Annotated in this window: 26 protein-coding genes, 2 tRNA genes and 4 rRNA genes (2 of these 32 only partly in view); 20 read left to right on the top strand and 12 right to left on the bottom strand. The window is 60.2% G+C overall.

Going from position 1 to position 57671, the window contains the following annotated elements:
• From C2E19_RS01680 to rrf (C2E19_RS01705), 6 genes are all read left to right on the top strand, one after another.
• A 16S ribosomal RNA gene (locus C2E19_RS01680) occupies window positions 1-108 on the top strand (it extends 1429 nt beyond the left edge of the window).
• Window positions 109-189: 81 nt separating this feature from the next.
• A tRNA-Ile gene (locus C2E19_RS01685) sits at window positions 190-266 on the top strand.
• 30 nt (window positions 267-296) lie between these two features.
• Window positions 297-372 (top strand) — tRNA-Ala (locus C2E19_RS01690).
• A 247-nt stretch (window positions 373-619) separates the two neighbouring features.
• Window positions 620-3513: ribosomal RNA gene (locus C2E19_RS01695) — 23S ribosomal RNA — on the top strand.
• Between the two features lie 168 nt (window positions 3514-3681).
• Window positions 3682-3797, top strand: a 5S ribosomal RNA gene (gene rrf / locus C2E19_RS01700).
• A 105-nt stretch (window positions 3798-3902) separates the two neighbouring features.
• Window positions 3903-4018, top strand: a 5S ribosomal RNA gene (gene rrf / locus C2E19_RS01705).
• Together the 16S, 23S and 5S rRNA genes with 2 tRNA genes alongside form the textbook arrangement of a ribosomal RNA operon.
• A 72-nt stretch (window positions 4019-4090) precedes the next feature.
• Here rrf (C2E19_RS01705) and C2E19_RS01710 read toward each other — a convergent pair.
• The 4 genes from C2E19_RS01710 to C2E19_RS01725 all read right to left on the bottom strand — a co-directional run bounded on the left by C2E19_RS01710 (window position 4091) and on the right by C2E19_RS01725 (window position 9441).
• Complete coding sequence (locus tag C2E19_RS01710; protein ID WP_129387241.1) at window positions 4091-5269, bottom strand: PepSY domain-containing protein; 1179 nt, start codon at window positions 5267-5269, stop codon at window positions 4091-4093.
• A gap of 77 nt (window positions 5270-5346) precedes the next feature.
• The gene (locus tag C2E19_RS01715) at window positions 5347-7851 is read right to left on the bottom strand and encodes a TonB-dependent siderophore receptor (RefSeq protein WP_129387244.1); all 2505 of its coding nucleotides are present in this window, start codon (window positions 7849-7851) and stop codon (window positions 5347-5349) included.
• A gap of 88 nt (window positions 7852-7939) precedes the next feature.
• Window positions 7940-8941 (bottom strand): FecR domain-containing protein, encoded by a 1002-nt coding sequence (locus C2E19_RS01720; protein ID WP_129387248.1) that lies wholly within the window; start codon window positions 8939-8941, stop codon window positions 7940-7942.
• Window positions 8941-9441, bottom strand: coding sequence for a sigma-70 family RNA polymerase sigma factor (locus C2E19_RS01725; RefSeq protein WP_129396075.1), 501 nt, complete (start codon window positions 9439-9441; stop codon window positions 8941-8943). Before C2E19_RS01725 ends, C2E19_RS01720 begins: the two co-directional genes overlap by 1 nt.
• Before the next feature lie 312 nt (window positions 9442-9753).
• Here C2E19_RS01725 and C2E19_RS01730 point away from each other — a divergent pair, with 312 nt between their 5' ends.
• Window positions 9754-11634, top strand: coding sequence for a methyl-accepting chemotaxis protein (locus C2E19_RS01730; protein WP_129387251.1), 1881 nt, complete (start codon window positions 9754-9756; stop codon window positions 11632-11634).
• Between the two features lie 111 nt (window positions 11635-11745).
• On the opposite strand, the gene C2E19_RS01735 is transcribed toward C2E19_RS01730, so the two are convergent.
• The 5 genes from C2E19_RS01735 to C2E19_RS01755 form a co-directional block, all read right to left on the bottom strand.
• Window positions 11746-12213 carry an SRPBCC family protein gene (locus C2E19_RS01735; protein WP_129387254.1) on the bottom strand — a complete coding sequence of 156 codons (468 nt, stop codon included), beginning with the start codon at window positions 12211-12213 and terminating at the stop codon, window positions 11746-11748.
• Window positions 12214-12235: 22 nt separating this feature from the next.
• Entirely contained in the window at window positions 12236-15628 is a 3393-nt protein-coding gene (locus C2E19_RS01740) for a non-ribosomal peptide synthetase (RefSeq protein WP_129387257.1), read from the bottom strand.
• Between the two features lie 13 nt (window positions 15629-15641).
• On the bottom strand, window positions 15642-16571 hold the full coding sequence (locus tag C2E19_RS01745; RefSeq protein ID WP_129387260.1) for a diiron oxygenase: 930 nt from the start codon (window positions 16569-16571) through the stop codon (window positions 15642-15644).
• Window positions 16568-17341 carry a DUF3050 domain-containing protein gene (locus C2E19_RS01750; protein WP_372238454.1) on the bottom strand — a complete coding sequence of 258 codons (774 nt, stop codon included), beginning with the start codon at window positions 17339-17341 and terminating at the stop codon, window positions 16568-16570. Before C2E19_RS01750 ends, C2E19_RS01745 begins: the two co-directional genes overlap by 4 nt.
• A gap of 749 nt (window positions 17342-18090) precedes the next feature.
• Window positions 18091-18801: a GntR family transcriptional regulator gene (locus C2E19_RS01755; protein ID WP_129387266.1), complete on the bottom strand. Its 711-nt coding sequence runs from the start codon at window positions 18799-18801 to the stop codon at window positions 18091-18093.
• Between the two features lie 197 nt (window positions 18802-18998).
• Here C2E19_RS01755 and lapG point away from each other — a divergent pair, with 197 nt between their 5' ends.
• Complete coding sequence (gene lapG / locus C2E19_RS01760; RefSeq protein ID WP_129387269.1) at window positions 18999-19691, top strand: cysteine protease LapG; 693 nt, start codon at window positions 18999-19001, stop codon at window positions 19689-19691.
• 14 nt (window positions 19692-19705) lie between these two features.
• The gene (gene lapD, locus C2E19_RS01765) at window positions 19706-21652 is read left to right on the top strand and encodes a cyclic di-GMP receptor LapD (RefSeq protein ID WP_129387272.1); all 1947 of its coding nucleotides are present in this window, start codon (window positions 19706-19708) and stop codon (window positions 21650-21652) included.
• Between the two features lie 211 nt (window positions 21653-21863).
• Here lapD and C2E19_RS01770 read toward each other — a convergent pair whose 3' ends face one another.
• Together C2E19_RS01770 and C2E19_RS01775 are read right to left on the bottom strand one after the other, a co-directional pair.
• Entirely contained in the window at window positions 21864-22202 is a 339-nt protein-coding gene (locus tag C2E19_RS01770) for a tryptophan synthase subunit beta (RefSeq protein WP_129387275.1), read from the bottom strand.
• A gap of 148 nt (window positions 22203-22350) precedes the next feature.
• Window positions 22351-42786: an immunoglobulin-like domain-containing protein gene (locus tag C2E19_RS01775; RefSeq protein ID WP_129387278.1), complete on the bottom strand. Its 20436-nt coding sequence runs from the start codon at window positions 42784-42786 to the stop codon at window positions 22351-22353.
• A 358-nt stretch (window positions 42787-43144) separates the two neighbouring features.
• Between C2E19_RS01775 and C2E19_RS01780 the strand changes: the two genes are divergently transcribed.
• From C2E19_RS01780 to C2E19_RS01830, 11 genes are all read left to right on the top strand, one after another.
• Window positions 43145-44497, top strand: a complete 1353-nt coding sequence (locus tag C2E19_RS01780) for a TolC family outer membrane protein (RefSeq protein WP_129387281.1) — start codon at window positions 43145-43147, stop codon at window positions 44495-44497.
• Between the two features lie 33 nt (window positions 44498-44530).
• Window positions 44531-46687, top strand: a complete 2157-nt coding sequence (locus C2E19_RS01785) for a type I secretion system permease/ATPase (protein WP_129387283.1) — start codon at window positions 44531-44533, stop codon at window positions 46685-46687.
• On the top strand, window positions 46677-48044 hold the full coding sequence (locus tag C2E19_RS01790; protein ID WP_129387286.1) for an HlyD family type I secretion periplasmic adaptor subunit: 1368 nt from the start codon (window positions 46677-46679) through the stop codon (window positions 48042-48044). The genes C2E19_RS01785 and C2E19_RS01790 overlap by 11 nt, the downstream gene beginning before the upstream one ends.
• A 353-nt stretch (window positions 48045-48397) precedes the next feature.
• Window positions 48398-49294 (top strand): TauD/TfdA family dioxygenase, encoded by an 897-nt coding sequence (locus C2E19_RS01795; protein ID WP_129387289.1) that lies wholly within the window; start codon window positions 48398-48400, stop codon window positions 49292-49294.
• An 18-nt stretch (window positions 49295-49312) separates the two neighbouring features.
• On the top strand, window positions 49313-50338 hold the full coding sequence (locus C2E19_RS01800) for an ABC transporter substrate-binding protein (protein WP_129387292.1): 1026 nt from the start codon (window positions 49313-49315) through the stop codon (window positions 50336-50338).
• A gap of 5 nt (window positions 50339-50343) precedes the next feature.
• Window positions 50344-51204: an ABC transporter ATP-binding protein gene (locus tag C2E19_RS01805; RefSeq protein ID WP_129387295.1), complete on the top strand. Its 861-nt coding sequence runs from the start codon at window positions 50344-50346 to the stop codon at window positions 51202-51204.
• Between the two features lie 21 nt (window positions 51205-51225).
• Entirely contained in the window at window positions 51226-52092 is an 867-nt protein-coding gene (locus tag C2E19_RS01810; RefSeq protein ID WP_129387298.1) for an ABC transporter permease, read from the top strand.
• Window positions 52093-52225: 133 nt separating this feature from the next.
• Window positions 52226-53143: a LysR family transcriptional regulator gene (locus C2E19_RS01815; protein ID WP_129387301.1), complete on the top strand. Its 918-nt coding sequence runs from the start codon at window positions 52226-52228 to the stop codon at window positions 53141-53143.
• A 195-nt stretch (window positions 53144-53338) separates the two neighbouring features.
• A complete protein-coding gene (locus C2E19_RS01820; RefSeq protein WP_129387304.1) occupies window positions 53339-54877 on the top strand; it encodes an MFS transporter in 1539 nt (512 codons plus the stop codon).
• 25 nt (window positions 54878-54902) lie between these two features.
• Window positions 54903-55973 (top strand): HlyD family secretion protein, encoded by a 1071-nt coding sequence (locus C2E19_RS01825; RefSeq protein ID WP_129387307.1) that lies wholly within the window; start codon window positions 54903-54905, stop codon window positions 55971-55973.
• 65 nt (window positions 55974-56038) lie between these two features.
• Window positions 56039-57517 carry an efflux transporter outer membrane subunit gene (locus tag C2E19_RS01830; RefSeq protein ID WP_129387310.1) on the top strand — a complete coding sequence of 493 codons (1479 nt, stop codon included), beginning with the start codon at window positions 56039-56041 and terminating at the stop codon, window positions 57515-57517.
• Window positions 57518-57583: 66 nt separating this feature from the next.
• Here C2E19_RS01830 and C2E19_RS01835 read toward each other — a convergent pair whose 3' ends face one another.
• Window positions 57584-57671, bottom strand: the end of a protein-coding gene (locus C2E19_RS01835; protein ID WP_008080340.1) for an XRE family transcriptional regulator. It continues 218 nt past the right edge of the window; the window shows 88 of its 306 coding nt (coding positions 219-306); its start codon lies off the right edge, out of view — the gene reads right to left on this strand; its stop codon occupies window positions 57584-57586.

A 57671-nucleotide genomic window follows, 5' to 3' on the forward strand; every position in this document is an offset into this window, starting at 1 on the left:
GTAGCTAGTCTAACCTTCGGGAGGACGGTTACCACGGTGTGATTCATGACTGGGGTGAAGTCGTAACAAGGTAGCCGTAGGGGAACCTGCGGCTGGATCACCTCCTTAATCGACGACATCAGCTGCTCCATAAGTTCCCACACGAATTGCTTGATTCATTGAAGAAGACGAAAGAAGCAGCCCGAAATTGGGTCTGTAGCTCAGTTGGTTAGAGCGCACCCCTGATAAGGGTGAGGTCGGCAGTTCGAATCTGCCCAGACCCACCAATTTTGTGTGGGAAACGCCTGTAGAAATACGGGGCCATAGCTCAGCTGGGAGAGCGCCTGCCTTGCACGCAGGAGGTCAACGGTTCGATCCCGTTTGGCTCCACCACTACTGCTTCTGAAGTTTGAAAGCTTAGAAATGAGCATTCCATCGTTGTGATGATGAATGTTGATTTCTAGTCTTTGACTAGTTCGTTCTTTAAAAATTTGGGTATGTGATAGAAAGATAGACTGAACGTTACTTTCACTGGTAACGGATCAGGCTAAGGTAAAATTTGTGAGTTCTCTTAGTTGAGAAATTCGAATTTTCGGCGAATGTCGTCTTCACAGTATAACCAGATTGCTTGGGGTTATATGGTCAAGTGAAGAAGCGCATACGGTGGATGCCTTGGCAGTCAGAGGCGATGAAAGACGTGGTAGCCTGCGAAAAGCTTCGGGGAGTCGGCAAACAGACTTTGATCCGGAGATGTCTGAATGGGGGAACCCAGCCATCATAAGATGGTTATCTTGTACTGAATACATAGGTGCAAGAGGCGAACCAGGGGAACTGAAACATCTAAGTACCCTGAGGAAAAGAAATCAACCGAGATTCCCTTAGTAGTGGCGAGCGAACGGGGACTAGCCCTTAAGTGGCTTTGAGATTAGCGGAACGCTCTGGAAAGTGCGGCCATAGTGGGTGATAGCCCTGTACGCGAAAATCTCTTAGTCATGAAATCGAGTAGGACGGAGCACGAGAAACTTTGTCTGAATATGGGGGGACCATCCTCCAAGGCTAAATACTACTGACTGACCGATAGTGAACTAGTACCGTGAGGGAAAGGCGAAAAGAACCCCGGAGAGGGGAGTGAAATAGATCCTGAAACCGTATGCGTACAAGCAGTGGGAGCCCACTTTGTTGGGTGACTGCGTACCTTTTGTATAATGGGTCAGCGACTTATTTTCAGTGGCGAGCTTAACCGAATAGGGGAGGCGTAGCGAAAGCGAGTCTTAATAGGGCGTCTAGTCGCTGGGAATAGACCCGAAACCGGGCGATCTATCCATGGGCAGGTTGAAGGTTGGGTAACACTAACTGGAGGACCGAACCGACTACCGTTGAAAAGTTAGCGGATGACCTGTGGATCGGAGTGAAAGGCTAATCAAGCTCGGAGATAGCTGGTTCTCCTCGAAAGCTATTTAGGTAGCGCCTCATGTATCACTGTAGGGGGTAGAGCACTGTTTCGGCTAGGGGGTCATCCCGACTTACCAAACCGATGCAAACTCCGAATACCTACAAGTGCCGAGCATGGGAGACACACGGCGGGTGCTAACGTCCGTCGTGAAAAGGGAAACAACCCAGACCGTCAGCTAAGGTCCCAAAGTTATGGTTAAGTGGGAAACGATGTGGGAAGGCTTAGACAGCTAGGAGGTTGGCTTAGAAGCAGCCACCCTTTAAAGAAAGCGTAATAGCTCACTAGTCGAGTCGGCCTGCGCGGAAGATGTAACGGGGCTCAAACCATACACCGAAGCTACGGGTATCATCTTCGGATGATGCGGTAGAGGAGCGTTCTGTAAGCCTGTGAAGGTGAGTTGAGAAGCTTGCTGGAGGTATCAGAAGTGCGAATGCTGACATGAGTAACGACAATGGGTGTGAAAAACACCCACGCCGAAAGACCAAGGTTTCCTGCGCAACGTTAATCGACGCAGGGTTAGTCGGTCCCTAAGGCGAGGCTGAAAAGCGTAGTCGATGGAAAACAGGTTAATATTCCTGTACTTCTGGTTATTGCGATGGAGGGACGGAGAAGGCTAGGCCAGCTTGGCGTTGGTTGTCCAAGTTTAAGGTGGTAGGCTGGAATCTTAGGTAAATCCGGGATTCTAAGGCCGAGAGCTGATGACGAGTGTTCTTTTAGAACACGAAGTGGTTGATGCCATGCTTCCAAGAAAAGCTTCTAAGCTTCAGGTAACCAGGAACCGTACCCCAAACCGACACAGGTGGTTGGGTAGAGAATACCAAGGCGCTTGAGAGAACTCGGGTGAAGGAACTAGGCAAAATGGCACCGTAACTTCGGGAGAAGGTGCGCCGGTGAGGGTGAAGGACTTGCTCCGTAAGCTCATGCCGGTCGAAGATACCAGGCCGCTGCGACTGTTTATTAAAAACACAGCACTCTGCAAACACGAAAGTGGACGTATAGGGTGTGACGCCTGCCCGGTGCCGGAAGGTTAATTGATGGGGTTAGCTAACGCGAAGCTCTTGATCGAAGCCCCGGTAAACGGCGGCCGTAACTATAACGGTCCTAAGGTAGCGAAATTCCTTGTCGGGTAAGTTCCGACCTGCACGAATGGCGTAACGATGGCGGCGCTGTCTCCACCCGAGACTCAGTGAAATTGAAATCGCTGTGAAGATGCAGTGTATCCGCGGCTAGACGGAAAGACCCCGTGAACCTTTACTATAGCTTTGCACTGGACTTTGAATTTGCTTGTGTAGGATAGGTGGGAGGCTTTGAAGCGTGGACGCCAGTTCGCGTGGAGCCAACCTTGAAATACCACCCTGGCAACTTTGAGGTTCTAACTCAGGTCCGTTATCCGGATCGAGGACAGTGTATGGTGGGTAGTTTGACTGGGGCGGTCTCCTCCTAAAGAGTAACGGAGGAGTACGAAGGTGCGCTCAGACCGGTCGGAAATCGGTCGTAGAGTATAAAGGCAAAAGCGCGCTTGACTGCGAGACAGACACGTCGAGCAGGTACGAAAGTAGGTCTTAGTGATCCGGTGGTTCTGTATGGAAGGGCCATCGCTCAACGGATAAAAGGTACTCCGGGGATAACAGGCTGATACCGCCCAAGAGTTCATATCGACGGCGGTGTTTGGCACCTCGATGTCGGCTCATCACATCCTGGGGCTGAAGCCGGTCCCAAGGGTATGGCTGTTCGCCATTTAAAGTGGTACGCGAGCTGGGTTTAGAACGTCGTGAGACAGTTCGGTCCCTATCTGCCGTGGACGTTTGAGATTTGAGAGGGGCTGCTCCTAGTACGAGAGGACCGGAGTGGACGAACCTCTGGTGTTCCGGTTGTCACGCCAGTGGCATTGCCGGGTAGCTATGTTCGGGAAAGATAACCGCTGAAAGCATCTAAGCGGGAAACTTGCCTCAAGATGAGATCTCACTGGAACCTTGAGTTCCCTGAAGGGCCGTCGAAGACTACGACGTTGATAGGTTGGGTGTGTAAGCGCTGTGAGGCGTTGAGCTAACCAATACTAATTGCCCGTGAGGCTTGACCATATAACACCCAAGCAATTTGCATGCTCCAAGCTGAAAAGCGAGAGAGACCAGATTGCGGTGTGTGAAGACGAAACGAACCGAAAGTTCGATGTTCACAAACACCGAAAGCTATCACATACCCAATTTGCTGAAGCGAGGCCGTCCGGCCACGACTCAGTACCCGAATTTCTTGACGACCATAGAGCGTTGGAACCACCTGATCCCATCCCGAACTCAGCAGTGAAACGATGCATCGCCGATGGTAGTGTGGGGTTTCCCCATGTGAGAGTAGGTCATCGTCAAGATTAAATTCCGAAACCCCAATTGCGAAAGCAGTTGGGGTTTTGTTTTAGTAGAAGTAACCGTTTTTGCTGGCTTGTTACCGTGTTGACGAGTCAGATACAGAATTTCTTGACGACCATAGAGCGTTGGAACCACCTGATCCCATCCCGAACTCAGTAGTGAAACGATGCATCGCCGATGGTAGTGTGGGGTTTCCCCATGTGAGAGTAGGTCATCGTCAAGATTAAATTCCGAGACCCCTGTCTGCTAACGCAGACAGGGGTTTTGTCATTTCAGCGCCTGCAAAAACCAATAATCAGATTGCTTTGCGTGCCTTGCTGATACGTCGAGCCTGCCATTTGCGCCACCAGATGTAGACGCCAGTCCCCGACAGCCCCGCAATCAAAATACCTAATACCGCGATCATCACTTGTCCGGTAACGCCAATGATTCGTCCACCGTGTATCGGCAACTGCAACCGATAGAACTGCTCCCCCAACGTGCCTTGCCCTGCGATCTCCTGTCCCAACAATCGTCCGTCCGTGCCATGAAAGAACAACCAGGATTTGCCATGCGCTTCTGTGTCGTGTTGCCCAAACCCTGCGCCGTAGAAGTTGTACTCAAAGCTGTAATACAACTCCCCGATTGCCGCCGTCAGTCCTAATCGGTTCCCCTCCTGCAACGCCCTCTCATATGCCTGTTGATAACTCAATTGCGTCACGCCCAACTCCGCAGGAGGCATTCGTCCCCGCGCTTCATAGACGCTCGGCTCAATCGGTGAAAACAACGACACTACAGGCTTGAATACCTGACTCGGCAAATTCATGGCCACACTGCTGATTGCGATCGGCAGCAACAACAGCCACAACCACAATCCCCCCGCACGATGCAGGTCGAAGTTAAGTCGATAGGCATGCCCGCTTTTGACCTTCCACGCCGTCGACCACTTCTTCCAGAATGGCTTTCCACGCGGCAGCGTCAGCCATAACGCGACAAAACAATCGATCACCCAAGCGATGGCAACCAGGCCCATCAGCCACAATCCCCAATTCCCCGGCAATGTCAGGTTGTAGTGGAACTCGAGAATGAACGGGACAAAATTCTCCCGTTGAAAACAACACTCGCCCCAGTACCGTCGACCTTTCTCTTCGGCACTCACCGGATCCAGATAGAACACCTGATTACGCTCATCGAACGGCTTGCCGGTCGCCGGATCATTGCGCGCGACAGCCGCCAGCAATGCGGTATGCCCCGCCTCATGCGGATACTCCATGTACCAGACCTGCAGCTTCGGATGCGCAGCTTGCAACGTATCAACCAGATCGCCCGGTGGCAGTTGCGTCCCCTGTGCAGAGGCCGAATAAAACTGCGGATTCAACCATTCATCAAGCTCATGGTTGAACGCCAGAATGCTCCCGGTGACTCCGGCCAGGAGTAAAAATACCGCCGTGGCCAAACCTATATAGCGATGCAGCAAAACCAGAAATGCGCGCATGAAAAATTTCCCTTCAGATACGACAAAGCCAGCCCCTGAGATTCAGGGGCTGGCTTTTTTATGCACAGGACAAAAACTTAGAACTGGTAACTGACCGTCGCCGCGACGTTGCGCTCTTCGCCCATGTAGCAGAAATTCAGGCTGGCGCAGGAGGCGACGTAGGACTCGTTGGTCAGGTTGTTCGCATTCAAGCGTACGTCGACACCCTTCAAGCCCACCTTGCCCAGGTCATAGCCAATCGAAGCGTCGAACAATGTGTAGGACGGCACCTTCAAAGTATTTTCCGCATCCGCCCAGCTGTAGCCGACATAGCGCACACCGCCGCCCAGGCGCAGACCATCGAGTGCTGCGCTGTCGAATTTGTAGTCAGCCCACAGCGATGCCATATGGCGCGGAGCCTGGGTCGGAGAGTTGCCCTTGTTTTCGATGACGTCGGTTGGCGTGCTCAGCGTACTGACCATCGACTTCGAGTACTCGATATCGGTGAAGGTGTAGCTGCCGAGCACTTTCAGGTTGTCGGTCAGCTGCATATGCGCTTCAAGTTCCAGGCCTTGAGAGCGGACTGCACCAACCGCGCGATAGAAGTTTTCCTGCGGCAGTTTGGTTGCCAGGTTCTCCTGATCGATACGGAACAGCGACGCGGTGAACAGGTTGTCAGTACCCGGCGGTTGATACTTCAGGCCGACTTCCCACTGCGTGCCATCGGTAGGTGCCAGTGGATTACCGGCACTGTCGGCATAGGAGTTCGGGTTAAACGACTCGGAGTAGCTGATGTACGGCGCCAGGCCGTTATCGAACAAATACAGAGCACCGGCGCGGCCAGTGAGTTTGGTGCGGCGGTCATTGATCTCGGTGCCTTCCGGGCGCCCCGCTTCGGCGATGCGGTTTTCGTCGGAGGTCTCGACCCAGTCCTGGCGCAGGCCCAGCGAGAAGCGCCATTTATCCATTTCGATCAGGTCTTGCAGATACACACCGGTCTGCTCCAGACGACGCAGATAGCTGGTATCGCCGTACATATCGATCGCCGAGTTGCCATACACCGGATTGAACGCGTTGATCGGCGCGAGGCCGCCGCTGGTCCAGTCGACCACGGTCTTGCGGCGCTGATAGTCCGCGCCCATGAGTACCGTGTGCTTGGTGGCGCCGGTGAAAAATTCAGCCTGAAGCATATTGTCGACGATGAACGCATGCAGTCGCTCGTCACCACCGGTGTAATAGCGGTTCAGCTCGTTGCTGGTCGGTGTGGTCCAGCCATAGGCATAGACCTGATCCATGTTCACTTTGGAGTCGAGGTAACGGAAGTTCTGCCGCGCGGTGAAGACATCGTTGAAGCGATGTTCGAACTGATAACCGAAGGATTGCTGATCACGCGAATAACCATCGATGCCCGGCTCGCCCTCGAAGAAATGCGGCGAGATGCGATTGCCATTACGCTGATGAATCGTGCCATCCGCCGGCACGCCACCGTGGTAGCCGCCATCCGGATCATGTTGCAGATAAGCCTGCAGGGTCAGCGAAGTATCTTCATTGAAATCGATGCTGACGGTCGGCGCCAGGGCGAAGCGCTTTTCTTTATTGTGGTCGAATTGGGTGTCGGACTGATCCGTTAAACCGATCAGACGATAGGCGATGCGCTTGTCGTCATCGATCGGGCCGCTGAAGTCGAAACCGACCCCGCGCTGCCCCTGCGTGCCAACCGTGGCCTGGACCTGATGGTAAGCCTCGTACAACGGCTTTTTGCTGGTCAGTGCCACCAACCCGCCCGGCGAACTGCGGCCGTACAGCACCGAAGATGGCCCCTTGAGAATATCCACGCGCTCAAGGAAATACGGATCGACCTGCATGGTGCTGTAAGTGCCGCTGTCGCCCATCGACTTGAGGCCATCGAGGTAGATGTTATCCACCGAGCCGTCGTTGAAACCGCGCATCGCCACGTAGTCGTAACGGTGCGTTGCGCCATAGGGGTTGGTCAGCACGCCGGGGGTGTAGCGCATCGCCTGTGAGACGGTTTGCGAGCCCTGGTCGTCCATTTGCTCGCGAGTGACCACGGACACGCTTTGCGACGTTTCCAGCAATGCGGTACTGGTTTTCGTGGCGATCTGGCTGTGTGTCGCGTTGTAGCCGTCCATGCTGCCCAGCGCGTTGCCGAGGGCGAAGCCTTTGATATCGGTGGTCGGTAAAGCCAGCGCTTCGGTCTCCGCGATCGGGCGCAGAATGTAGCTGCTGCCATCCTGGCTGAGAGCTTCCAGACCCGAACCGCCGAGCAAATGGCTCAGCGCCTGATCGGTTGAATACTCGCCCTGCACACCCGGCGATTGGCGTCCTTGAGTCTGCTGTGGCGTCATCGACAGGGTGATGTCGGCCTGACGCGCGAACTGATTCAGCGCTTCGCCCAACGGCCCGGCAGCAATGCTAAAGCGCTGGCCGACTTCACTGTTGGCAGTGCCGGCCGCCAGACTCACGCTAGGCAACACCGCCACACCCAGGGCGGTAGAAAACAGCGCCGCCCGAACGGCATGGCGCAACAGGCCCGATTCGGCCGTGAAATTCAGAGGGTTTTTACTGGTGGCGCGGACAGTCATTGTAGGTTTCCGTAGGAAGTCGCAAACGCTTGAGTTGAAGTGCTTACTGACTAAGCCGGACTTGCTGCAAAAACCCGCCAGAATAATTTCAGGCCACTCGCTCCAGCGTCACCCACCAGCGCGTGCGATAGCGCAATTGCACTGGCAAGGTCTGCGGCAGCACCGCCAGCAGCTTGTCGGTGTTCTCCAGGCGGAACACGCCGGACAGGCGCAAGTCCGCGACTTCCGCTGCGCAGGTGAGAAAGCCCTGGCGATAACGCCTGACTTCAGCGAGGAAATCGCCCAGGCGCATATTGCGCGTGACGATCAAGCCGTCGACCCAGGCACCGACATCCATATTCAGCAGCGGCGCTGGCCGCACCTGACGCCGGTCGATCAGATAACTTTGCCCGGCGCGCGCTTCAATCGAAGTGCCACCGGCGTGAATGGCGACACGCCCGCTGGTCACGCTGAGCCGCGTGCAATCGTGCTCCTGACGCAGGATGAAGCGCGCATCGAGCGGCTCATAAGTGCCGTGACGGTTCTCTACACGCAGCGGTCGATGAACCGGTGCGCCTTCATCCGCGCCGCCACAACTGACGATGATTTCGCCACGGCTCAGTTTGATCAGTCGTTGTTGCGCCGTGTAATCGAGATCCACGGCACTGGCGGTATTGAGTTCGAGCCGCGTGCCATCGGGTAACTGAAAGCCGCGCCGCTCACCGGTCGCCGTGGCGTAATCGGCGCTCCATTGCTGCCACGCCGGGGTGTCTTTGGCCAGCCACGCGGCAGAGCCCATCAACAACGCGCCCGACAGCAGCTTCAGCGCCTGTCGCCGTCCCAGGCCTTGCGCGCTGTTTTCCAGGGTGTTCAACGCCACGTGCGCACCGGGTACGGCGCGCAGGTTATTGCTCAACTCGGCTTGCAACGATTGCACCCGTTGCCACGCGAGTTCGTGCTCATGGTGCTCGGCGCGCCACTGCTCGCACTGGCGGTTGAGGCGCGAATTGCCGTGGTTGTTGCGCAGGCGCAGCAACCAGTGAATGGCCTGCTTGACCACTTTTTGCTGGGGCTCGGCGCGTCGGCCAAGTGACAGGTTATCCACCGGCATCAGCTTGCGTACCGCAATACATAGCAATGAAACAGCGCATCGGCGACGTAGCGTTCCACTGAGCGAAGCGACAGGCCCATTTCTTCGGCAATCTGCTTGTGAGTCAAACCTTCGCACTGCGCCAGGAGAAATGCCTGACGCACTTTCGGCTTCAATCCTTCCAGCATGCGCGCGATGCTTTCCAGCAGTTCGATCACCAGCGCTCGGGCTTCGGCACTCGGGGTTTGGGCTTCAGGCAAGTGGGCGATGGCTTCGAGGTAGGCGCGTTCGATCTCCTCACGACGCCAGTGGTCGATCACCAGCCCGCGAGCAATGGTGCGCAGAAAGGCGCGTGGTGCTTTGAGTTCGAGGCGTTCGGTACGTTGCAGCAGGCGGACAAAAGTGTCCTGCGCCAGATCCGCCGCATCTGCGGCATTGCCCAGCCGTGCGCGCAGCCAAGCGTTGAGCCAGCCATGGTGACTACTGTAAAGCGCCTGTACGGCAAACTCAGGTGAGGACATGAACGCGACAGCCCGGACGTCACAAATGATAATTAGTCGCATTGTCAGCAAGGGTTGGATAATTTGCAACTGCCGCTCGAACATCAACCCTGAAAATTTCTGTCGCAGCCGCTCTGGCACGCCGTTCGGCGGGAATCCGGCACTAATTCCATCCATTTCCCATTCGACCCTAAGATTTCTCCGACACGTGCCGACAGACTGGTGAGACATGCGTGCACCAAAGTAGAGCGGCCAGAAGAACGCTGCCTGCGCTGTACATGGAATGTTGCAACCGGAACGCATCCCCACTTTTGGCATAAGAAGTCCCATGAAATGAATCTCAAGTTCAGCCATAAAATTCTGTTGGCCGCCTCGGGCGTCGTGGTCCTGGCGTTCGCGCTGTTCACCCTCTACAACGACTATCTGCAGCGAAACACCATTCGCCAGAACCTTCAGTCCTCCGTACAGCAGGCCGGCGATCTGACCGCCAGCAGCGTGCAGAACTGGATGAGCGGGCGGATTCTGGTGTTGGAAAACCTCGCGCAGAACGTCGCTCACCAGGGCAAGGACGCGGACTTCCCGGGTCTGGTCGACCAGCCGGCGTTCACCTCGAACTTCCAGTTCACCTACGTCGGCCAGGCCAACGGGGTATTCACCCAGCGTCCTGACGCGAAGATGCCGGACGGTTACGACCCACGTCAGCGCCCTTGGTACAAGCAAGCGGTGGCCGCCGACAAAACCATGCTGACGCCGCCATACATGGCAGCTGTCGGCGGTTTGGTGGTGACCATCGCCATGCCGGTGAAAAAGAACGGCGAACTGCTCGGCGTCGTCGGTGGTGACCTGAGCCTGGAAACCCTGGTGAAGATCATCAACTCGGTGGACTTCGGTGGCCTCGGCCACGCGTTCCTGGTCAGCGGCGACGGTCAAGTGATCGTCAGCCCGGACAAGGATCAGGTGATGAAGAACCTGAAAGACATCTACCCGAACTCCAGCGTGCGCATCGAGAAGGGCAACCAGAACGTGGTGCTCAACGGCCAGGAACGAATCCTCTCGTTTACTCCGGTCAGCGATCTGCCGAATGCGCAGTGGTACATCGGTCTGTCGATCGACAGAGACAAAGCCTACGCTGCACTTAGCCAATTCCGTACGTCGGCGTTGATCGCGATGTTTGTCGCCGTGGCGGCCATCGCGCTGCTGCTGAGCCTGTTGATCAACGTCTTGATGCGTCCGCTGACCACCATGGGCCGCGCAATGCAGGACATCGCACAGGGCGAAGGCGATCTGACTCGTCGCCTGGTGGTCGAAAGCAAAGACGAATTCGGCGAACTGGGCAGCGCATTCAACCAATTCGTAGAGCGGATTCACGCCTCGATTTCCGAAGTGTCCTCGGCGACCCGTCATGTGCATGACTTGTCGCAGCGGGTGATGGCTTCGTCCAACGCCTCGATCGTCGGCTCTGACGAGCAAAGCGCACGCACCAACAGCGTCGCGGCCGCGATCAACGAACTGGGCGCTGCCACGCAGGAAATTGCGCGCAATGCTGCCGATGCTTCGCAGCATGCCAGCGGCGCGAGCGAGCAGGCCGATGACGGTCGTCAGGTGGTCGAACAAACCATTCAGGCAATGACCGAGCTGTCGCAAAAGATCAGCCTGTCGTGCACCCAGATCGAAACCCTGAACGCGAGCACCGACAACATCGGCCACATCCTCGATGTGATCAAAGGCATCTCGCAACAGACCAACCTGCTGGCGCTCAACGCCGCGATCGAAGCGGCGCGTGCTGGTGAGGCCGGGCGTGGGTTTGCGGTGGTGGCGGACGAGGTGCGTAACCTTGCCCATCGCACTCAGGAGTCGGCGGAAGAAATCCACAAGATGATCACCTCGCTGCAGATCGGTTCGCGCGAAGCGGTGACCACCATGAACGCCAGCCAGGCCTCCAGCGAGCAGAGCGTGGAAGTAGCCAATCAGGCCGGTTTGCGTCTGGTCAGCGTGACTCAGCGCATCGGCGAAATCGACGGCATGAACCAGTCGGTGGCAGCGGCCACTGAAGAGCAGACCGCCGTGGTGGAAACCCTCAACGTCGACGTTAACCAGATCAACCTGCTGAACCAGCAGAGCGTGGCCAACCTCAATGAAACGTTGAAGGATTGTGATGCGTTGTCGCAGCAGGCCAACCGCCTGAAGCAACTGGTCGACAGCTTCAAGATCTGACCGCGTTATCGTTCTTCGCGAGCAGGCTCGCTCCCACATTTGAAATGTATTTCCCTGTGGGAGCGAGCCTGCTCGCGAAAGCGGTCTGACAATCACCGCAAAGCCGAAGCCTTAAACAAACAGCTTCAATACATTCCCCATCGCATCATCGGCAAATCCCTGCACAAACTCCTTGAACCCCGGCAGCGCTTCTTCGCCGCCCGAGGCCGGCTCGGCAATGATCGTCCACGTCGCCCGGGATCTACCTTCGCTCAGCGATTCGACATTCATCGCCGCCCACAGATTCGCCACCCCCAACGTGTTGTAAATCGTCGTCCAGGTCATGCTCCGTGCATGCTCATCGCGGGAGTTCAGTTGCTCGACTACGACGTTGCCGTCCTTGAAGCATTTCTTGCGCAGCGAAGACACGCCTTCGCCAATCAATTCGATGTGCGACAGCGCTGGAATGAAGCGATCGAAACCGCCGAAGTTGCCGACCACCGCCCAGACTTGCGCCGCGTCTGTCGGCACTTCCACCGACGATACAACGTGGCAACCATGCGGGTTTTTGATCAGGGTGTCGGGTTGCAAAGTGCTCATGGTGTTGCTCCTTTTTGATGAACTAGATGAAGTTGATTTCTTTCAGGTAATCGCAGCCGCGACGCAGCAGCGCCGGGGATTTCTGCGGGTAGTGCGCGCCCATCTGCTGCACGCCGGCCTCGGCGTTGGCGTGGCCGATCAGCGAGATGTCGCCGATGTCTTCTTCAAAACCGTTGAGGTAGAAGCCGAGTACGCCGAACAGCGCGTTGTCGGCATCGACGCGGCCCAGTTGCTGCTGCCAGTCGGCGACGCTGACCAGCGCGAACTCGCTGCCGGTTTCGCGGAACGAAGCGACGTAGGCGTCCCAGCTCAGCGGCTCGGGGTTGTGCAGATTGAACACCGCACGTTCGGCCGAATAACGGCTGGCGTGGAAGGCGATGAAGCGAGCGAGAAAGTCCACCGGCATCAGGTCGAAATTCAGCGCGAAAGCCGGCACCTGGCCGAGCTGAATCGAACCCTTGAGCATCAGCATCAAACGGTTTTTGTGCGGTTGGCAGACGCCGCTCAGACTGTTGAAACTGATGTTGCCGGGGCGATACAGATTGACCCGCACACCACGCTCCCGCGCCCGTTCGAGGATGCGTTCGCCGACCCATTTCGACAGGTTGTAGCCGTTGCGAATGTAGATCGGCGGGGTGGGCGCGGCCGGCAATTCCAACACCCGCCCCGCGTCATCGACCGTGCTTGACGCCGACAGCGTCGAGACAAAATTGAAGACCTTTTTGCTTTGCCCTTCACACAGCCGCAGCAAAGCGAAAATCGGCTCGACGTTGTCTGCCGCCAGCGACTCGTAATCGAGTACGTGATTGACGTTCGCGGCGTTGTGCACCAGCGCGCCGAACTCGCGATCGAGGCGTTGGTAATCTTCGTCATTCAGGCCCAGTTGCGGGCGGGTAATGTCTGCCGCGTAAACCCGCACCCGACTCAGGTCCAGATGCTCCAGACGATTTTCCCGCAGTGACTGAGCAAACCGTTGCGCCGCTGTTTGCCCCCCGCCATCACGCACCAGACACGCCACTTCGCTGGCGCCCCAACCGAGCAGCGCCTCGACGATGTGGACGCCGACAAAACTGTTGGCACCGGTGACGATCACCCTGTGCACATCGCCCATGCAATTGATCGGCAGCGGCTCGATATCCAGCGTGCGCTCGGCGTCGGCCATGGCCTGGGCGCTGAGCACGGCGCTGTCGTCAGTGCCGCGAACCAGAGTCGCGAGCTTGATGATGGTCGGCAGCTCGATGAAGCGATTGATCGAGATGCTGCGGCCGAACTCCTCTCGCAAACGCAGCAACATCCGCGACAACAGAATCGAATGGCCGCCGAGATTGAAGAAGCTTTCGTCGGTAGAAATGTCGCTGCCCGGCAGCTCCAGCAACTCGGCCCAGATCTCCAGCAGCAGTGCTTCGTCGGCATTGGCCGGCAGGCACTTCGGGCCGTTGTCCTGCACGCTCACTGGCAGTTCCAGCAAGGCTTTGCGGTCGACTTTACCGTTGCTGGCGAAGGGCATGCTGGCCAGCTCGGTCCACGCCACCGGTTGCATGTAGTCCGGCAGAAATTGCTGGGCGTGAGCTTTCAGTGCATCGCGGGCAGTGCCTGCTTGCGGTTGGGCGAGGAACGCCAGAATCCGCCGCTGACTGTCGATCACCACTGCCACTTGCCGGTACAGCTGGCTCTCGCGCAGGCAGCGTTCGATCTCTTCCGGCTCGACCCGAAAACCGCGAATCTTCACCTGATTGTCGCGCCGCCCGCACAGCTCAATGCCATGCTCGCCCCACTTGGCCATGTCACCGCTGCGGTAGGCGCGCAGCGTTTGGCCATCCGGCAGTTGCAGGGTCAGATAACGTTCGGCGGTCTGCTGCGGGTTGTTCAGATAGCCGAGGCAGACACCGGGGCCGACGATGAACAACTCGCCGACGGTTTGCTCCGGCACTGGCTGCAAATCGTCATCGAGAATCAGCACCTGGCTGTTGGCGATGGGCGCGCCGAGGCTGCGGTTGCTGTCACCCGGTTGCAGTTGCCGCGCGGTGATCAGCACCGTGGCTTCGGTCGGGCCGTAGAGATTGTGCAGGGTGCCCTGGCGGGTCAGTTGCTCGATGACAAACGGCTCGCAGACATCGCCGCCAGTCATCACTTGGACGCCTTGCAGTTGCTCCAGCGGCAGGATGCTCAACAGCGCCGGCGGCAGGAAGGCGTGGCTCAATTGTCGCCGACGGATCAGCGCCACCAGTTGCAGCGGATCGCGCCGTTGCGTGTCATCGGGCACCACCAGTTCGGCACCTGCGAGCAGGCTCGGAAAGATGTCGATCAGCGACGAGTCGAAACTCAGCGAGGAGAATTGCAGCACCCGGCTCTCGGCGCGCAGCTGCACGTAGTCGGCGTACCACGCGGTGAAATGGGCAAGGTTGGCCTGACTGAGCAAGACGCCTTTGGGATGCCCGGTGGTGCCTGAGGTATAGAGCGCCATGCACGGCGCATCGAGCTCAGGGCGTTGGCGCAGCAACGGCTGGTTGAGATCTGCCGCAGCGCTGTCGATGCCACAGACGTCCAGCCCCGCCATCGTTGTGCTGAGCGGATGCACGCCATCGTGCAGCAACAGTAGCGCGCTAGCGTTCTGCAGGATGTATTGCTGGCGCTGCAATGGATGGCTGGGTTCCAGCGGCAGGTACACCGCACCGCTGCCGAGAATCGCCACAATCGCAGCAAACAACTCAGGGCTTTTCGGCAGGCAGATGCCGACCACCCACGGCTGCGGATATTGCTCCAGCAACGACAGCAATCGCTGTTGGATGGCGCGGCTGTGGGTGTGCAGTTGGCGGTAGCTGATCGACTGCTCGGCGAGGTGCAGCGCCGGGCGTTCGGCATGCTGGATGAAGCTCTGTTGCAGACGCTCGATCAGCGGGATTTGCGCCTGTTCCAACAGCCGCTCATTCGCTGTGTCATTGCAACGGTGGACGTAAGCCAGACTGTCGAGAAACAGTAGGTTTTCCATGCGTTCGAAATCCGGCACCCGCATCGACGCGGCCTGCTGAAAATATTCCGCGTCGCGGGAAAAGCGGCTGACCAGCAACGCCACTTCGTCCACCACCTGCGTCAGTACCCGCTGGCGCAACGCCTGGCCGTTGCCGGACGGCTCATCGCCAATCGGTACGCGGCTGATCAGTGACGAGCCGAGAAAGCACAGCAGGTCGAGCGAGGGTAAACCCGCAAGGCTCGGTGCACCGACACCCAGACGCAGATGCAGGTGGGGGATGGCGCAGTGATCACCGGCGCCGATGAAGCCGTCGTCGATGATCAGATTCACCGTCGATTGCGCCGCGCCACTGCGCGTCAATGTATGCCCGTGTTGTTCCAGTTCCTGCGCCAGGGCGGTCATGGCCCGGCTGGTGCCAATCAGCAAAATGTCGAGACGTTTCATGTCGGCCTCCTCATCAAACCAGGTAGTCGCGCAGGGCGTGCTGTACGCACGGTGTGTCGAGCAGCGAGCTGTTGTGAAAGAACTTCACGATGTTGCCCACCAGCGGGTGATGGCGATTGATCGGAAAGGCCAGCCCGGTCATTTCCTCCTGCAGCGCGCGACGCGTCGCGGCGCTGACCGGCAAGGCGTCGATCAGGCGCAGATCGAAGGTTTTCTGGATGTCATTGGTCAGGTAATGGCCGATGAACACCGGCAGGATCTGCGCAATGGTCGCGCGATCCGCGTCGCTGGCCGTGTGCCAATAGATGCGCACCATCCGCGCCCAGAAACTGGAGTGGCGACCTTCGTCGAGCAGGTGGTCGGCCATCAGGCCTTTGATCGACGGTTTGACCGTGTCATCGCGGGCGAACGCCGCAACATCGCCGGTCACGGTGTTCTCGGCGATGGCCACGCAAATCAACTCCACGGCACTGCGCAAGTGCTCCGGTGCCAGGGCCACGGCGGCGGGAATCGCCCGGCTCAGTTCGATTTCGTCGGGCAAGCGGATCGGCTCGATGCCGGTCATCGCGACCGTCTGCTGCATGAAATCCATGGCCACCAGCGCGTGGTAATCCTCGTCGACCACCACGGTCATCGCGTCGTAGCGACAGGCGAACGGGAAGGCCACGGCGAAGCGATTCTTGGCGATGCTGCGAGCGGTCTTGTCGACGATTTCCGTTTCGAAAATCACCACATCGTTGATGAACTTGTACAGCGTCTGCACCAGGGCGAAATCACGCTGTTGCGGGCATTCGCGCAGAAAGGTTTCGCTGAGCACCAGCGGTTGGCGACTGAGTGGATAGATCAGGCGCTCGTCGTCCTCCAGTACACGTCGAGGACGGGTGCGAATGGTTGCGCGACTCTCCCAGACATCCGCGAAAGATTGATAGTCGGCGGCGTTCATTGGGCCACCTCGGCCAACGGTTCGCGCATGCTCAGGCGCAGGCCGTCCCACAAGGCAATGCGGCTTTCGACGGCAGCGATGGCGCTGGCGTAGACCTCGGCCTCGCGTTGCGCGTCGCCGTCGACCAGACGCTCCAGCAGTTGCTCCGCCGCCGGGCCGTGATCCTCGGAATCGACCTCGATGTGCCGTTCCAGGTAATAGCGAAAGGTCGGCGCCTGCTCGATGCCGATGCCCCAATCGTCGAGGATGCGCTGGAACATGGTCGGGATCACGCTCTCGCGACCGTGCAGAAATGCTGCGGCCACGCTGTGTCCCGGCGCATGCAGGGCGATGCGCAAGGTGTCGCGGACGAATTGTGCAGCCGCCGGATCAACGTCGACACTTTGCAACGCCACGTCATAACTCACGCCTTCCTGCTGCAGGGCGACAAAGCGCTCCACCGCGGTGGTGCTGGCGCCAATTTCGCGCATGGCATCCAGGTACAACTCGAAGTGGCTGTAGTGACCCTCTGCCAGGCGATCGTCGGACTCCTCACCCAAGACGATTTCGTTGATCAGCCGGGCGGCATGCGGATCGCGCGGCGGTAGCCAGGGCAAGCGGGTGCAGGTCAGTTCCTGCTGCAGACGCTTGGTCAGCGACATGAAGTCCCATACCGCAAATACGTGGGTCTCCATGAACCGACGCAATACCGATAGCGAAGTGATCTCGGAAAAGATCGGGTGAACACTTAGTTCAGCTTTTTTCAGGGCGAGTTGGTTCTTAATGGGCATCATGATGTCCTTTATCATTGATATGAAATGGAACTGCTCTTTCAACTACGCAATCAATGCTGCAGTGACTTGTTCATGTCGAGGCTGCAAACTGGATAACGTCCTGCGCGAATGGCCGAAAGTTGCTAGTGCCAGTCTGCAGCGCTCTGGGCTGGTGGCCGTAAAGCCGCAGTCACTGCGGGTTAAGCGTTAGGCATGTGCCGGAATGAATGGCGAAGTTCAAACTCGGCGAGGAAAAACTAATACAAGCGGAAAGTGTTTAACAAGTATATTTTGAATTATTTTAAGTTGGCTGTTTTTTGAATATGAAGAGTGCCAATAAAACTTTTGCTTCAAGTTTTATTTGGGCGTAGTTGCTCCTTTCGGCCAATAACGGCCAAAATTGATCGACAAGAGTGAATGCCTCACTCGAAGCAACTTTCTACTGAAGAGAATTAAGAGTTTTAAAGGGGCGAAAGTTGGCCGTGACCGGCGCCTGTACTTCCTTTTCCCGTGACAAGGCTCCTTCCGTAGGTTCCTGGTGCGGGGACTGCGCCGACGATGCGGTGCGTCGCCCGTTCTTTATTGGGTTGGCGGATCAAGAGTGCGGGTAAATTGCCGCCACGGCTATTACCGATTGGTGATCGCCAAGGGCGAAATCGGACTGAGCGGCGCAGGAAGGTTAGAGCGGGCGCGCCAATCCGCCACTGGCTTTCGTGGTGGATCGGTCGAGGGATTTGTAAGCGGGTGATTCGTCGGTAGCGACGGGCTCAGCGCGAGGTTTTGCGGCTTTGGCTGGCGGGGCTGGCAAGGAAGCGTGTAATGACATCGACACCGCGATTGAGGTGATGCACCAGCAACTTCACCGAGCCTTCGATATCACCCGCGATTGCCGCTTGCAGCATCGCCCGGTGGTCGTCCTGAGACAGCTTGCCCAGGCCCATGGCTTCGAGATTGAAACGCAGGAAGCGTTCTTCTTCGTTAAGCCCGTCTTCGACCAGCCGTAACAGGCGCCGGTTTGGCGCCTTGCTGTACAGGGCCATGTGAAACAGGCGGTTGAGCCGGCCGATTTCACTATAGTCGTGCTGGCGCTCCAGCTCTTCGATATAAGCGGCGGCGCGTTCGTGGTCGGCACTGGTCAGCAACGGGATCGACTGCCGCAGAGCTTCGGTCTCGAGCAGAATTCGCAGTTCATAGGTTTCGGTCGCATCGCCCTGAATCAAAGGTGCAACCACTGCGCCCTTGTGCGCGGTAACGCTGAGCAATTCCTGCGCTTCGAGCTGGCGCAAGGCTTCGCGCACCGGCATGCGGCTGACCCCGAACAGATCGGCCAGATCCTGCTGGCGCAAGGCAGTACCGCAAGGCAAGCGCCCATCAAGGATGGCGGCGCGCAGGGTTTCCTCAATGACCGAACGGGCAAGATGCGCAGGGATCGGCCCATCGACTTTGATGCTGTGCAGCGGTTTGGGCTTCTGTGTCACGACTACGCACCCTGTTGTCGGCTGAATTTGGATCCAAATGACACTAGTGATTGCTCTACAGGTTGTCAAACCGTGTAGAAGAACTCCGTTACATTTGCAGTTTAGCGCGGTCGCGATGATCTCATGGTGCCATTGTTTTTTAGCCGGCTAAGCTTCACCATCAAACGCTTTCTATCCTGCCCCCCTGGAAACCTGCTGTGGCGGTACGTTTCGCGATCCCCCGGACTCTGCGCTGGCTCGGCTGCGCACTGCTGCTGGCCGGCGTCATGCTGGGCGGTCTGCATGCCGATTGGGATTTTTCCGCGATCAGCCGCAAAGCCACCGCACTCTACGGACCGCTGGGCGCCGGGCAGCAACGCATCGATGCCTGGCAGAATCTGCTGGCCACCCAACAGCAGGCCAGCGAGATGGAAAAGCTCAAAGTGGTGAACCTGTTTTTCAACAAGCAGGTGCGCTACGTCGAGGACATCGATCTGTGGCACGAGGTCGATTATTGGGAAACGCCGATCGAAGCGCTGTGGAAGGGCGCCGGCGACTGCGAAGACTACGCGATCGCCAAGTATTTCAGCCTGCGCCATCTCGGGGTGTCCAGTGACAAGCTGCGCATTACCTACGTCAAGGCACTGCGCCAGAACCGCGCGCACATGGTGCTGACTTACTATGCCACCCCCGATGCGATGCCGCTGGTGCTCGACAGCCTGATCGACCCGATCCAGCCGGCGTCGCAGCGAACCGATTTGCTGCCGGTCTACTCTTTCAATGCTGAAGGACTGTATCTGCCCGGGGCCAAGGGCAATAAAAAGGTCGGTGACACCAAACGCCTGTCGCGCTGGCAGGATGTGTTGAAGAAAATGCAGGCCGAAGGTTTTCCGGTCGAGACGACTAACTAGGAGCATGCGCTCAGATGTCTTTGTTCAAACAGCTGTTGATCGCTATCTGTCTGTTCCTCGTGGTTGCCTTTACCGGCAGCTTCATGGTCAGCCTGGAAAGCTCGCGCACCCAGTACGTCAACCAGTTGCGCTCCCACGCCCAGGACGCCGCGACGGCGCTGGCGTTGTCGTTGACGCCGAATATCGATGACCCGGCGATGGTCGAGTTGCTGGTCAGTTCGATTTTCGACAGCGGTTACTACGCGAGCATCCGTGTGGTCGATCTGAAGACCGACCAGCCCATCGTCGAACGCAGCGGCAGTCCGGTGGTGAGCAACGTGCCGCAGTGGTTCGTCAATCTGATCGGCCTGGAACCGGCCGGTGGCGATGCGCTGGTCAGCCGTGGCTGGGAGCAGGCTGCAAGGGTCGAGGTGGTCAGCCATCCGATGTTCGCCGTGGCCAAGCTGTGGCAAAGCGCACTGGGCAGCCTTGGCTGGCTGTTGATCTGCGGCGCGGTGAGTGCGGTGCTCGGGGCGCTGCTGCTGCGCCGGCAGTTGAAGCCGCTGGACTACATGGTCCAGCAATCCCACGCGATTGCCCGCCGCGAGTTTCTCAGCTTGCCTGAACTGCCGCGCACGCCTGAATTGCGTCGCGTCGTACAGGCGATGAATCAGATGGTCGAGAAGCTCAAGGCGCTGTTTCAGGAACAGGCCGAGCGCAGTGAAAAACTGCGCACCGAGTCTTATCAGGACAACCTGACGGGGTTGGCTAACCGGCGCTATTTCGAGATGCAACTGAACAACCGGGTGAGTAACCCGGAGCAGGCCAGCTCTGGTTATCTGTTGCTGTTGCGGGTGAAGGATCTGGCCGGGCTCAACCAGCGCCTCGGTGGGCAGCGCACCGATGAACTGTTGAAAGCGGTCGGTGAGCAACTGTCTCGCGAATGCGCCAAGTACCCGGAAACGCAGAACCTCGTCACGCGTATTCGTGGCGGTGAATTCGCCGTGCTGGCGCCGGGACTGGTGCGTAAGGAGGCGCTGCAACTGGCGCAGAATCTCGACAACGCCCTGAGCAGCCTGCACGCCACGGGGGCTACCGATGTGCCGGCGGTGGCGTCGATCGGTCTCGCGCCGTTCGCTCACGGCGACTCGCCGCAAGCGGTGCTCAGCCTTGGCGATCAGGCGCTGGCGCAGGCTGAGGGGCAGGGTGAGCAGAACTGGGCGTGCATCGATCAGAGCCTGAATGCCGATGTCGGTGACGATCACCATGCCTGGCATCGCTTGCTTGACCAGGCCTTGAGTCAGCAGCGTTTCGAGTTGTATTTCCAACCGGTGGTAGCGGCGCAGGACACGCAACTGGTGCTGCACTACAAAGTGCTCTCGCGCTTGCTCGACGAACAGGGCCAGACCATTCCGGCCGGGCGCTTCCTGCCGTGGCTGGAGCGCTTCGGCTGGACCGCGCGGCTCGATCGGCTGATGCTCGAACGTGTGCTGGAGCAGATGAAAGGGCATGAAGAGTCGCTGGCGCTGAACCTGTCTTCGGCGACCCTGGGCGATCCGCAGGCATTGAACAAAGTCTTCGAAATCCTCCGGGCGCATTCCAACCTCGGCGCGCGACTGACCCTTGAGATCGGCGAGGAGCAATTGCCCGAGCAAGCGGTGCTGGAGCAGTTGACCCGACGTCTGCGCGAACTCGGCTTCTCCCTCAGCCTGCAACGTTTTGGCGGCCGCTTCAGCATGATCGGCAACCTGGCGCGGCTGGGGCTGGCGTACCTGAAGATCGATGGCAGCTACATTCGTGCGATCGATCAGGAGAGCGACAAACGCCTGTTCATCGAAGCGATCCAGCGTGCGGCGCACAGCATTGATCTGCCGCTGATTGCCGAGCGGGTCGAGACGCAGGGGGAGTTGTCGGTGATTCGCGAGATGGGCTTGTATGGGGTTCAGGGACAGTTGTTGGGTGAGCCCAAGCCTTGGCGGTGAGTCATCGCAAAAGCAACCCTCACCCTAGCCCTCTCCCAGAGGGAGAGGGGACTGATTGGGGGATATTCGGGAAGTACGCCGACGTGAGCGATTTGTCTTGAATCCATAATCGACCCGGTTTTTCAGGTCGATGTATAGCGCCACACAACTTGATCGGCTCCCTCTCCCTCCGGGAGAGGGCTGGGGTGAGGGGCTTTTGATTCTGAGCGGATCAGATCAACCCGCTTTCATCTTCATCGATCAACTGGCTCAAGCCGCCCAACGCTTCACGCGCCTGGGTCCGGTCCATCAGTTTGGCCTGCGCCGCCGGCGGCAGGTCGGTGACGCGAATCACGCCTTTCTGGGTCAACACCTGAATCAGGTCGTCGAGTACCCGAATCATTTCAAAGTCGCTCTGCTTGAGCTGTTTGAGGCTGTTTTCCACGGCTTCGTTGGCGTACCACGCCTGGATTTCGTGGTGGTCGGCAGGCAGCGTTTCCGTGGCCTCGGCGTAGGCCGCGGCTTCCACGCGAATCAACTGGCCTTGCGCATCGCGTTGCACGTAAAACATTGAGCATCCCTCAGAAATGAACCAGCGTCATGCTGTCAGCAGCATAGCCAACTGCGCGCGAGTATGCGGTGCGGCGACGCAATCGTCACCGTTACGGTGGCAACAAACGTGACGGCCGCCCCATGAGGGCGGCCGTTTTGCTCACGCATCAGCTGTTGTTGTGGTCGACCTTGATGGTCGGGTCGCTACCGGCAATCAGGTTGTGAATGTTGGCGCTCGACCAGTTGTTGCCTTCCAGTTTGATCGTCACGTCCGGGGTGGCCGCAGCGGCGTCGGCCGAGTTGAACTTGCCCGCCGAGCTGACTTGCAGCGACGAGGTGCCATCGACCGTAGTGATCTTCAGGAAGTTGTCGATGGTGCTGCCGGTCTCGCCCTGCAACAGATCGCGCAGATCGATGCGGTCACCTTCGCTGGCCTTGAAGTCCTTGATCACGTCGTTGCCGGTGTCTCCGGATTTCCAGACGAACGTGTCGGCGCCGGAACCACCGATGAGGATGTCGTTGCCTTGACCGCCGATCAGCGTGTCGTTACCGGTACCGCCGAGCAGGATGTCATTGCCTTTGCCGCCGTCGAGCAGGTCGTTGCCGCCCGAGCCGAAGAGGATGTCATTGCCCGCGCCGCCGAGCAGCGTGTCGTTACCGTCATGCGCGCCCGACACATCGAACGCCTGATAGTGCTCGGTGATGTACTGGTGCACGTTGCTGGTGGTGACTTTGCTGACGTCGACACCGGTCTGCTGCGCAACGAACGCCTGCATCGCCTGATAACCCTCGCCGGCGATGCCGTTGAAGCTGACCAGATCGCCGAACAGGATGTCGTTGCCGTCGCCACCGCTGACGGTGTCGTTACCCGGCAGCGTCGCTTCGGTGTGACCGATGATCGAGTTGGCCAGATCCTTCGGATCGATGTTCGTCTGCGGGGTTTTATCCGAATCGTACGGCTTCAGATCGTTGAGGCTGACACCGCTGTTGAGACCGATGGCCTCGACGTTCGACAGACCGCTCAGAAGCGCGAAGCTGCTGGTCGAGTTGTCGGTGGTGGTCGAGGTGGTGCTGCTACCGCTGCCTGCCAGGCTCGACAGCTCGTAAGTGCCGTCGCCCTGAGCGTGAACGGTACCCAGACTGCTCCAGTTCCAGCTGCCGTTTTTATACGTCTGCAGAACAGCAGCACCGGCGGCACTGATGGTCAGGTAGTGCGTGTTGTCGATGTAAGTGGCGAACGTATCGCCCAGCTTGTAATTGCTGGTCGTCACCACGCTGTCGAACTTCACGCTGCCGTACAGCGTCGGGTTGGTCTGCTCGCCGCTCTGGTAGTAGGTCGGCTGGCCGTCGGTGATGAAGTACGTGAGGTTCTTCGCCCCGGTGTTGGCCACAGCGTCGGCGCTCTGGAACCAGTTGGCCGTGGTCTTGAACACGTCCTCGTAGTTGGTGCCGCCACCGGAACTCATCGAGTCGAGTACGGATTTGAGCAGGGTCAGCGCGTTCGGGTCGTTGAGATTCACCGACACCGACTTGTTGACCTGGGTATCGAAGTCCACCAGGAAGATGTTCACCGTGCCCGAGTTGCTGCCGCCCAGGCTCTGCTTGAGGGTGTTGAACACCGCTGTCAGCGAGTCCTTGGCCGAGTTGATCGAGGAGCTGCTCATACTGCCGGAGCTGTCGACCATGAAGGCAATGTTGTAGTTGGTGCCCGGGACCACCGTCAGACCACCGATGTCGGCGACGATGATGTCGTTGCCATCGGTGCCAGTGACGGTGTCGTCAGCCGAGGTTGCCACGATCGCGTTGTAAACCGCCGGCACCACGCTGACCGGAATGGTCGCGGTACTGCTCGCCGAACCGCCGACCTGCTCGGTGGAGGTCGAAGTCACAGTCAGGTTGAACTGGCCGTTGTAGTACGGCGGCGGCGTCACGGTCAGGCTGCCGAGGCTCCAGCCGGTGACGTTGGCATCGCCGCTGGTGGCGGTGACGGTGAAGCTATGGCCGGCGCCATCGCTGAGCACCGAACCGACCGGCGCGCCGCTGATCTTCACGCTCAGGGTTTCCGAACCGTCGGTGTCGGTCAGTGCGGTAGTGATCGCCGACAGCTTGACGGTGGTGCCTTCGGCGCCGGTGTTGAGTTTGTAGCCGTCGTAATAGCCTTCGCCATTGGTGCCGTGCAGATCGGAAACGGTCACGCCGGAGTTCACCAGATCCTGCACGCCGGTGTAGATCGGCACGCCAGTGCTGCTCAGGTCGATCGGCGTGCTGCCGTTGACCGACAGGTTGACGTCGTAGCTGCCCGGGCCGCTCTGGTTGTGGTGGTAGATGTCCAGGGTGTAGTAGCCGCTGGTGGTCGGGGTGAACGAACCGTTGAGGTTGCCGCCCGCGCCCCACGTGGTCGAGGCCACGCTCTTGCCGCCAATGGTCACCAGCAGGCTGTCATCGCCGACACCACTGAAAGTGTAGGTCTTGCCGGCTTCCAGATAGATCAGGCCGGAAGTCTTCGACGCGGTGCCGGCGGTCACGCTGCCGTCGGACTGCACGTTGTTGACGTTGGTGCTGGTGTTCGGTGTGCCCGCACCGTCGATGACGTTTTTCAGGGTGGTCGAATTCGCACCGCTGCCGTCGGTGCCAAGGCCCGACAGACCGGTCCAGACTTCCTTGATCAGCCCGGTGGACTTCACGCTGTTGTCGGCGATGCTGACGGTCGGCGCATCCGCGACTGGCGTGATGTCGATTTTCACCGTGCCGGTGTTGCCGAGCAATTGGCCGTCGGTTGGCTGGAACTTGATCTGCGCGTAGTCCGCCTGATTGTTGCCCAGACCAGTGCCGCCGTAACCGTTCACACCCGATTCGTTGGTATCCGGCAGGAAGCGCAGCTTGCCGGCGTCGATATCGGCTTTGCTGAAGGTCTGGTTGTTGGCGACGTCTTTCCAGGTCGAACCGTCCAGATACTGCAGTTTGCCTTCGCCCGGCAGCTGGGTGATTTTCACCCCGAGGCTGCTCGCCGGGCTGTCGACATCCGTCACACCGAAGGTCGACCAGCCGAGGATCAGCGGCGTGTCTTCAGTGCCGGTGACGTTGACCGGTGCGGCGATCGGCGCATCGTTGATCGCCACCACGTTGACCGTGGTGGTCGCGGTGTTCGAGTAATTGCCGCCGTCGGTCACGGTCACGGTGATGATCCGCGGCACGGTGCTCGGGTCTTCACTGCTGTTGGTGAAGCTGATGTTCTTGATCGCCTGCATGTAGTCGGCCAGCGTCGCGTTGCCCGACAAGGTCAGGGTCACGGTGCCGTTGGTGCTGTTGGCATTGATGGTGATGCCGTTGACGCTGTTGCCCAGGTTCAGCGCATCGCCGTCCTGACGGTTGGTCAGCACTACAGTGGCGCCGGTCAGCATGGTGCTGTCCGGGTCGGTGATCTTGATATCGGTGTCGGCAATCGACACGCCTGCGCCCGGAGTGTTTTCGGTGAAAGTCACCTTGTAGTCGGCACCGGTGGCGCCGCTGGAGTTGTTAGCGTCGAGGTCGATGACCGGCGGTGCGTCGTTGTCGATGATCGAGGTGCTGACGCTGCCGTTGGTGGCGCTGACCGCGAGATTCTCAAAGTTGCCGCCGGTGGCCGAATCGATCTTGACCACGAAGTTCTCGGTACCTTCGGTGATCTTGTCATCGATGGTGGCGACGTTGAACTGCGCACTGCTCGCACCTGCCGGGATCTTCACGGTGTACACACCGGTGAAGTCCGAACCGTCGGCGGCGGTGCCGCTGTAGACGATTTTCAGGGTCACTTCGGTTTGCGCCGGGTGGTTCAGGCTGACGGTGTAGCTGGCGGTCTGGCCTTCGGTCACCGAGGTGCTGCCGGTGATGCTGACAGTGGTGGTGTCGATGGTGTCGGTGACGTTGGTCACGGCTGGTGTGTTGCTGGTCACCAGGTTTTCGAAGCTGCCGCCCGTTGCGTTGCTGATCGTGGCTTGAACAGTGCCGGCGTCTTTGTAGACGTCGTCAGCCGGTGCCGCAACCGTGACGGTGCCGGTGGTTTTGCCCGCTTCGATGGTGATCACCGAGCCGTTGCTCAGGGTCACGGTCACTGGCGAGCCGGCGGCGTTGGTCAGGGTCGCGGTGTAAGTGATCTGGCCACCTTCGGCCACGGTCCCGGTCGCAGAGAGCGACAGGTTGGTGGTGTCGACGGTGTCGGTCACGGTAGTGCTGACCGGGGTTTTGTCGGCGACCAGGTTTTCGTAGTTACCGCCGCTGACGTTGGTGATCGCGTTGGTCAGTGGTGCGTGGCCAGTCAGCGCATCGTTCGGTGCGATGCTGGTCACGGTGCCAGTGGTTTTGCCGATGTCGATGGTGATGGTCTGACCGTTCGACAGGGTCACGACAACCGGCGCGCCGGTCACAGCTGCACCGACAGTGGCGGTGTAGACGACGTTACCGCCTTCAGCTGCGGTGCCGGTTGCGGTCAATTTCACCGTGGTGGTGTCGATCGTGTCGGTGACGCTGGTCACGGCAGGCGTTGTGCTGGTCACCAGATTTTCGAAACTGCCACCGGTGGCGGTTTTAATCGTGGCTTGCACATTGCCGGCGTCTTTGTAGACGTCGTCGGCCGGAGCTGCAACGGTCACGGTGCCAGTGGTTTTGCCGGCGTCGATGGTGATTACCGCACCATTGCTCAACGTCACGGTCACTGGCGAGCCGGCGGCGTTGGTCAGGGTCGCGGTGTAAGTGATCTGGCCACCTTCGGCCACGGTGCCTGTCGCGCTGAGCGTCAGATTAGTGGTGTCGATGGTATCGGTGACGGTAGTGCTGACCGGCGTCTTGTCGGCGACGAGATTCTCGTAGTTGCCGCCGCTGACGTTGGTGATGGCATTGGTCAACGGAGCGTGGCCGGTCAATGCGTCGTTTGGCGCCGTGGTGGTCGCGGTGCCGGTGGTCTGGCCAACACCGATGGTGATGGTCTGACCGTTCGACAGTGTCACGACGACCGGCGAGCCGGTCACCGGGGCACCGACAGTCGCTGTGTAGACGACGTTACCGCCTTCAGCCGCCGTGCCTGTCGCGGTCAGTTTCACCGTCGTGGTATCGATGGTGTCGGTGACGCTGGTGATGGCTGGCGCAGTGCTGGTCACCAGGCTTTCGAAGCTGCCGCCGGTGGCGGTCTTGATTGTTGCTTGAACGTTGCCGGCGTCTTTGTAAACGTCGTCGGCTGGCGCTGCAACGGTCACGGTGCCGGTAGTTTTGCCTGCATCGATGGTGATGACGGCGCCGTTGCTCAGGGTCACGGTGACTGGCGAGCCGGCGGCGTTGGTCAGGGTCGCGGTGTAAGTGATCTGGCCACCTTCGGCCACGGTCCCGGTCGCAGAGAGCGACAGGTTGGTGGTGTCGATGGTGTCGGTCACCGTGGTGCTGACCGGGGTCTTGTCGGCCACGAGGTTTTCGTAGTTGCCACCAGTGACGCCAGTGATCGCGTTGCTGATCGGTGCATGACCGGTCAGTGCATCGTTCGGTGCGATGGTGGTCACGGTGCCGGTTGTTTTGCCGACTTCGATGGTGATGTTCTGACCGTTCGACAGTGTCACAACGACCGGTGAACCGGTCACTGGTGCGCCGACAGTCGCGGTGTAAGTGACGGTGCCACCTTCAGCAGCCGATTCGGTGGCGGTCAGTTTGACGGTCGTGGTGTCGATGGTGTCAGTGACTTGAGTGACAGCCGGAACAGTGCTCGGCACCAGGTTCTCGAAGTTGCCACCGGTGGCGGTGCTGATCGTTGCCTGCACAGGGCCGGCATCTTTGTAGACGTCGTCGGCTGGCGCTGCAACGGTCGCGGTGCCCGTGGTTTTGCCGGCCTCGATGGTGATCACTGCGCCATTCGACAGGGTCACGGTGACTGGCGAGCCAGCGGCGTTTGTCAGGGTCGCGGTGTAGGTGATCTGGCCACCTTCGGCGACGGTGCCAGTTGCCGACAGCGTCAGGTTGGTGGTGTCGACGGTATCAGTGACGCTGGTCGAAACCGGTGTCTTGTCGGCCACGAGGTTTTCGTAGTTGCCACCAGTGACGCCAGTGATCGCGTTGCTGATCGGTGCATGACCGGTCAGTGCATCGTTCGGTGCGATGGTGGTCACGGTGCCGGTTGTTTTGCCGACTTCGATGGTGATGTTCTGACCGTTCGACAGTGTCACAACGACCGGTGAACCGGTCACTGGTGCGCCGACAGTCGCGGTGTAAGTGACGGTGCCACCTTCAGCAGCCGATTCGGTGGCGGTCAGTTTGACGGTCGTGGTGTCGATGGTGTCAGTGACTTGAGTGACAGCCGGAACAGTGCTCGGCACCAGGTTCTCGAAGTTGCCGCCAGTAGCAGTCGAAATGGTTGCTTCGACTTTGCCGGCGTCTTTGTAAACGTCATCGGCCGGAGCGGCGACGGTTACGGTGCCAGTGGTTTTACCGGCTTCGATGGTGATCACTGCACCGTTCGACAAGGTCACGGTGACTGGCGAGCCAGCGGCATTGGTCAGGGTCGCGGTGTAAGTGATCTGGCCACCTTCGGCCACGGTGCCGGTCGCGGACAGCGACAGGTTGGTGGTGTCGATGGTGTCGGTCACGGTAGTCGAAACCGGCGTTTTATCGGCAACCAGATTTTCGTAGTTGCCACCGGTCACGCCAGTGATCGAGTTGGTCAGCGGAGCATGACCCGTCAACACGTCGTTTGGCGCGGTGGTAGTGACCGTGCCGGTGGTTTTACCCACTTCGATGGTGATGTTCTGACCGTTCGACAGTGTCACGACGACTGGCGAACCGGTCACTGGCGCACCAACATTCGCGGTGTAAGTGACGGTACCACCCTCGGCTGCGGTGGTGGTCGCAGTGAGTTTGACGGTGGTGGTGTCGATGGTATCGGTGACGCTGGTCACGGCCGGAGTCGTGCTTGGCACCAGGTTCTCGAAGCTGCCACCGGTGGCGGTCTTGATCGTTGCCTGGACGTTACCGGCGTCTTTGTAGACGTCGTCAGCCGGGGCCGCGACGGTCACAGTGCCCGTGGTTTTGCCGGCCTCGATGGTGATCACTGCGCCATTCGACAGGGTCACGGTGACTGGCGAGCCAGCGGCGTTTGTCAGGGTCGCGGTGTAGGTGATCTGGCCACCTTCGGCGACGGTGCCAGTTGCCGACAGCGTCAGGTTGGTGGTGTCGACGGTATCAGTGACGCTGGTCGAAACCGGTGTCTTGTCGGCCACGAGGTTTTCGTAGTTGCCACCAGTGACGCCAGTGATCGCGTTGCTGATCGGTGCATGACCGGTCAGTGCATCGTTCGGTGCGATGGTGGTCACGGTGCCGGTTGTTTTGCCGACTTCGATGGTGATGTTCTGACCGTTCGACAGTGTCACAACGACCGGTGAACCGGTCACTGGTGCGCCGACAGTCGCGGTGTAAGTGACGGTGCCACCTTCAGCAGCCGATTCGGTGGCGGTCAGTTTGACGGTCGTGGTGTCGATGGTGTCAGTGACTTGAGTGACAGCCGGAACAGTGCTCGGCACCAGGTTCTCGAAGTTGCCACCGGTGGCGGTGCTGATCGTTGCCTGCACAGGGCCGGCATCTTTGTAGACGTCGTCGGCTGGCGCTGCAACGGTCGCGGTGCCCGTGGTTTTGCCGGCCTCGATGGTGATCACTGCGCCATTCGACAGGGTCACGGTGACTGGCGAGCCAGCGGCGTTTGTCAGGGTCGCGGTGTAGGTGATCTGGCCACCTTCGGCGACGGTGCCAGTTGCCGACAGCGTCAGGTTGGTGGTGTCGACGGTATCAGTGACGCTGGTCGAAACCGGTGTCTTGTCGGCCACGAGGTTTTCGTAGTTGCCACCAGTGACGCCAGTGATCGCGTTGCTGATCGGTGCATGACCGGTCAGTGCATCGTTCGGTGCGATGGTGGTCACGGTGCCGGTTGTTTTGCCGACTTCGATGGTGATGTTCTGACCGTTCGACAGTGTCACAACGACCGGTGAACCGGTCACTGGTGCGCCGACAGTCGCGGTGTAAGTGACGGTGCCACCTTCAGCAGCCGATTCGGTGGCGGTCAGTTTGACGGTCGTGGTGTCGATGGTGTCAGTGACTTGAGTGACAGCCGGAACAGTGCTCGGCACCAGGTTCTCGAAGTTGCCGCCAGTAGCAGTCGAAATGGTTGCTTCGACTTTGCCGGCGTCTTTGTAAACGTCATCGGCCGGAGCGGCGACGGTTACGGTGCCAGTGGTTTTACCGGCTTCGATGGTGATCACTGCACCGTTCGACAAGGTCACGGTGACTGGCGAGCCAGCGGCATTGGTCAGGGTCGCGGTGTAAGTGATCTGGCCACCTTCGGCCACGGTGCCGGTCGCGGACAGCGACAGGTTGGTGGTGTCGATGGTGTCGGTCACGGTAGTCGAAACCGGCGTTTTATCGGCAACCAGATTTTCGTAGTTGCCACCGGTCACGCCAGTGATCGAGTTGGTCAGCGGAGCATGACCCGTCAACACGTCGTTTGGCGCGGTGGTAGTGACCGTGCCGGTGGTTTTACCCACTTCGATGGTGATGTTCTGACCGTTCGACAGTGTCACGACGACTGGCGAACCGGTCACTGGCGCACCAACATTCGCGGTGTAAGTGACGGTACCACCCTCGGCTGCGGTGGTGGTCGCAGTGAGTTTGACGGTGGTGGTGTCGATGGTATCGGTGACGCTGGTCACGGCCGGAGTCGTGCTTGGCACCAGGTTCTCGAAGCTGCCACCGGTGGCGGTCTTGATCGTTGCCTGGACGTTACCGGCGTCTTTGTAGACGTCGTCAGCCGGGGCCGCGACGGTCACAGTGCCCGTGGTTTTGCCGGCCTCGATGGTGATCACTGCGCCATTCGACAGGGTCACGGTGACTGGCGAGCCAGCGGCGTTTGTCAGGGTCGCGGTGTAGGTGATCTGGCCACCTTCGGCGACGGTGCCAGTTGCCGACAGCGTCAGGTTGGTGGTGTCGACGGTATCAGTGACGCTGGTCGAAACCGGTGTCTTGTCGGCCACGAGGTTTTCGTAGTTGCCACCAGTGACGCCAGTGATCGCGTTGCTGATCGGTGCATGACCGGTCAGTGCATCGTTCGGTGCGATGGTGGTCACGGTGCCGGTTGTTTTGCCGACTTCGATGGTGATGTTCTGACCGTTCGACAGTGTCACAACGACCGGTGAACCGGTCACTGGTGCGCCGACAGTCGCGGTGTAAGTGACGGTGCCACCTTCAGCAGCCGATTCGGTGGCGGTCAGTTTGACGGTCGTGGTGTCGATGGTGTCAGTGACTTGAGTGACAGCCGGAACAGTGCTCGGCACCAGGTTCTCGAAGTTGCCACCGGTGGCGGTGCTGATCGTTGCCTGCACAGGGCCGGCATCTTTGTAGACGTCGTCGGCTGGCGCTGCAACGGTCGCGGTGCCCGTGGTTTTGCCGGCCTCGATGGTGATCACTGCGCCATTCGACAGGGTCACGGTGACTGGCGAGCCAGCGGCGTTTGTCAGGGTCGCGGTGTAGGTGATCTGGCCACCTTCGGCGACGGTGCCAGTTGCCGACAGCGTCAGGTTGGTGGTGTCGACGGTATCAGTGACGCTGGTCGAAACCGGTGTCTTGTCGGCCACGAGGTTTTCGTAGTTGCCACCAGTGACGCCAGTGATCGCGTTGCTGATCGGTGCATGACCGGTCAGTGCATCGTTCGGTGCGATGGTGGTCACGGTGCCGGTTGTTTTGCCGACTTCGATGGTGATGTTCTGACCGTTCGACAGTGTCACAACGACCGGTGAACCGGTCACTGGTGCGCCGACAGTCGCGGTGTAAGTGACGGTGCCACCTTCAGCAGCCGATTCGGTGGCGGTCAGTTTGACGGTCGTGGTGTCGATGGTGTCAGTGACTTGAGTGACAGCCGGAACAGTGCTCGGCACCAGGTTCTCGAAGTTGCCGCCAGTAGCAGTCGAAATGGTTGCTTCGACTTTGCCGGCGTCTTTGTAAACGTCATCGGCCGGAGCGGCGACGGTTACGGTGCCAGTGGTTTTACCGGCTTCGATGGTGATCACTGCACCGTTCGACAAGGTCACGGTGACTGGCGAGCCAGCGGCATTGGTCAGGGTCGCGGTGTAAGTGATCTGGCCACCTTCGGCCACGGTGCCGGTCGCGGACAGCGACAGGTTGGTGGTGTCGATGGTGTCGGTCACGGTAGTCGAAACCGGCGTTTTATCGGCAACCAGATTTTCGTAGTTGCCACCGGTCACGCCAGTGATCGAGTTGGTCAGCGGAGCATGACCCGTCAACACGTCGTTTGGCGCGGTGGTAGTGACCGTGCCGGTGGTTTTACCCACTTCGATGGTGATGTTCTGACCGTTCGACAGTGTCACGACGACTGGCGAACCGGTCACTGGCGCACCAACATTCGCGGTGTAAGTGACGGTACCACCCTCGGCTGCGGTGGTGGTCGCAGTGAGTTTGACGGTGGTGGTGTCGATGGTATCGGTGACGCTGGTCACGGCCGGAGTCGTGCTTGGCACCAGGTTCTCGAAGCTGCCACCGGTGGCGGTCTTGATCGTTGCCTGGACGTTACCGGCGTCTTTGTAGACGTCGTCAGCCGGGGCCGCGACGGTCACAGTGCCCGTGGTTTTGCCGGCCTCGATGGTGATCACTGCGCCATTCGACAGGGTCACGGTGACTGGCGAGCCAGCGGCGTTGGTCAGGGTCGCGGTGTAGGTGATCTGGCCACCTTCGGCGACGGTGCCAGTTGCCGACAGCGTCAGGTTGGTGGTGTCGACGGTATCAGTGACGCTGGTCGAAACCGTTGTCTTGTCGGCCACGAGGTTTTCGTAGTTGCCGCCAGTGACGCCGGTGATCGAGTTGGTCACAGGCGCGTGACCGGTCAACGTATCGTTTGGTGCGGTGAAGGTTACGGTGCCGGTGGTTTTGCCGACTTCGATGGTGATGTTCTGGCCGTTGGCCAGGGTCACAGTGACCGGCGAACCGGTGACTGGCGCGCCAACAGTCGCGGTGTAGGTGACCGTGCCACCTTCAGCGACCGAAGTGTCGGCCGTCAGTTTGACAGTCGAAGTGTCGATGGTATCGGTGACCTGCGTGACCGCAGGAACAGTGCTCGGCACCAGGCTTTCGAAGTTGCCGCCGATCGCGGTCGAAATCGTTGCCTGGACTTTGCCCGCGTCCTTATAGACGTCATCGGCGGGCGCTGGAACAGACACGGTGCCGGTGGTTTTGCCGGCTTCGATGGTGATCACCGCGCCGTTGCTCAACGTCACGGTGACTGGCGAGCCAGCGGCATTGGTCAGGGTCGCGGTGTAGATGATCGAGCCACCTTCGGCCACGGAACCGGTCGCGGTCAGCGACAGGTTGGTGGTGTCGACGGTGTCGGTCACGTTGGTGCTGACCGGGGTTTTATCGGCGACGAGGTTTTCGTAGTTACCGCCGCTGACGCCAGTGATGGCGTTGGTCAGTGGCGCATGCCCGGTCAACGCGTCGTTCGGTGCAGTGGAGGTCACTGTGCCGGTGGTTTTGCCGACTTCGATGGTGATGTTCTGGCCGTTGGCCAAGGTCACCACAACTGGCGAACCGGTCACTGGTGCGCCGACAGTCGCGGTGTAGGTGACCGTGCCGCCTTCAGCGGCAGATTCGGTGGCGGTCAGTTTGACCGTCGAGGTATCGATGGTGTCAGTGACGTCAGTGACCGCAGGCGTGGTGCTCGGAACGAGGTTCTCGAAGTTGCCGCCCGTGGCGTCCTTGATCGTCACTTCGACTTTGCCGGCGTCTTTGTAGACGTCGTCGGCAGGGGCTGCGACGGTCACGGTGCCGGTGGTTTTGCCAGCTTCGATGGTGATCACCGAGCCATTGCTCAGGGTCACGGTCACCGGCGTGCCGGCCGGGTTGGTCAGGGTCGCGGTGTAAACAATCGAGCCACCTTCGGCCACGGAGCCGGTCGCGGTCAGCGACAGATTGGTGGTGTCGACGGTGTCGCTGACGTTGGTCGAAACCGGGGTCTTGTCCGCTACCAGGTTCTCGTAATTGCCGCCGCTGACGCCGGTAATCGCATTGCTGATCGGCGCATGGCCGGTCAACGCGTCGTTCGGAGCAGTGGTGGTCACGGTGCCGGTGGTTTTGCCGACTTCGATGGTGATGTTCTGGCCGTTGGCCAAGGTCACGGTTACCGGAGAACCGGTCACCGGTGCGCCCACCGTCGCGGTGTAAGTAACAGTGCCACCCTCAGCCGCCGACTCGGTCGCGGTGAGTTTGACGGTGGTGGTGTCGATGGTGTCGGTGACGTTGGTCACGGCTGGAACGGTGCTCGGCACCAGGTTCTCGAAATTGCCACCGGTAGCGGTCGCAATGGTCGCTTCGACTTTGCCGGCGTCCTTGTAGACGTCATCGGCAGGCGCCGCAACGGTCACGGTGCCGGTGGTCTTGCCCGCCTCGATGGTGATCACCGCGCCGTTCGACAGGGTCACGGTCACCGGCGTGCCGGCCGGGTTGGTCAGGGTCGCGGTGTAAACGATCGAACCGCCTTCAGCCACCGACTCGGTCGCGGTCAGGTTCAGGTTGGTGGTGTCGTTGGTGTCCGACACGGCGGTATCGGCGGACTTACCGTCGACCGCGAGTTTTTCGTAGTTGCCGCCGGTGGCGCCATCGATGGTCACGCTCAGCGAGCTGCCGCCGGCCAATGGGCTGTTCGGCGCAACGAAGTTTATGCTGCCGCTGGTTTCGCCGACGGCGATGGTGATGGTCTGGCCGTTGGACAGGGTCACGACAACCGGCGCGCCGGTCACTGGCGCAGTGACGGTCGCGGTGTAGACCACGGTTTCGCCTTCGGCGACGTTGGCGGTGGCGGTCAGCGACACGGTGGAGGTGTCGATGGTGTCATTGACGGTAGTGACGGCCGGCGCTGTGTTGGTGACGAGGCTTTCGAAATCGCCACCGGTCGCGCCCTTGATGGTCGCTTCAACGGTGCCGGCGTCTTTGTAGACGTCGTCTTTCGGTGCGTCGACGGTCACGGTGCCGGTGGTTTTCCCCGCCTCGATGGTGATCACCGCGCCGTTGCTCAGGGTCACAGTAACTGGCGAACCAGCAACGTTGGTCAGCGTCGCGGTGTAGGTGATCTGGCCGCCTTCGTTCACCGAGCCGGTCGCGCTCAGCGACAGATTGGTGGTGTCGACGGTATCGGTCACGGTGGTGCTGACCGGGGTTTTATCGGCGACGAGGTTCTCGTAGTTGCCACCGGTTACAGCAGTGATAGAGTTGGTCAGCGGTGCATGCCCGGTCAACGCATCGTTTGGCGCGCTGGTGGTCACGGTGCCTGTGGTTTTACCCACTTCGATGGTGATGTTCTGACCGTTGGCCAGGGTCACGACGACCGGCGAACCGGTGACTGGCGCGCCGACAGTCGCGGTGTAGGTGACGGTGCCACCTTCAGCGGCAGATTCGGTGGCGGTCAGTTTGACCGTCGAGGTGTCGATGGTGTCAGTGACATCAGTGACCGCAGGCGTGGTGCTCGGAACGAGGTTCTCGAAGTTGCCGCCAGTCGTGTCCTTGATGGTCACTTCGACTTTGCCGGCGTCTTTGTAGACGTCATCGGCTGGCGCTGCGACGGTCACGGTGCCGGTGGTCTTGCCGGCCTCGATGGTGATCACCGCGCCGTTCGACAGGGTTACGGTCACGGGCGTGCCGGCCGGGTTGGTCAGCGTTGCGGTGTAAACGATCGAACCGCCCTCGGCCACAGTGCCAGTCGCGGTCAGCGACAGGTTGGTGGTGTCGACGGTATCGGTGACGGTGGTCGAAACCGGCGTCTTGTCGGCCACGAGGTTTTCGTAGTTGCCGCCGCTGACGCCGGTAATCGCATTGCTGATCGGCGCATGGCCGGTCAACGCGTCGTTCGGTGCAGTGGCAGTCACAGTGCCGGTGGTTTTGCCGACTTCGATGGTGATGTTCTGGCCGTTGGCCAGGGTCACGACGACCGGAGAGCCGGTGACCGGCGCGCCGACAGTGGCGGTATAGGTGACGGTGCCACCCTCGGCAGCCGACTCGGTAGCGGTCAGCTTCACGGTGGTGGTGTCGATGGTGTCAGTGACTTCCGTTACGGCTGGAACGGTGCTTGGCACCAGGCTCTCGAAATTGCCGCCCGTAGCGTCCTTGATCGTCACCTCGACCTTGCCAGCGTCTTTGTAGACGTCATCGGCAGGCGCCGCAACGGTGACGGTGCCGGTGGTCTTGCCCGCTTCAATGGTGATCACCGAGCCGTTGCTCAGGGTTACGGTCACCGGCGTTCCGGCCGGATTGGTCAGGGTTGCGGTGTAGATGATCGAACCGCCCTCGGCGACCGAGTTGGTGGCGCTGAGGGACAGGTTGGTGGTGTCGACGGTATCAGTGACGCCGGTCGAAACCGGTGTCTTGTCGGCCACGAGGTTCTCGTAGTTGCCGCCGCTGACGCCAGTGATCGAGTTGCTCAGTGATGCCTGACCGTTCAACGCGTCATTCGGCGCGGTGGCGGTCACGGTGCCGGTGGTCTTGCCGACTTCGATGGTGATGCTCTGGCCGTTGGCCAGGGTCACGACGACTGGCGAGCCGGTCACCGGCGCGCCGACGGTCGCGGTGTAAGTAACGGTGCCACCTTCTGCCACGCTGGTGTCGGCGGTCAGTTTGACCGTCGAAGTGTCGATGGTGTCGGTAACGTTGGTGACCGCTGGCGTGGTGCTCGGAACGAGGTTCTCGAAATTGCCACCAGTGGCGTCTTTGATCGTGACTTCGACTTTGCCAGCGTCCTTGTAGACGTCATCGGCAGGCGCCGCAACGGTCACGCTGCCCGTGGTCTTGCCCGCTTCGATAGTGATGACCGAACCGTTGCTCAACGTCACGGTCACTGGCGTGCCAGCCGGGTTGGTCAGGGTTGCGGTGTAAACAATCGAACCGCCCTCGGCCACAGTGCCAGTCGCGGTCAGCGACAGGTTGGTGGTGTCGATGGTGTCGCTCACCGACGTCACGGCCGGGGTTTTATCGGCCACGAGATTTTCGTAGTTGCCGCCGCTGGTGCCGTCGATTTTCACGCTCAGCGTGTTGCCGCCGGCCAGTGCATCGTTCGGTGCGGTGAAGTTGACGCTGCCGCTGCTGGCGCCGACCGCAATGGTGATGGTCTGCCCGTTGGACAGGGTCACCACAACCGGCGAGCCGGTGACCGGCGCGGTCACGGACGCGGTGTAAACCACCACGCCGCCTTCAGTGGTACTGGCGGTGGCCGTCAGCGAAACGGTGCTGTTGTCGATGGTGTCGGTAACGTCGGTGACGGCCGGGGTCTTGTCGACCACCAGGTTCTCGAAGTTGCCGCCCGTGGTCTTGGTGATGCTCGCATCGACCTTGCCGGCGTCCTTGTACACGTCATCGCCTGGTGCTGCGACGGTTGCGGTGCCAGTGGTCGCGCCCTTGGCGATGTTGATCACCGCGCCGTTGCTCAGGGTCACGCTCATGGCCGTGCCGGCCGGGTTGGTCAAGGTCGCGGTGTAGACGATCGAGCCGCCCTCGGCGACCGAACCGGTAGCGCTCAGGCTGATATTGGTGGTGTCGACCGTGTCGGTGACGGTGGTGACCACTGCCGAGCGGTTGGCATCGACCAGCTCGAAATTGCCGCCGCTGTGGCTGGCGATTGCGGTCTGAACTTTGCCGCCGTCGATGTACGGAGTGTTGGCAGGTGCAGCGAAATTCACCGAACCGCTGGTCGCACCGGCAGCGATGTTGATTACCGCGCCGTTGGCCAGTGTCACGGTCATGGCGGTGCCGGCCGGATTGCTCAGGGTCGCGGTGTAGGTGATCTGGCCACCTTCGCTGACGGTGTCGCTGGCACTGAGGGTCAGCGTGGTTTTGTCGATGGTGTCATTGACGGTGGTGCTGACCGGGGTCTTGCTGACATCGAGTTTCTCGAAGTTGCCGCCAGTGGCATCGGTCATGGTCACGGTGAGCTTGCTGACGTCTTTGTAGACGTCGTCGCTCGGCGCGGCAATGGTCACCGAACCACTGGTTTTGCCAGCCTCGATGGTGATGGTCTGGCCGTTGCTCAGGTTGACGGTCACCGGCGTTTGCGCGGCGTTGGTCAGGGTCGCGGTGTAAGTGATCGACGTGCCTTCGAGCACATAGCTTTCAGCGCTGAGGGTCAGGTGCGTGGTGTTGATGGTGTCGGCGACGTTGGTCACCGCTGGCGTCGGATTGGCCACCAGATTTTCGAAATTGCCGCCGTCGGTGCCCTTGATGGTCACTTCGACTTTGCCGGCGTCTTTGTAGACGTCATCGGCCGGTGCTGCGACGGTCACGGTGCCAGTGGTCTTGCCGGCGTCGATGGTGATGGTCGAACCGTTGCTCAGGGTCACGGTCACCGGCGTGCCGGCCGGGTTGGTCAGCGTCGCGGTGTAGACGATCGAACCGCCTTCGTTGACGTTGCCGGTGGCGGTCAGCGAAACGGTGGTGGTGTCGACAGTGTCGGTCACTGTGGTGCTGACCGGGGTTTTGTCGGCCACGAGGTTTTCGTAGTTGCCGCCGCTGACGTTGGTGATCGAGTTGGTCAGCGGTGCATGGCCCGCGAGCACGTCGTTCGGTGCAGTGGTCGACACGGTGCCGGTGGTTTTGCCGACTTCGATGGTGATGCTCTGACCGTTAGCCAAGGTCACGACGACTGGCGAGCCGGTCACTGGCGCACCAACAGTCGCGGTGTAAGTGACGGTGCCGCCTTCAGCAGCGGTTTCGGTGGCGGTCAGTTTCACCGTCGAGGTGTCGATGGTGTCAGTGACGTCGGTCACCGCTGGAACGGTGCTTGGTACCAGGTTCTCGAAGTTGCCGCCGGTAGCGTCCTTGATGGTCACTTCGACTTTGCCGGCGTCTTTGTAGACGTCATCGGCAGGTGCTGCAACGGTGACGGTGCCGGTGGTTTTACCGGCTTCGATGGTGATCACCGAGCCATTGCTCAAGGTCACGGTCACCGGGGTGCCGGCCGGGTTGGTCAGGGTCGCGGTGTAAACGATCGAACCGCCTTCAGCCACAGTGCCAGTGGCGCTGAGGGTCAGGTTGGTGGTGTCGGTTACGTCAGTCACGGTAGTGCTGACTGGCGTCTTGTCGGCGACGAGATTCTCGTAATTGCCGCCGGTCACGCCGGTGATCGAGTTGGTCAGCGGCGCATGGCCGTTCAGCGCATCGTTTGGCGCGGTAGTGGTCACGGTGCCTGTGGTTTTACCCACTTCGATGGTGATGTTCTGGCCATTAGCCAAAGTCACGACAACTGGCGAACCGGTGACCGGCGCACCCACGGTAGCGGTGTAAGTAACGGTGCCACCTTCAGCGGCAGTCTCGGAGGCGGTCAGTTTGACCGTCGAGGTGTCGATGGTGTCAGTGACGTCGGTGACGGCTGGAACGGTGCTTGGCACCAGATTCTCGAAGTTACCGCCAGTGGCATCTTTAATGGTGACTTCGACTTTGCCGGCGTCTTTGTAGACGTCATCGGCCGGTGCAGCGACGGTCACGGTGCCGGTGGTTTTACCGGCCTCGATGGTGATCACCGAACCGTTCGACAGGGTCACCGTGACTGGCGAGCCAGCAGCGTTGGTCAGGGTCGCGGTGTAAGTGATCTGGCCGCCTTCAGCCACGGTCCCTGTCGCGCTCAGCGTCAGATCGGTGGTGTCAGTGGTGTCGGTGACAGTGGTGCTGACCGGGGTTTTATCGGCAACGAGGTCTTCGTAGTTGCCGCCGCTTACGCCAGTGATCGCGTTGGTGATCGGCGCGTGGCCGGTCAACGCATCATTCGGTGCAGTGGTGGTCACAGTGCCGGTGGTTTTACCCACTTCGATGGTGATGTTCTGACCATTGGCCAAGGTCACGACGACAGGCGAACCGGTGACTGGCGCGCCAACAGTCGCGGTGTAGGTGACGGTGCCACCTTCAGCGGCAGTCTCGGAGGCGGTCAGTTTGACCGTCGAGGTGTCGATGGTGTCAGTGACGTCGGTGACGGCTGGAACGGTGCTCGGAACGAGGTTCTCGAAGTTACCGCCAGTGGCGTCCTTGATGGTCACTTCGACTTTGCCGGCGTCCTTATAGACGTCATCGGCAGGTGCCGCAACGGTCACGGTGCCGGTGGTTTTGCCGGCTTCGATGGTGATCACCGAACCGTTCGACAGGGTTACGGTGACAGGCGAACCTGCGGCGTTGGTCAGGGTCGCGGTGTAAGTGATCTGACCGCCTTCAGCCACAGAACCGGTCGCGCTCAGCGACAGGTTGGTGTTGTCGGTGACGTCAGTCACGGTAGTCGATACCGGGGTTTTGTCGGCAACCAGATCTTCGTAATTACCGCCGGTAACGCCAGTGATCGAGTTGGTCAGCGGTGCATTGCCGGTCAGCGCGTCATTCGGCGCGGTGCTGGTGACGGTGCCGGTGGTTTTGCCGACTTCGATGGTGATGCTCTGGCCGTTGGCCAAGGTCACCACGATTGGCGAGCCGGTCACCGGCGCGCCCACGGTGGCGGTGTAAGTGACGGTGCCGCCTTCAGCAACCGAGGTGTCAGCCGTCAGCTTCACGGTCGAGGTGTCGATGGTGTCAGTCACTTCGGTCACGGCCGGGACGGTGCTCGGAACGAGATTCTCGAAGTTGCCGCCAGTTGCATCCTTAATCGTGACTTCAACTTTGCCGGCGTCTTTGTAGACGTCATCGGCAGGCGCCGCAACGGTCACGCTGCCGGTGGTCTTGCCCGCATCGATGGTGATCACCGAGCCGTTGCTCAGGGTCACGGTTACCGGTGTGCCGGCAGGATTGGTCAGGGTTGCCGTGTAAACGATCGAACCACCTTCGGCCACGGTCCCGGTCGCTGTCAGCGACAGGTTGGTATCGTCGATCGAGTCGGTAATGGTCGTGGTCGCCGGCGTGGTGTTCGGCACCAGGTTTTCGAAGTTGCCGCCGCTGGTACCGGTAATCGTCGTGCTGACGGTGCTGCCATTGTTGTAGACGTCATTGGCCGCAGTCGGCACGTTGACCGAGCCCGTGGTTTTGCCGGCTTCAATGGTGATGGTCGAACCGTTCGACAGGGTGATCGTCACCGGCGTTTGCGCCGGGTTGGTCAGGGTCGCGGTGTACGTGATCTGGCCACCTTCGACGACCGTGCCGGTAGCGGTGAGGCTCACGCTGGTGGTGTCGATCGAATCGGTAACAGTGGTGGTCGCTGGCGTCGTGTTCGGTACCAGGTTTTCGAAGTTGCCGCCGCTGGCGCCGGTAATCGTGGTGCTGACGGTTCCACCATTGTTGTAGACGTCGTTCGCTGCGGTCGGCACGTTGACGCTGCCGCTGGTCTTGCCGGCTTCAATGGTGATGGTCGAACCGTTCGACAGGGTCACGGTCACCGGGGTTTGCGCCGGGTTGGTCAGCGTCGCGGTGTAAGTGATCTGGCCACCCTCGACTACTGTGCCGGTGGCGGTCAGGGTCAGGTTGGTGGTGTCGATCGAGTCGGTGATGGTGGTCACCGCTGGCGTCGGGTTCGGCACCAGGTTTTCGAAGTTGCCGCCGCTGGTACCAGTGATGGTGGTGGTGACGGTGCTGCCGTTGTTATAGACGTCGTTGGCCGGGGTTGGCACGTTGACGGTGCCGGTGGTCTGGCCGGCGCCGATGGTAATGGTCGAGCCATTCGACAGGGTGACGGTCACCGGCGTCTGCGCCGGGTTGGTCAAGGTCGCGGTGTAAGTGATCTGCCCGCCTTCAATGACACTCGGCCCTGCCGTCAAAGTGACAGTGGTGGTGTCGATGGTGTCGGTGACCTGCGTCGTCGCCGGAACGGTCGGCGGGGTCACGGTGATGCCGTTGCCGCCCGTGGTGCCGGTGACGGTCACGTTGATTTGGGTCGGGTCGTTATAAACAGTGTCGTTCGGCGCCAGCGGCACATTGACGGTGCCGGTGGTGGAACCGGCTGGAATCACGATCACCGCGCCGTTGGACAGGGTGATGGTCAGGTCGGTCAGTGGCGCCTGGGTCAGGGTCGCGGTATACACCAGCACGCCGCCGGCTTCGGTGATGGTCGGCGTGGCGCTGAGGCTCAGGGTCGACTCACGCAGGGCGTTAGTGGTGGTGTCGGTGGTCTGCCCACCGGTGATGTTTTGCGCGGCCTGACCGGCAGAGTTGATGCCTGCGGTCGGGAAGCCAATGGTCGGGTCGACGCGGCCAGCGGTGGCGTCGAGCATCACGAAGCTGTGGCCACCCCCGGCGGCACCGCCAGTACCTGCGGCACTCGGGCCGGCAGCCGTGGCGTCAAGCGCGGTAGTCGGGTCGACACCGGCGGCGATGGCTTGCTGCAGTTCTGCTACCGACGGCGCCGCCTGCGCAGTGGCTTCAGCGAGGTCAGTGCTGGAGTCTGGCGCGTTGGCGCTCCACTGGGTTTCGCGGCCCAGATCGAGCGTGCGGCCATCGGCCAATTCAAGCGACACGGCGCCGGAGAGCCCGGTGTCGATCTGGTCGCCGACAAACAGGCGATCGCCTTCAACGAGTACGCGGCGTACGCCCTCTGGGGACACCACGAATACCTGACCAACAATGCTTTTGACGATGGCAACAACACTGCTCATTGAAGACTCTCCGGGGTGTCACGTTCAGTTGACTTCCATGGACCTGAGGGCATGGGCGCCGATTCAGTCTGGACGTACTTTAAAAAATTGCGAAACAAGTTTGACGCGTCTATTCGTCAATAATTTGGCTATATTCTTTCGCTATTAACTTTATGCCAAACTATTGACCTTATGGGTGCCATCCTAAACAATCGCCCCACTAATGTCACATTGATATTTCCGCGGCGACCCGTCCTTCAGCGTGTGATCCAGTTCCTGTTTTGAACTTTCCGACATACGGTCAATCTGGTTGCCATCATCCGACGCAGCGCCACGTTTTGCTGTGATTCAAGACAAGTAGTTCCGGGAAATTCCTATCATGCGTTCGCCCCTGTTTCTGGCTATACCCTTCGCTCTCGCCGCCTCTTTTGTACAAGCACAATCCTTACCAGAAGCCATGCAACAGGCAATGGATGTCCATCCGGAAATCCAGGCAGGGGTCAACAGTCGATTGGCCGCGGATTATCAGTTAAGAGCGGCGAAAGGTGGATACCTGCCGAAGGTCGATCTGCTCGGCGGTTATGGCCGTGAAGGCACCGACAGCGTCACCACCCGCGCGAATCCCGGTGGCAATCACTACGAAACGCTGAACCGCGGCGAGTCAAGTTTACGTCTCTCGCAAATGGTCTTCGACGGTTTTGCGACGTCGAGCGAAGTCGGGCGTCAACAAGCCACCGTCAACTCCCGCGCTTATTCGTTGCTCGGCACTTCCGAGCGCACCGCGCTGACCGTCGCCCAGGTGTATCTGGACGTGCTGACCCGCCGCGAGTTCGTGCGTCTGGCCGACGAAAACCTCAAGAGCCACCAGCGCATCTATGACCAGATCCAGTTGCGCACCCAGCGTGGCGTCGGCAGCGGTGCCGACCTCGATCAGGCCGAAGCGCGTATGGCTCAGGCCCGCAACAACCTGATCACCGAGCAAACCAACCTCGCCGACTCGGAAACCAACTTCCTCAGCGCCGTCGGCCAGATGCCTGACCAGTTGGAGCGTCCAGCGCCGTTCATGGCGATGATGCCGGCCAACCTCAATGAAGCGCGCACGCAGATGGTCGAGAACAGCCCGATCCTGCGTTCGGCCGAGTCGGATATCGCCGCTGCCGAGAAGCAGTACGAAACCGCCAAATCGACCTTCTACCCACGCTTCGACGCCGAACTGGGGCGCACCGCCGACAACGATCTCGATGGCCAGAATGGCCACAACAACGAGTGGCAAGCCATGCTGCGCATGCGCTTCAACCTCTATTCCGGTGGCAGCAACAAGGCCGATCTGGAATCCAAGTCATACCTGTCGAACCAGGCGCTGGACATCCGCAACAACGCTTTGCGTCAGTTGAATGAAGAGCTGGGCCTGGCCTGGAACGCCTTGAACAATGCGAACGCGCAGGTGCCGATCGCTCAGCAATACGTTGATCACAGCACAGCGGTACGCACGGCTTACCAGCGTCAGTTCAGCCTCGGCGAACGGACCCTGCTCGATTTGCTCGACAGCGAAAACGAGTTGTTCACCGCTTCGCGGCGTCTGGCTGAAATCAAAAACATTCAGTTATTTACTCAGTACCGAATCAAGGCGACCATGGGCGAGTTGCTCAGAAGCCAGGGAGTGGTCGCACCGTTGGCATCCGTTGTGCAGAACGACGTGAAGCCCAAGGTCCAGCTGCCTGGGATGAATTGAGTTGTCCCTTTTCAACTGTTAAGAGTGTCGAGCGTGGAATCAGAAGTCAGTCGAGTTCATCTCAGTCATGATCCACGCGCGTTGCACGACGATCCGTTACTGGATGGTCTGCTCGCCCTTTGCATGCTGCACCAGAAACCCGCCAGCGCGGCGATGCTGACCACCGGCCTGCCGCTGCCCAAACAGCGTTTGAGTGTCGAGTTGCTGCCCCGCGCGGCGGCTCGCGCCGGCCTGCAAGGGCGGGTGCTGCAGCGCAAACTGGAAGAAATTCCGGCGATCGCCATGCCCGCGCTGCTGCTGCTCAAGGATGGCCGCAGCGCCGTCCTGCTCGGCTGGCAAGGTGAAAACGAGGCGCGGGTGTTGCTCAGCGAAAGCGATGGCGGCGAGTCGGTTGTCAGCCGCGAACTGCTCGCCGACGATTACACCGGCAAAGTCTTCTTCGCCCAGCCGCAACACAAATTCGACGTCAACCACGGCACGCTGATTCCGCGTGCGCGCTCGTGGTTCCGTGACACCCTCAAGCGCTCGCGCTGGCTCTACGCCGATGCGATCGCCGCGAGTTTCCTGATCAACATCATCGCCATGGCCGCGCCGCTGTTCGTGATGAACGTCTACGACCGCGTCGTGCCGAACCAGGCCGAAGCGACCCTGTGGGTCTTGGCCCTCGGGATTACCGGCGCCTATCTCTTCGACCTGATACTCAAGAGCCTGCGCAGCCTGTGCCTGGATCTGGCCGGGAAGAAAACCGACCTGATCATCTCGGCGACGCTGTTCGAACGCATCGTCGGCATGTCGATGAAGTACCGCCCGGCGCGGGTCGGCAGCTTTGCGCAGAACATCCATGAGTTCCAGAGCCTGCGCGACTTCCTCGCCTCGCTGACCCTGACCAGCCTGATCGATCTGCCGTTCACCATCCTGATCTTCATTGTCATCGCCATTCTCGGCGGGCATCTGGTGTGGATTCCGGTGCTGGCGTTCCCGATTGCCCTGCTGATCGGCTATGCATTGCAAAAGCCGCTGGTGGCAACCATGGAACGCACCATGGCCCTCGGTGCCGAGCGCCAGTCGAGCCTGATCGAAACCCTCGCCGGCCTCGATGCGGTCAAGGTCAACAACGCTGAAAGCGAACGTCAGTACCAGTGGGAGCAGACCATCGGCACCCTCAGCCGCCTCGAACTGCGGGTGAAAATGCTTTCCGGCCTGGCGATGAACATCACCCTGCTGATCCAGCAACTGGCCGGGGTGATCATGATCGTCTTCGGCGTGTACCAGATCATCGCCGGCAACCTGAGCATGGGCGGTCTGATTGCCTGCTACATGCTCAGCGGTCGGGCGCTCAGCCCGCTGGCGTCGCTGTCCGGTCTGTTGACCCGTTATCAGCAAGCCCGCGTGACCATGACTTCGGTCGACCAGATGATGGAGCTGCCGCAAGAGCGCAATTTCGAAGAGCGCCCGCTGAGCCGCAAGGTTCTGCAGGGCGCCATCGAGTGTCGCCAACTCAACTTCACCTACCCGGAACAACAGAACCCGGCGCTGAAGAACATCAATCTGGTAATCCGTCCCGGCGAGAAGATCGGCATCATCGGCCGCAGCGGCTCGGGCAAAAGCTCTCTCGCCAAATTGCTGGTCGGCCTCTATCAGCCGGACGACGGCGCCTTGCTGGTCGACGGCGTGGACATCCGCCAGATCGACGTCAGCGAATTGCGCTACAACATTGGCTACGTGCCGCAAGACATCCAACTGCTGGCCGGTACCCTGCGTGACAACCTGGTTTCCGGCGCGCGTTATGTCGAAGACGAACTTGTCCTGCAAGCCGCTGAACTGGCTGGCGTCCACGAATTCGCCCGTCTGCACCCGCAAGGTTATGAGCTGCAAGTCGGCGAGCGCGGACAAAACCTCTCCGGTGGCCAACGGCAGAACGTCGCACTGGCCCGGGCGCTGTTGCTCAATCCGCCCATCCTGTTGATGGATGAACCGACCAGCGCCATGGACAACACCGGTGAAGAACGCCTCAAGCAACGCCTCGCCGCCGTGATCGAAAACAAGACCGTGGTGCTGGTCACGCACCGGGCTTCGCTGTTGTCGCTGGTCGATCGTCTGCTGGTGATCGACCGTGGACAGATTCTCGCCGATGGCCCGAAAGCCGCCGTGATGGAAGCGTTGAAGAAGGGGCAGATCAGTGTTGCTTAAGTCGGGTTTCAAGGATTCGATCCGTCGCTACTTCAAAGGCACCGCTTCGCTGCAGGGCCAGCCGCTGCCGGAGGTCAACAAGGCGCTGATCGAGGACGCCCCGCGCGTCGTCCGATTGACGATCTGGGCAATCATCGGTTTCTTCGTGTTCCTGATGCTCTGGGCCAATTTCGCAGTGATCGACGAAGTGACCAAGGGCGACGGCAAGGCGATTCCATCGTCGAAGATCCAGAAGATCCAGAACCTTGAGGGCGGGATCGTCTCTGAACTGTTCGTCAAGGAAGGCCAGATCGTCGAGGCCGGCGCACCGCTGATTCGCCTCGACGACACACGATTTGCTTCCAACGTCGGCGAAACCGAGGCCGATCGTCTATCGATGCTGCTGCGGGTCGAGCGTTTGAGCGCCGAAGTCGATGACCGACCGCTGAATTTCCCCGAGGACGTGCTCAAAGCCGTGCCGGGTCAGGCGAAAAGTGAAGAGTCGCTGTATGTCAGCCGCCGTCAGCAACTGCACGACGAGATCGGTGGTTTGCAGGAGCAACTGATTCAGCGTCAGCAAGAGCTGCGCGAATTCGGCTCCAAGCAAGCGCAGTATCGTCAGCAACTCGGCTTGCAGCGTCAGGAAATCAACATGTCCGAGCCACTCGTGGCGCAGGGCGCGGTGTCCCCGGTGGAAGTCTTGCGTCTGAAGCGCGCCGAGGTGGAAACCCGTGGTCAGCTGGACGCCACGACGCTGGCGATTCCTCGTGCCGAATCGGCGATCAAGGAAGTGCAGCGCAAAATCGACGAAACGCGCGGTAAATTCCGCAGTGAAGCGCTGACCCAGCTCAACGAAGCGCGCACCGACCTGAACAAGGCCAGCGCCACTGGCAAAGCCCTGGAAGACCGCGTCAGCCGTACGCTGGTGACATCGCCGGTGCGCGGCATCGTCAACAAGTTGCTGGTCAACACCATTGGCGGTGTGATCCAGCCGGGCAGCGACCTGGTGGAAATCGTGCCGCTGGACGACACCTTGCTGGTCGAAGCGAAGATCCGTCCGCAGGACATCGCGTTCCTGCACCCGGGGCAGGAAGCGACGGTGAAATTCACCGCGTACGACTACACCATTTACGGTGGGCTGAAGGCCAAGCTTGAGCAGATCGGTGCCGACACCATCACCGATGAAGACAAGAAAACCACCTACTACATCATCAAGGTGCGCACTGAGCGCAGCCACCTCGGCACGGACGAGAAGCCCTTGCTGATCATCCCGGGGATGGTCGCGTCGGTGGATATCATCACCGGCAAGAAGTCGGTGTTGAGCTATTTGCTCAAGCCGATCATCCGCGCACGGGCCGAGGCGTTGCACGAACGCTAACGCCCCAATAACCCTGTAGGAGCTGTCGAGTGAAACGAGGCTGCGATCTTTTGATCCTGTTTTTTAACAGCAGAATCAAAAGATCGCAGCGTGCCGCAGCTCCTACAAGGGAATGCGCGAAGGGTGAATAAGTGACAAAAACCGTCACTCACCATCCAGTCCATTCCGCACCAAACGCCATATCGTTATTCATTAACGGTATTTAATTTCCGATTCTTATAGCTATAAAGTCACTCCCCTGCGTACCTGCCGACCAATCGGCGCGCCGCACGACCTGAACCGACACGCAATCCAGCGTGAGTGTCTGATCGACGAGCGCGCCCGTGAGCGCGCCGTGCGTGGGAGATTGAAAGATGTCCGCAGCTACTGCTACCCCAAGCGCCGCGAGCGCAGCGCCGCAAACCTTCGAAATTCGTCCGTTCAACGGTGCCGTTGGCGCCGAGATCATTGGCCTTGACCTCACTCGGCCGATCAACGAGGCGGACTTCGCGCGCATCCACCGCGCGCACCTCGATCACCACGTGGTGGTGTTTCGTGATCAGCAAATCACCCCGCAACAGCAAATCGACTTCAGCCGTCGCTTCGGCGTGTTGCAGATCCATGTGCTCAAGCAGTTCCTGCTGGCCAATCATCCGGAAATCCTCATCGTTTCCAACATCGTCGAAAACGGCCAGAACATCGGCCTCGGCGATGCCGGCAAATTCTGGCACTCCGACCTTTCCTATAAAGAGCTGCCAAGTCTCGGCTCGATGCTGCATGCGCAAGAGCTGCCTTCCGAGGGCGGCGACACCTTGTTCGCCGACATGCACAAAGCCTGGGACAACCTGCCCGCAGAGCTGCGCAAAGCGGTCGAAGGCCACAGCGCCGCGCACTCCTATACGGCGCGTTACAGCGAAACCAAATTCGAAGGCAATTGGCGCCCGACCCTGACGCCTGAGCAACTCGCGCAGGTCGCCGAAGTGGTGCACCCGGTGGTGCGCAGGCACCCGGAGAACGGTCGCAAAGCGCTGTTCGTCAGCGAAGGCTTCACCACGCGCATCGTCGGCCTGCCGGAAGACGAAAGCCAACAACTGCTGAGCGAGCTCTACGCCCACAGCGTGTTGGCGCAAAACATCTACCGCCATCAGTGGCAGCCCCACGACCTGGTGTTCTGGGACAACCGCTCGCTGATCCATCTTGCCGCCGGCTGCCCCGCGCACCTGCGCCGCAAGCTGTATCGCACGACCATTCAGGGCGACGCGCCTTTCTGATTTGCCGGAGATTCGATCATGTCCAAACGTCTTCCATTTGCACCGCTGGCCGCCGCCATCGGTCTGGGTTTCAGCCTGGTTGCCGGCAGCCTGGTCGCGCCGACCGTGGCCCACGCCGAAGGTGAAATCCGCATCGCCGAGCAGTTCGGCATCGTTTATCTATTGCTCAATGTGGTGCGCGATCAGGGCCTGATCGAGAAGTACGGCAAGCAGGAAGGCATCGACATCAAGGTCGACTGGACGCAGCTCTCGGGTGGCGCGGCCGTCAATGATGCGCTGCTCTCCGGTTCCATCGACATCGCCGGTGCCGGTGTCGGCCCGCTGCTGACCATCTGGGATCGCACCCACGGCAAACAGAATGTCAAAGCCGTCGCCTCGCTGGGCAACTTTCCCTACTACCTGGTGAGCAACAATCCCAAGGTGAAAACCATTGCCGACTTCACCGAGAAAGATCGCATCGCGGTGCCGGCCGTGGGCGTTTCGGTGCAGTCGCGCTTCCTGCAATACGCGGCGGCCAAGCAGTGGGGCGACAAGGAATTCAATCGCCTCGACAAGTACACCATCGCCGTCCCGCACCCGGACGCCACGGCGGCACTGATCGCTGGCGGCACCGAGCTGACCGGGCATTTTTCCAACCCGCCGTTCCAGGATCAGGCGCTGGAAAATCCTAATGTGCACGTGGTGCTCAACTCCTATGACGTGCTCGGTCCGAACTCGCCAACGGTGCTGTTCGCCACGGAAAAATTCCGCGATGAAAACCCGAAAACTTACAAAGCCTTCGTCGAAGCGCTGACCGAAGCGGCGCAATTCGCACAGAACGACAAGAGCGCAGCGGCCGACACTTATATCCGCGTGACCAAGGCGAAAATCGACCGCGCAGCGCTGCTGAAAATCATCGACAACCCGCAGTTCGAATTCAGCGTCACGCCAAAGAACACCTATCCACTGGCGGAATTCCTCTATCGCGTCGGCGCGATCAAGAACAAACCTCAATCGTGGAAGGATTACTTCTTCCAAGACGCCAAACCGCTGCAAGGGAGCTGATCGAGATGAACGCCCCTTTGCCAGGCCACGCGGCCAGCAAGCCGATTGTCAGCGCCGAAGCGCTGCTGGCCGTCGACCATGTCAGCCTTGAATACCGCACCCCGCAACGCGTGGTGCGGGCCACCCATCAAGTCAGTTTTGAAGTCGACCGACAGGATCGTTTTGTGCTGCTCGGCCCGTCCGGCTGCGGTAAGTCCACCTTGTTAAAAGCTGTCGCGGGATTTATCGCGCCGTGCGAAGGCGAGATCCGTCTGCAAGGCCAGCGCGTCGATGCGCCGGGGCCGGACCGGATCGTGGTGTTTCAGGAATTCGATCAACTGCCGCCGTGGAAAACCGTCAAACAGAACGTGATGTTTCCGCTGCTGGCGTCGCGAACGCTGAAGAAAAAAGAAGCCGAAGAACGTGCGCTGCACTATCTGGAAAAGGTCGGGCTGGCGGCGTTCGCCGATGCTTATCCGCACACCTTGTCAGGCGGCATGAAAGCGCGGGTGGCGATTGCCCGGGCGTTGGCGATGCAGCCGAAAATCCTCTTGATGGACGAGCCGTTTGCCGCGCTGGACGCGCTGACCCGGCGCAAAATGCAGGAAGAATTGCTGCTGCTCTGGGAGGAGGTGCGCTTCACCCTGCTGTTCGTCACGCACTCGATCGAAGAGGCGCTGGTGGTCGGTAATCGCATCCTGTTGCTGTCGCCACATCCAGGGCGGGTGAGGGCCGAAGTACACAGTCATCAATACGATCTGCAGAGTCTTGGCGGCGTGGCGTTCCAGGCGTCGGCACGGCGTATTCATCGTCTGCTGTTCGATGAGGGCCAGTCGCCGGAAACCGAGCAAGTGCACGACTTCAACGACATTCGCATCGCCTATTGAGCGGCCAGGAGGATCAACCCGATGAGCCATTCATCGTCTGTGCGGGAAGAGTTCGAAACGGTCTTGCAGCCGTTGACTGAAGTGCCGGTCGAGCGCGAACTGTCGCTCGGTACGCGGCTGTGGCAGCAGGGTTGGCTGCGTAAAAGCCTGATCCTGATATTGCTCGCGGTGCTCTGGGAAATCGTCGCCCGGGTGCAAAACAACGACCTGCTGCTGCCAAGTTTTCTGCAGACCAGTCACGCGCTGTACGACGGCCTGCTCAGCGGCGAGTTGCTCGGCAAGGTGTGGATATCGCTGGTGGTGCTGCTCAAGGGCTATCTGATCGGCATCGTTCTGGCGTTTGCGCTGACCACGCTGGCGGTCTCGACGCAGTTTGGTCGAGACCTGTTGAGCACACTGACGTCGATGTTCAACCCGCTGCCGGCGATTGCCCTGCTGCCCTTGGCCTTGTTGTGGTTTGGCCTGGGGCAGAACAGCCTGATTTTTGTACTGGTGCATTCGGTGCTCTGGGCACTGGCGCTGAACACCTATGCCGGTTTTCTCGGCGTGTCTGAAACCCTGCGCATGGCCGGGCGCAACTATGGCTTGAAGGGCATGCGCTTTGTCTTGTTCATCCTGATTCCGGCGGCGCTGCCATCGATTCTCGCCGGGCTGAAGATTGGCTGGGCGTTTGCCTGGCGTACGCTGATCGCGGCGGAATTGGTGTTTGGCGCCACCAGCGGCAAGGGTGGATTGGGCTGGTACATCTTCCAGAACCGCAACGAGTTGTACACCGACAAGGTGTTTGCCGGGTTGGCGGTGGTGATCCTGATCGGTTTGCTGGTGGAGAACCTGGTGTTCGACACGCTGGAGCGCGTGACCGTGAAACGCTGGGGCATGCAGCGCTGAGCCTGAAAAGATCGCAGCCTTCGGCAGCTCCTACATTGGAATGCATTGCCCTGTAGGAGCTGCCGAAGGCTGCGATCTTTTGATCTGCTAGCATTGCGTGCAGATCAATCCTGATCAGCCACGAGTGCTCAGCATGCAACTCCCGGACATGAATCTTCTGGTCGCCCTCGACGCCTTGCTCGACGAGGGCAGTGTGGTCGGCGCCGCGCGGCGGATGAACCTCAGTCCGGCAGCGATGAGCCGCACACTGACGCGAATCCGCGAAGCCATCGGCGATCCGATCCTCGTGCGTGCTGGTCGTGGACTGGTGCCAACCCCCAAAGCGCTGGAATTGCGCGACCAGGTACGCGATGTGGTCGAGCAGGCCGCGCTGCTGTTCCGTTCGGCGGACGCCGTGGACCTCGGCACTTTGCGCCGCCGTTTCAGCATCCGCGCCAATGACTTTTTCGTCGGCGTTTATGGCGGCAAGCTATTCGATACGCTTGACCAGATGGCGCCGCACTGCGAACTGCGCTTCGTCCCGGAAGGTGATGGCGATGATGAAGCGTTGCGCGAAGGGCGCATCGACCTGAGCGTCAGCAATACGCGCCCGCTGAGCCCGGAAGTGAAGGTGCAGAACCTGTTTTCCACACACTTCGTCGGTCTGGTGCGCGAAGACCATCCGCTGCTCGATGGCGAAATCACCGCTGAGCGCTATGCCGGGTTTTCCCACATCAGCATGTCGCGCCGTGGCATTGCTCGCGGCCCCATCGACGCAGCGCTGAATGCCTTGGGCCTGGAGCGGCGGGTGGCGGTGATTGCGCCGAGCTTTCATGCGGCAATGTTTGCGTTGCCGGATTCTGATCTGATCCTGCCCGTACCCAAAGAGGCGCTGCTCAGTGTGCGCCGATTGGGCTTGAAACTGCGCTCGTTCGACCTGCCGATCCCGTTGCCGACGCTGATGCTGACTCAAGCCTGGCATCCGCGTTTCGATAAAGACCCGGCGCACCGCTGGCTGCGTGAGACGCTCAAGACCTGCTGCGACGAGACGTGGCTGGCCGCCCAGCCCTAGAGGCAAGAGCAAAGATCGCAGCCTTCGGCAGCTCCTGCATTGGAACGTATTTCCGTGTAGGAGCTGCCGAAGGCTGCGATCTTTTGCTTTTCATGGTTGTGTCTGGCGCACTTATAACCTGCCAATAAGTCAATTTTCGTAAGCTGTCAGCCCTACTAAGATGCTCCGGTATTTTTCCCTCCGGAGTAAGTATTCATGACATCCCTGACGGTCCCGGCGCCTGTCGCTGCGGCCAGCCCGGCGCCGGCGATCACGCCACCGGTGTTCGGGGCGCGGATCATCATCGGTCTGGTCGGCGTATTGCTGGCAGTGCTGGTGTCGGGCCTCAACGAGATGGTGACCAAGGTTGCCCTCGCCGATATTCGGGGCGCGCTGGGCATTGGCTACGACGAGGGCACCTGGCTGGTGGCCTGTTACGCGGCAACTTCGGTCGCCGCCATGGCGTTCGCGCCGTGGTGCTCGGTGACCTTCTCGCTGCGGCGTTTCACGCTCTGCGCAATCAGCCTGTTCACTTTGCTCGGCGTGCTCTGCCCGTTTGCGCCGAACTACGAAAGCCTGCTGTTGATGCGCACCTTGCAAGGCTTGGCCGGTGGGGCCTTGCCGCCGATGCTGATGACCGTTGCCCTGCGCTTCCTGCCACCGAATTTCAAACTATATGGCTTGGCCGGCTACGCGCTGACTGCCACCTTCGGCCCAGGGTTGGGTACGCCGCTCGCGGGCATGTGGGGCGAATACGTCGGCTGGCAATGGACCTTCTGGCAAATCGTGGTGCCGTGCCTGATCGCTATGGCGATGGTGGCTTACGGCATTCCGCAGGATCCGCTGCGGCTGGAGCGCCTCAAATCATTCAACTGGAAAGGACTGCTGCTGGGCTTTCCGGCGATCTGCATGCTGGTCATCGGTCTGTTGCAGGGCAATCGCCTCGACTGGTTCGAGTCGAGCCTGATCTGCGGCTTGCTCGGCGCCGGCACGCTACTGCTGGTGGCCTTCATGATCAACGAGTGGTCGCAGCCGATCCCGTTCTTCAAGTTGCAGATGCTCGGTATCCGCAATCTGTCATTTGCGTTGCTGACCCTCGCCGGGGTGCTGGTGGTGTTGCAGGCGGTGGTGTTGATTCCGTCGAGTTATCTGGCGCAAGTGCAGGGCTATCGGCCGGTTCAGACCGCGCCGATCATGTTGATCGCGGCGTTGCCGCAGTTGCTCGCGCTGCCGCTGGTGGCCGCGCTGTGCAATTTGCGTTGGGTCGATTGCCGTTGGGTCCTCGGGATTGGCTTGAGCATGTTGGCGCTGTCCTGTCTGGGCGGTTCGCTGCTGACCGCAGAATGGAACCGCGAAAATTTCTACGCGCTGCAATGGCTGCAGATTTTCGGTCAGCCGATGGCGGTGCTGCCGCTGCTGATGCTCTCGACCGGCAGCATTACTCCGATGGACGGGCCGTTCGCCTCGGCATGGTTCAACACTGTCAAAGGCCTGGCTGCGGTGGTTGCCACCGGGGTGCTTGAAGCGCTGACCACAGCGCGGGTGCATTTTCACTCGACCATGCTGATCGACAACCTCGGCAACTCACCGCTGGCCGAGCGCAGCGATCCCGGTCTTGCTCATCGCTTGCACGAGCAGGCCGTGGTGCTGACTTCTTCCGATCTCTATGTGTGCATGGCCGGCGTCGCAGTGGCGCTGATCCTGCTGATTTTCTGGCTGCCGACGCGGATTTTTCCACCGCGCGCACCGACCTGATTGCTGCACTGAACAGAAGGTTTTTATGACGACTCAAGCAAAGCAAAAACTCGCGGTGGCCGTAGCGACCGCGCTGGCTGTCGGTGTGCTGGTGTATCTGGCCATGCCCGGCCTGTTTGGCAAACGTACGCAACAAGGCACCAACGATGCCTACGTTTCTGCCGACTACACCTTGGTGGTGCCGCGCGTGGCCGGTTTCATCAAGGAAGTGCTGGTGGAGGACAACCAGCAAGTGAAGGCCGGGCAGTTGCTCGCGCTGATCGATGATCGCGATTTGCGTGCATCCGCCGAAGCAGCCGATGCGCAAACGCTGGTCGCGCGGGCGCAATTGCACAATGCCAGGGCGACACTGGAGCGCCAGACATCGGTGATCGCCCAGGCGCAGGCATCAGTGGTATCGGCCAAGGCAGAAACGGCCTTCGCCCAGCAGGAATTGAATCGCTATAACCATTTGGCCGGCGTCGGTGCGGGCACCGTGCAGAACGCGCAGCAGGCACGTACGCGTATCGATCAGGCCACTGCGCACCTCGACACGGCGAGCGCAAAACTGGCGGCGGAGCGCAAACAGGTCGACATCCTCACGGCCCAGCGGGATGCCGCAGAGGGCAGTTTGAAACACGCACAGGCAGCGCTGGAAATCGCCAGTTTCGAGCTTTCCTACACGCGCATCACTGCGCCGCAGGACGGCATGATCGGTGAGCGCGCCGTGCGCGTCGGCGCTTATGTCACACCGGGCAGCAAGCTGCTGGCGGTGGTGCCGCTGAAGCAGGCGTACGTCGTAGCCAATTTTCAGGAGACGCAACTGACGGATGTAAAGCCGGGGCAGCAAGTGCAAGTGCGTGTCGACAGCCTCGGTGGCGAGGCTTTGAACGGCCGGGTGGAAAGCATCGCCCCGGCTACTGGCGTGACGTTCGCGGCAGTAAAACCGGATAACGCCACGGGCAACTTCACCAAGGTCGTGCAGCGGATTCCGGTGAAGATCATGCTCGAACCGGGCCAGCCATTGGCCGAGCGGTTGCGGGTGGGGATGTCGGTGGAGGCGAACATTGATACGCGTACCTCGACGACGTCCGTGCGTGAGGTGACCCAGCGATGAGCCGTGTTGACCGATCTGACGCCTTCGCGAGCAAGCCCGCTCCCACAGGGGGAAGGCATTCCAAAATGTGGGAGCGGGCTTGCTCGCGAAAGGGCCAGTGGCAGCAACTCACTCTAAGTGCGTTGCTCGCCGCCAGTCTCACCGCCTGCACCGTAGGCCCAGACTTCCAGAAACCCCAAGCCACCCAAATCAGCGACTGGGCCAAACCCGCCAAGTCTGCCCCGAGCCAAGCCGTCAGCGAACCCCTCAACGAACGCTGGTGGGAAGTCTTCCACGACCCGCAACTCTCGGCACTCACCCAGCGCGCGGTACGCAGCAACCTTGACCTGCAACTGGCCAGCAGCCGCTTGCAACAAAGCCGCGCCTCACGCCAGGTCATCAGCGCCGATCGCTATCCGAAAACCGCCGCGACCGGCAGCTATGGCCGCGAACGCAACAGTGGCAAGGGCCTGAGCGATCCATCCGGACTTGACGGTGATTCCGCCTTCAATCTCTGGGACGCCGGTTTCTCCGCTTCCTGGGAGCTGGATTTCTGGGGCCGTGTGCGCCGCGAAACCGAGGCCGCCGACGCCAACCTCGAAGTCGCCGAAAACGACCGTCGCGGTGTGCTGCTGGCTGTGCTCGCCGACACCGCGCAAAACTACATTCAATTGCGCGGGGTGCAGAACACCCGCGCCGTCACCGAGCAGAACCTCGACGTGGCGCGGCATAGCCTGAAACTCTCGCAATTGCGTCTGGCCGACGGTGTGGCGACCGATCTGGACGTCGCCGAAGCCGCCGCGCAAGTTGCCGCCATCGAGTCGCGCCTGCCGGCGCTGGAACAACGCCAATCGCAACTGATCAATGCGATCAGTCTGTTGATGGGTGAACCGCCACAGGCTTTGGCCAAAGAGTTATCCACAGACGCTGCGGTGCCGCAGTCGCCACTGCAAGTCGCCATCGGCTTGCCGTCGCAACTGGCCGAGCGGCGCCCGGACATTCGCCAGGCCGAATCTCGCCTGCATGCGGCGACCGCCAACATTGGCGTGGCCAAGGGCGATTTCTATCCGCGCATCACCCTGTCCGGCAACCTCGGTTCGCAAGCCATGCAGCTCAGCGATTTCGGCTCGTGGGGCTCGCGTGCTTTCGGTATCGGCCCGCAATTCAGCCTGCCATTGTTCGACGGCGGCCGCCTGCGCGGCGTGCTGCAATTGCGCGAAGCCCAGCAACAGGAAGCGGCCATCGCCTACCAGCAAACCGTGCTGCGCGCCTGGCACGAAATCGACGATCAATTGACTGCCTACAACGCCAGTCAACGCCGCCGCGACAGCCTCGCCGAAGCCGTGCGCCAGAACCAGATCGCCCTGCGTACCGCGCAACAGCAATACGTCGAAGGCGTAGTCGATTTCGTTAACGTGCTGACGGTGCAAGGCGCACTGCTCGCGACGCAGGAGCAGTGGGTGGAAAGCTCGACCGGCGTATCGCTGGCGATGGTCGGGTTGTACAAGGCGTTGGGTGGGGGATGGGAGTCGGTGTATCCGGCGGAGGGAATGGCGCAACGCTGAGGTTATTAACCAGAGCGACGAGCCAGGCTATGGAGCGCTTCACAGGCTGAGCCCGCAAACGGTCACTCAACCTGCGAAATTCTCGATCTTGATTTGCCCGTCGGGAAACGTTGCGATGATCTCAAGCTCCCCGCCCATTGCGCGAATGTAATTG

It is taken from the genome of Pseudomonas sp. DTU12.3, assembly GCF_004124275.1.
Lineage (GTDB): Bacteria > Pseudomonadota > Gammaproteobacteria > Pseudomonadales > Pseudomonadaceae > Aquipseudomonas > Aquipseudomonas helmanticensis.

Coding starts and splice junctions, on each gene's coding strand:
- C2E19_RS01710 (WP_129387241.1), bottom strand. CDS start 5,269: ATGCGCGCATTTCTGGTTTTGCTGCATCGCTATATAGGTTTGGCCACG.
- C2E19_RS01715 (WP_129387244.1), bottom strand. CDS start 7,851: ATGACTGTCCGCGCCACCAGTAAAAACCCTCTGAATTTCACGGCCGAA.
- C2E19_RS01720 (WP_129387248.1), bottom strand. CDS start 8,941: ATGCCGGTGGATAACCTGTCACTTGGCCGACGCGCCGAGCCCCAGCAA.
- C2E19_RS01725 (WP_129396075.1), bottom strand. CDS start 9,441: ATGTCCTCACCTGAGTTTGCCGTACAGGCGCTTTACAGTAGTCACCAT.
- C2E19_RS01730 (WP_129387251.1), top strand. CDS start 9,754: ATGAATCTCAAGTTCAGCCATAAAATTCTGTTGGCCGCCTCGGGCGTC.
- C2E19_RS01735 (WP_129387254.1), bottom strand. CDS start 12,213: ATGAGCACTTTGCAACCCGACACCCTGATCAAAAACCCGCATGGTTGC.
- C2E19_RS01740 (WP_129387257.1), bottom strand. CDS start 15,628: ATGAAACGTCTCGACATTTTGCTGATTGGCACCAGCCGGGCCATGACC.
- C2E19_RS01745 (WP_129387260.1), bottom strand. CDS start 16,571: ATGAACGCCGCCGACTATCAATCTTTCGCGGATGTCTGGGAGAGTCGC.
- C2E19_RS01750 (WP_372238454.1), bottom strand. CDS start 17,341: ATGCCCATTAAGAACCAACTCGCCCTGAAAAAAGCTGAACTAAGTGTT.
- lapD (WP_129387272.1), top strand. CDS start 19,706: ATGTCTTTGTTCAAACAGCTGTTGATCGCTATCTGTCTGTTCCTCGTG.
- C2E19_RS01770 (WP_129387275.1), bottom strand. CDS start 22,202: ATGTTTTACGTGCAACGCGATGCGCAAGGCCAGTTGATTCGCGTGGAA.
- C2E19_RS01775 (WP_129387278.1), bottom strand. CDS start 42,786: ATGAGCAGTGTTGTTGCCATCGTCAAAAGCATTGTTGGTCAGGTATTC.
- C2E19_RS01780 (WP_129387281.1), top strand. CDS start 43,145: ATGCGTTCGCCCCTGTTTCTGGCTATACCCTTCGCTCTCGCCGCCTCT.
- C2E19_RS01795 (WP_129387289.1), top strand. CDS start 48,398: ATGTCCGCAGCTACTGCTACCCCAAGCGCCGCGAGCGCAGCGCCGCAA.
- C2E19_RS01800 (WP_129387292.1), top strand. CDS start 49,313: ATGTCCAAACGTCTTCCATTTGCACCGCTGGCCGCCGCCATCGGTCTG.
- C2E19_RS01805 (WP_129387295.1), top strand. CDS start 50,344: ATGAACGCCCCTTTGCCAGGCCACGCGGCCAGCAAGCCGATTGTCAGC.
- C2E19_RS01810 (WP_129387298.1), top strand. CDS start 51,226: ATGAGCCATTCATCGTCTGTGCGGGAAGAGTTCGAAACGGTCTTGCAG.
- C2E19_RS01815 (WP_129387301.1), top strand. CDS start 52,226: ATGCAACTCCCGGACATGAATCTTCTGGTCGCCCTCGACGCCTTGCTC.
- C2E19_RS01820 (WP_129387304.1), top strand. CDS start 53,339: ATGACATCCCTGACGGTCCCGGCGCCTGTCGCTGCGGCCAGCCCGGCG.
- C2E19_RS01825 (WP_129387307.1), top strand. CDS start 54,903: ATGACGACTCAAGCAAAGCAAAAACTCGCGGTGGCCGTAGCGACCGCG.
- C2E19_RS01830 (WP_129387310.1), top strand. CDS start 56,039: ATGTGGGAGCGGGCTTGCTCGCGAAAGGGCCAGTGGCAGCAACTCACT.